The organism is Sphingomonas epibiotica (genome assembly GCF_039615155.1).
In the GTDB taxonomy this organism is placed as follows: domain Bacteria; phylum Pseudomonadota; class Alphaproteobacteria; order Sphingomonadales; family Sphingomonadaceae; genus Sphingomonas.
In genome coordinates this window covers 282,417-337,343 of the sequence record NZ_JBDGHY010000003.1, presented here as the reverse complement: position 1 = coordinate 337,343, position 54,927 = coordinate 282,417, and the positions used below count along the sequence as shown (strand labels likewise).

The following is a 54,927-nucleotide window of genomic DNA, read 5'->3' as shown; positions in this document are numbered from 1 at the left end:
GACCCAGATCAACAGGCTCTTCATCCACGGATTGCTGCCGCCGTTATTGTCGGGGCCGTTCTGCTTGTCGTTGTCGTTCATGCGGACGTGCTACCTCTCAGTAACCACAAGATAGGCTAGTGAAGGTTAATGACAATGGAACAACGTCGATCAGACTGATCGACGCGCCGGAGCGGGCGAAAACCGCCAGATTTGGCGCTTCGGTGTGACGTGGATGCCGGCCTGGGTTGCGGATTTTCCGGACTCGAGTGCGTCGAGCAGCGATTCGATGTTGGCGGCGTCGGACCAGCGGCCTTCGGTGACGGCGTGATGGGCGCGCACCTCACCGATCGCGCGGCGGGCGAGGCGACGGCGAAGTTCGCGTGAACAGTCGGTGACGTCGATGCGGGTTGCCGCGTCGTCCGACGTGCGGTGGGTGCGCCAGAGTTGGTGGACGATATCGTCGAGCGCCGCATCGACCTCGCGGCAATGGGTGGCAGCGGCGGCGAGGGCGAGTGGGTCGAGCTGGCCGGTGGCGAGCAGGGCGCGGGCGTGGGTGCGGTCGTGGCGGGGGTCGGTGTTCGACGGGTCGTCGATGAAGGGAAGGTCGGCGGCGAGGATGCGCAGCTCGGCGCGGCGCCAGGTAAGGAGTGGGCGGACGATGGGGAGGCGTCCCGCAGTGCCACCGGTGCGTCCCTGCGGAGGCGGGGAGCCAGGGTCTCCCGTCTCGACAGTCGCGTCCTGCCGCTCTGGACCCCCGCCTGCGCGGGGGTACGGTTCCCGTTGGGGAATTGCCGCCGCCCAGCGATCGGCATCGAATTCCCAGCGCGGGCGGATGCCGGCGAGACCGGCGGGGCCGGAGCCTCTGGCAGCGCGCATCAGGAAGGTTTCGGCCTGATCGTCGGCATGGTGCGCGGTGGCGAGAGCGATTGCGCGCGCGCCGAGCGCCCAGTCGGCGAGGAGCGCATAGCGGAGGTGGCGGGCCTGTGCCTGGATGCTGGCACCGGCGGGGGGGTGTCGGGGGGCTAGGATGGTGTGGGGGATTTGGTTGGCGTTGCAGTAGCTTGCGACCATTGCGGCTTCGTCGGTAGAGGCTGCGCGCAGGCGGTGGTCGACGGTGGCAGCGATGATCGCTTGCGGAAAGGCGGCGGCGGCAAGGGCGAGCATCGCCATCGAGTCAGGGCCGCCGGAGACCGCGAGCGCGAGCGGGGTGGCGGTGGTCGGCGCGGACGCGAGCGCGCGGAGGTCGGTGGTGAAGCGGGTGATGGCTTCGGGGGACATCAGCATCCGGTCCAGTCCGGTAATCCACGTCCTCCCGTTTGCTTCGAGTGAAGGTTCGAGCTTGTCGCGAACCGTAGTCGAGAAGGGGGTGCCTCAAACCAGCGGGTTCTCGACGGACGCTTCTCGACTTCGCTCGAAGCTGCTCGAACTGAACGGGGTGGGTGGGGGGAGGTGGGTCGACTTCCGGCAAGGAACGTGGCCGGAGAACGCAGCCCTTGCGTACGCCCCCGCCGTTCGTCCTGAGTAGCTGTTGAGCCTGTCGAAACAGCGTATCGAAGGACCGCCGCGCGTGCTTCGATACGGGCCTTCGACAAGCTCAGTCCCTACTCAGCATGAACGGTTGGGGAAAGGGTACGTTCTTGTGTCGCGACCGCTTCACGCGCACTTGTTGGCGGTCCGCCCTTTCGCGACATCGGCCTTCATCGTCGCCGAAATCTTGTCGCCATAGACATCGGTCAGCTCGCCATAGACGTCGCAGGCTTCCTTCGTCTTCTTCAGCTTCGTCAGCGCGTCGGCGAGGTAGAACAGGCTGTCCGGCGCACGTTCTCCGTCCGGTAAGTTCTTGTAATTATCGTAGAATTCGCGGCTGGCGAGGCTGGGTTTGCCGTCGTCGAGATAGGACCGGCCGATCAGGTTCTGGGCGAAGCTGGCGCGGCGGTGCTTAGGATATTGCTGGACGACCGGACGGAGCGCGGCGATCGCCTCGGGATAGAGCTTCGCGTTCCACAGGCGATAGCCATAGGTATAGCCGTCCTCGGCCGCGTCGCCGGTCGAGGGTTTTTCGATCGCATTGACGCGTGCGGCGCGAGCCGGGTCGGCGGCGGGCGTCGCGGCGGGAGCGCCGAGCGTGCCGTTACCATTGCCGGGGCCGCGCGTAGCCGGCGGCGGCGCGTCGGTGCTGGTGTCGCCCGAGGCGGCGACCGCACCGGGCGTGGCGGGGGGCAGCGCGCCCGCCTCGATCGTCTTGAAGCGCGCGTCGGTCGCGGCCTTGTAGGCGGCAAAGGCTTCTTCGAGCTGGCGCTGCTTGTACTGGAGCTGTTCGAGCTGGCCGGTCAGCGACTGCTGCTGCGATTCGAGCGCGTCGACGCGCGCGGTCAGCGTGGCGAGCGGACCGCTCGACGGGGTGCCGGGGATCTCGGTCGGCTGGGTCGGCGCGGTAATCTGCGGTTCGACCTGATTGGGGGCGCCGCCGGGAAAGACCTTGCGCTGCACGGCGCGCATCTCGCGCTCCAGCTTGTTGACGCGACCGTCGAGCGCGCCCTGATCCTGGGCGGCGGCGGGCAAGGCGAGGAGCAGGCCGAGCGCGGCGAGCGGCAGGCCAAGGAAAGTACGCATGGAAGGCCCCTTCGAGGCGGACAAAATAAGGCTGTGGCGCATGCCGCCTGTCGCCACGCTTAACCCGCCGGGCTGGGGGTCGGGGTGGGCGTGGCGCGGTTGCGGATCGCGTCGGCGCTGATGCCCACGGTGATCGCGCGTTCGGCGGTGCCGAGCGGCGGCACGTTCGATCCGTTGAGCGTGACGGTCAACAGGTCAGGGCGACCGGTGCGGATCTGCGGGTTCTTCGCGGTTTCCGGCACGTCGTAGCGCTCGTTCGCCGCCATCTCCTTGTTCACCAGCGTGCCGGTGTCGTCGAAGATGCGGACCCAGACCGGGCCGGTGGCGGTCAGCGTAACCTGTCCGCCGCTGGCAGGGGCGGCGACCGGCACGGTGGCGCCGCCGGGGGCGGCGGTCGGGGTGGCGGCGGGCAGCATGCCGAGATCGCCGGCGACGGTCGCGGCCGGTGCCGCCGGTTCGTCCTGCCGGAACAGCGAGGTGCCGAAGAAGACACCGACGACCAGCAGCACCACGATCGCGATCGCGGCGGCGGCGGCGACCAGCCCGCCCGAGGGACCGCGCCGCGCGTCGATCGGCTCGAGGTCCTGCAGCGGTTCGGGGCGCTGATAGTTGGCGGCGAGTTCGGCGCGCAGCGCGCGCGCGACCTCGGTCTCGTCGATGTTCACCGCACGGGCATAGGCGCGGCCGAACCCCATCGCATAGGTCGAGGAGGGCAGCGCCTGGAACTTGCTGTCCTCGACCGCTTCGAGATGGCGCAGCGGGATGCGGGTGCGCTGCGCGATGTCGGACAGGGTCAGGCCCTGCGCCTCGCGTGCGGAGCGCAGCATCATGCCCGCCGTCCGTGGCGTGCCCGTGGTGCCGTCGCCGTCCATCATCACTGTCCTTCTTACCCGCTGCTGCCCGCCCCCGGTCGCGGAGGGGTTTCGGCCAGCGGGCAGCGCCTGTCAACGCCGGAGCGGGGAGTGGGCGGGAATTGGGGTCGTTCCACCGGGGCGGTGGCGTTCGGGGCGTGGCCCCTCCACCGCGCGCTGGCGCACGCGGTCCCCCTCCCCATCGGGGATGGGAAGGAGCTAGCTTAGTTCTACGCCGTTGGTTTTGGCCCATTCCTCCAGCGCGGGGCGGAGGGTTCTGGCGGGGCTTGCCAGCAACCGGTCGATCTCGGCCATCGCCGCCTTCCGGTCGAGCGAGCGGATCATCGCCTTTACCGGGCCGACCGCCGCCGGGGTAATCGACAGGCGGTCGATCCCGAGCGCGATCAGCGCCATCGCTTCCAAGGGACGCCCGCCCATTTCGCCGCAGACCGCGACGGGCTTGCCCGCTTCGTGTGCAGCTTTCGTAACGCGGCGCAGGAAGCGGAGGATCGCGGGACTGAGCCAGTCGTAGCGCATGGCGAGGCGCGGGTCGGCGCGGTCGGCGGCGAACAGGAATTGCGTCAGGTCGTTGGTGCCGATCGACAGGAAGTCGAGTTGCGGCCACAGGAAATCGAGCACGTCGGCGAGCGCCGGCACCTCCAGCATCGCACCATAGCGGATGTCGGTCGGCAACGGCTTGCCGCGCCCGCGCAGCCATTCGCGCTGCGCCTCGAAAATGCCGCGCGCTTCCTCGAACTCCCAGGGTTCGCTAACCATCGGGAACATGACGTTGAGCGTCCGGCCCGAGGCGGCCTCGATCAGAGCGCGGGCCTGCGCCTTCATCAGCCCCTCGCGGCCCAGCGCGAGGCGCAGCGCGCGCCAGCCCATCGCCGGGTTCTCCTCGTCATGCCCCTCGGCATGGTCGAGATAGGGCAAAGCCTTGTCGCCGCCGATATCGACGGTGCGGAACACGACCGGACGGTCGCCCGCCACGTCGAGCACGTCGCGGTAGAGGCGCTGCTGGCGCTCGCGCTGGGGCAGGGTCGCCGACACGAGGAACTGGAATTCGGTGCGGAACAAGCCGATGCCGTCGGCGCCGGTCAGGTCGAGCGCCGCCACGTCGTCGCGCAAGCCGGCATTGACCATCATCGTGACGCGGTGGCCGTCGCGGGTCACCGGCGGCTCGCCCTTCATCGCGGCGAAGGCGGCGCGGCGCTTCTGCGTCAGCGCCAGCTTGGCCTCGAACGCTTCCTCCATCGCCGGGGTCGGGCGGAGAATGAGCAGGTCCTCGACCGAGTTGAGCAGCAGCCGGTCGCCTTCGGCGATCTGGCGCTTGATATCGCGGACGCGGCCGAGCACCGGGACGCCCATCGCCCGCGCGACGATAACGACATGCGCGGTCAGCGAGCCTTCCTCCAGCACGACCCCTTTCAGGCGGCGGCGGTCATATTCGAGCAGTTCGGCCGGCCCCAGATTGCGGGCGATCAGGATCGTGTCCTGCCGCAGCCCCATCTGCGCGGCAGTGCCGAGTTGTCCCGACACGATGCGCAGCAGGCGGTTGGACAGGTCCTCCAGATCGTGCATCCGGTCGGCGAGCAACGGATCCTTGATCTCGCGCATCCGCATCCGGGTGCGTTGCTGCACGCGTTCGATCGCGGCCTCGGCGGTCAGGCCGCTGTCGATCGCCTCGTTGATCCGCCGTGCCCAGCCTTCGTCATAGGCGAACATCTTGTAGGTCGCCAAAACCTCGTCATGTTCGCCACCGACGCCGAATTCGGCCTGGTTCGACATGCGTTCGATCTGGTCGCGCATCTTGTCGAACGCGGCATAGACGCGGTGGCGCTCCGCCTCGACATCCTCCGCGACTGTATGTTCGATGACGATGCGCGGCTGGTGGAAGACGGCGACGCCCGCCGCCATCCCCTCGACCAGCTTGAAGCCCGGCACGCGCACCGCGCCGGTCGCCTGCGGCCGGATCGACGTGCCGCCGGTCGCGTCGATCAGATCGGCATTGGCGATGAGTTCGGACAGCACCATCGCGACGGTCTGCAGCGCCTCGATCTCGACATCGGCATAGCGGCGCGGATCGGCATGCTGGACGGTCAGCACGCCGACCGCGCGTTCGCGGCGGATGATCGGCACCCCGGCGAAGCTGTGATATTTGTCCTCGCCCGTTTCCGGGCGATAGGCGAAGTCGGGATGGCTCGCCGCCTCGGCAAGGTTCAGCGTCTCGACATTGGCGACGATCGTGCCGACCAGCCCTTCGCCGGGCGCGAATTTGGTGACGTGGACCGCCTCCTGCGCCAGCCCGACCGTCGCGAAGAGTTCGAGCAGCCCCTCGCGCAGCAGATAGATCGAGCAGACCTCGCTATCCAGCGCTTCGGCGATGATGCGGACGACCGAGTTGAGCTTGGACTGTGCCGGACTTCGCGACGCCATCACGTCGTGGAGGTTCGTCAGGATTTCGCGGGCGGAAGCGGTGGCCGAGGGCATGGACGAAAGGGCTAACACGGGAAGGCGGGGGCGTCACGACGCTTTAGGTCGAGGGTGGGGGAAATGGGGTTCGGCGCAGGATGTCGTTGCTCCCCTCCCTTGTCGGCGAGGGGAGGGGCGTCACAGGTTCCGCACCAGCCGTTCCGCCACCGCGATCCACGGCGCGTGCAGCCCGACCGGGCTGGCGCCGAGGCGGGTCGGCAGCAGCGAGACGGCATCGCCGTCGAACGCCAGCAGCCGGCCGAACAGGAAGCGGCCGGCGGGGCCGGGGGCGAGCACGTCGCGGTGGAGCGCCGCCAGATAGTCGGCGGGTGCGAGGCGGCGGCACCAGACCATGTCGCCGGCACGGTAGTCGCCGGTCGCGCTCTGCACGATCACCGCGACCAGATCGGGTTCGGCGCGCGGCGGGGTGACGCTCATCGCCCGGCGCGGGGCGGCGGCGCCGGTCGCATCGAGCAGCGCCGCCACCGGCAGGTCGGGGCGTTCGGGCAGGCGGACGAGATCGGCGGCATCGACCGCCAGCGCTTCGGCAATGCGGTTCAGCCAGCCGACCGACACGGTGCGGGTGCCGGTTTCGAGACGGCCGATCGTCTGTGCGGTCGTGGGCGGCACGCAGCGTATCGCCACCTCCTCCAGCGTCAGTCCGCGCGCGCGGCGCACCTCGCGGATGGCGGTAATCATGCACGGCCCTTTCGCAAACCCATCTGGTTCAAACGCTTTCCTACAAGCATGGCGCTGTGACAAGCCCGTCGGGGTCAACGGGAGATGCAGGATGCGCGAACTGGTGGAACGGCGGCTGGCGGCGGGGCGGATCGACGATGCGCAGGGCGGGCGGCGGGTGACGGTCAATCTGCGCGAATCGCCGCTCGATTGGCTGCGGTCGCGGTCGCTGGTCGACGGTCGGCAATATGATGCGGGAGAGCGGCTGCGCGGCGATTACGAGCGCGCGGCGCTGGGGCCGCAGGTGACGATGCGTTGGGACGGGGCGCCGCGAGGGGGCGGGGGTGCGCCGGCCGATCCGTCGGGCGGGCAGATCGCCGCCAAGGCGCGGTTCGACGCGGCGATCGCGGCGGTCGGGCCGGGGCTGTCGGATATCTTGTGGCGGACGGTGTGCGCGAACGAAGGACTGCCGGCGGCGGAGAAGGCGCTGGGCTGGCCGGCCCGGGCCGGGCGGCTGGTGCTTACGCTGGCGCTCGATCGGCTGGCGGCGCATTATCGGCTGGGGTGAATTTGCGGTACGCCCAGCCGATCGCGATCAACGCTGCGCCCAGCCCCATGAAGGACAGGATGCGCAGCACGCCTTCGAGGGCGGCGGCGTCGATCAGGAAGACTTTGAGGGTGGTGAGGGTCAGCAGTGCGAGGCCGAAGCGGCGCAGGTCGGCGCTGCCGACCGACAGGCCACGCCACAGCCAGGCGATGGCGAGGCCGAGCATCGCCGCCGAATAGCCCCAGTTCTCGGGCGTCGAGACGGGGCCGGTGAGGATGCTGCCATGGGCGAGCTGGCGGATGGTGGCGAGCGTGGCGGTGAGGGTGAGCAGCGCTGCGATCAGGCTGCGACGGGGGAAGCCGGTCAACCGCCAGATGAGCGCGGCGGCGAAGGCAAGATGGAGGGTGGCGGCATTGAGGATCGGCAGCGCGCCGACGGCTTGCGCGATCCAGACCGGATTGAGACCGAGCAGGTCGTACCAGACGAGCCGCGCGAGACCGAGGGTGACGAAGGCGGTGGCGAGGCGGCGGTTCCGTTGCCACAGCAGCGCGCCGATCAGCAGCGCGAGATCGGTGAGCAGCGCGCGTTCGACGAAGCCGTTCGCCTGAAAGGCGGGCAGGGCGGCGATGGCAAAGGGCTGTTTGAGCAGGACATAGCCGCCGAGCATGGTCAGCGCGATCTGCACGGGTAGGATCACCCGGCGGAGCGGGCCGAACAGGGCGGGCGCCTGCCATGAAGCTGCCAGTATCGCGATGCCGGGGAGCAGTATCAGCGTGGCGGCATCGGTGGCGGGCGGCAGATAGGCATAGGGGAAGACGTCGAAGCCCAAAGACTTGCCGAGCGCGACACCGATCTGTGCGATCGGTTCGACGGCGGCGAGGAGCAGCAGCAACCATGGCAGGGCGGCGAGTCGTCCGATCGCCTGCGCGTCGAGACGGAGTGCGGCGAGCAGCACGCCGCCCGCCGCCAGCGGGGCAAGCGCCAGCCATGGCGCGGGCAGATAGGTGGCGAGGAGGATGCCGAGCGCCAGCGCGACGGTGGCGACGCCGCCGACCAGTCCGGCATCGCCCTCAGCGGTGCGGTTGCGGTGGCGCCATGCCAGCGCGGCGCCGGCGAGTGCTAGCAGCAGCCATAGGGCGGGGCGGGCGACCGATGGCGTGCAGAGCTGCAACGCGAGGAGCGGGCCGACGGTGCCGGTCAGCGCGACCCATGCCCAGCCGGGACTGCGGCGCGACAGGGCGGCACCGGCGGCGGCGAAGACCAGCATGGCGAGCGGTACCATCGCTTCGGTGGCGTTGCCGATGTCCTGCACCATGCCCGCGCCGGTCAGCAGCGTGACGAGCATCGTGGCGGCAAGCGCGGCGGGGAGCAGGGTCGCGTCGCGCCATGCGAGGAACAGCGCTGCCGCCGACAGCGTCAGGTAGAAGCCCCAGGCGAGCGGCGAGAAGTCGAGCATCGGCGCGATCGCCAGCATCTGGACCAGTGCGGCGAGCAGCGGGGCGGCACGCAGCCAGCGGCGCTCGATCGCGGCGCGCGGGGCGGCGAGGCTGCCGGCGATGGCCAGCGCCACGAGGAACGCGCCGATCCCGGCCAGACGGTCGGGCGGGACCAGCGCGATCAGCAACGCCGCCCAGCCGAAGGCGGCGACGAGGGTGCTGACCGCCAGCCATGCCCAGCCGCGCACGATCGCGAGGGCGAGCAGCGCGGCGACGAACAGGCCGAGATAGGCGAGCAGCGCGCCGATGCCGGCGGCGTCGTAGCCGGCGACCAAAGGCGCGGCGAACCCGCCGATCAGCGCCATGATCGCGGTCGGCGGGCCGTGGCGCAGCGCGAGGAACAGTCCGAGCGCGGTGATCGCCAGCATGATCGCGAAGCCACCCAATGGCGCGACCAGATGATAGAGCGCGGCGGCGAGATAGAGCGTCGCATAGGCCGAGGCGATGCCGGCGCCCGCCAGCACCTGCGCGATGCGTGGGTCTTCGCGGGTAGCGGGCAGGCGGCGGGCGGCTTCGCTGCCGAACAGCAGCGCCAGCGCGAACAGCGCGGCGAGGGCGGTGCGGATCGCGGGCGTCAGCCATCCCGCCTCGATCGACAGGCGGACGAGGAAGATACCGGCGACGACCAGCGCCAGCCCGCCGATCCATACCGGCAGGCGGCTGCCGATCAGCGTTTCGAAATCGATGCTGGGCAGGCTCGGGTGCGGCAGGCTGGGGCGGGGCAGGGCGCGACGGCGTGTCGGGGGCGGGGGCGAGGGCGGCGCGACCGGTTCGGCCGGTTGGATCACCGCGACCGGATCGGCCAGCCGCGCCTCCAGCGCCGCGACGCGCCGGTGCAACCGGGCTAGCGCGATCGACAGCGCGATCACCGCGAGGAGGAGGACTATCGTCACCGCCACCGGTTGTGGCACAGGCGGGGGGCCGGTGTCGCCCCTTGTCGGGGCCAATGGAGACGCACCCATGAAGATATACGGATCGACCATCTCCCCCTTCGTGCGCAAGGCGGTGGTCTTTGCCGAGGAAAAGGGTCTGGCGGTCGAGCTGGTCCCGACCGCGCCGGGTGATACCACGCCTGCGTTTCGCGCGATCAGCCCGTTCGGGCAGATCCCGGCGATGGTCGACGACGACTTCGCGCTGGCCGATTCGAGCGCGATCATCGCCTATCTGGAGGCAAAACATCCCGAACCGGTACTGATCCCGGCCGATCCGCGGTTGCGTGGCCGAACGATCTGGTTCGACGAGCTGGCCGATACGGTGATCTTCGCCACAGGCCGCACGATGCTGTTCAACCGGGTGGTCGGGCCGCTGTTTCGCGGAGTGCCGGGCGATGCGGCGGCGGCGGATGCGGCCGAGCGCGACCAGTGGCCGGCGATCCTCGCCTATCTGGAGCAGGCGGTGACCGGACGCGACTTTCTGGTCGGCGACGGCCTGACGCTGGCCGATATCGCGGTCGCCAGTGCGCTGGCGAGCTCGCTGCACGCGACTGCGCCGATCGAGGCGGCGGGCCATCCCGAACTGGCGCGCTACCTGGACAAGATGCTGGCGCGGCCGGCCTTTTCCCGGCGGCTGGAGGCGGAGCGCGGGTTTATCGCCAAGGTGCGTTCGAGGGTTGCGGCATGAGGTTTTCGTTCGTGCACTGCCATGGGTCGGGCAACGATTTTCCGTTGATCGATGCGCGGGGGATCGAGCTGTCGGATGCGGAATGGGCGCGGGTGGCGCGGGCGTTGGCGGACCGATCGGGCGATGTCGGCGGGGATGGGTTGTTGCTGCTAACCGGCAGGGATAGCTCGCGTATTTTCGGTATGCGGATGTTCAACCCGGACGGGTCGGAGGCGGAGACGTGCCTGAACGGCCTGCGCTGTACCGCGCGGCTGGGGTTCGAGGTCACGGGTACCGAGGCCGGGCGGGTGCGGTTGAAGGTCAGCGACGCCGAGGCGCGGCGCGTGGCGCCGATCGCGGACGGCGTGACCACGATTGAGACCAAGGTCGGGCCGGTTTCGCTGGCACCCAGGGATGTCGGCCTGAGCGTCGGCGATGCGGCGTTCGTCGAGGCGGCGATCCCCGGACTGCCGAGTGAACGCAAGTTCACCGCGGTGGCGATGCCCAATCCGCATCTGGTGGCGTTCGTCGATGCGGTCGACGATGGCGAGCTGGTGACGCTGGGCGACTGGTGCGAGGCCGGACCGGCGCTGATCCCGACGCGGGCCAATGTCAGCTTCGTCGAACTGCGCGAGAAGGGGCATGCCCCGGCGCTGTTCGTGCGGACCTATGAACGCGGCGTCGGGCTGACCAACAGCTGCGGCAGCGCGATGGCGGCGTCGACGCTGGCGGCGGCGCGGACGGGACGGATCGGCTGGGGGGTGGAGACGGGGGTCTTCAATCGCGGCGGCATGGTGCGGGCGACGGCTGCGATCGGCGACGTGGTGACGATCGCGGGGAATGCGACGTTCACGTGGGACGGGGAGATCGAGGTCGATCCGGCGACCGGCGCGGTCGGGCCGGTGCGGATCGTGGCGCAGCGCGACGAGGAGGTTGCGGCGTGGGAGGGGATGTTGGCGGGGTTGTGAGTTAGAGTGTGATGACGGCAGGTAGAACCGTTCGTGCTGAGTAGGGGCTGAGCGAAGTCGAAGACCCGTATCGAAGCACCTGCTACCAACGGTCCTTCGATACGCCATTTCGACAAGCTCAATGGCTACTCAGGACGAACGGGGCAGGCTCATGTCATCATGCTCTAAACCTCCTCTGTCCCCTAATCCGTTTGCTTCGAGCGGAGGTTCGAGCTTGTCGAGAACCGTAGTCGAGAAGGGGTTGCCCCAAATAGCGGCGTTCTCGACGGACGCTTCTCGACAAGCTCGAAGCTGCTCGAACCGAACGGGGGCGGGGGGAGGGGGTGAATCTTTTCCCGTTCGTGCTGAGTAGGGGCTGAGCTTGTCGAAGACCCGTATCGAAGCACGCTTGGCGGTCCTTCGATACGCCGCTTCGACAAGCTCAGCGGCTACTCAGGACGAACGGGTTTGCCTCCATTTCGCCTTACGCCGTGCGCTCCGCCATCGCCGCCTCGACGCTTGCCAACCCCTCGGCGCTGGCGATGGCGAGGTCGAGCGGGCGGCCGCCGAGTGCCTCGTCATGGCCGTTGAGAAAGGCCATCGCCTTGTCGCGTTCGCCGAAACGGCGGAAGGCGCTGGTGGCGACCTGGCCCTGACGGCTCGCCTGATCGGGGGTCAGGCGGACGGTGGTGTATTTGCGCTGGAAGCGCATCGCACCGGGCTTGCGCGGGTTGGTGGCAGGCGCTTCCGCCGGCACCTCGGCGAGCGTTTCTGCGGGCGCGGTCATGCCGCCACCATCCGGCCCGACGCGCCGAGCATCGTGCGCAGCGTGTCGATCTTGTTCTCATAGCAGCGCGCGGTGCCGTCGTGCGACTGGCGGGCCTGCGGCGTGGGGGCAGTGGCCGCGCGCATCAGCGCGACCTGATGACGGTGCAGCAAATCGTTGAGGTCCATGGATGACGCTCCCAACAGCGTAAGCGGAAGCGCGTGCGTCTCCCGGTCGCTGGCGCCTACGGACCATCTGCCAGCGATGACCGGGATATGGGGACGAGGGGGGTGGCGCGCCATGGCTGCTGCGAAACGAACCAAATGGGAACATTGTGCTTGACATCGTCACGCTGATATGGCACAAAACAGGAACAGTGAGGAATTGCGGATCGGGGCCGGGCGGCGACGCCTTCGGCCCCGTTTCGCGTCCGGGGCACTCGATCGGGGGGAAGACGATGGAGCGGGAGGAAGTGCTGACCAGCGGCGGCCGGCGACCGGTGCAGCAGCAGCGGATCGCCGGGGGATGGACACCGTCGCGCCGTGCGCAGTTTCTGGACCATGTGGCGGCGACCTGTAACGTACGGGCAGCGACCGAAGCGGTCGGGCTGACGCAGGCCAGCGTCTATGCATTGCGCCGACGCGATGGCGCCTTTGCCGAACAGTGGCGAATGGCGTTGCTGGCCGGGTATGACCGGCTGGAGGAGATGCTGGTATCGAAAGCGATCGCCGCATTGGAGGATGTCCCGGTCGGCGATCCCGACAAGGTCGTCGCCGGTCCGATCAGCGTCGAACAGGCGATCCGGCTGCTCGATCGGCATCAGGCACTGGTCAAGGAGGGCACCGGCCGGCGGGAGGCGCAGTTGCGGGCGACGCAGGCCGAGACGGATGCGATGCTCATCAAACGGATCAAGGCGATGCGTGGCAAGCTGGAGCGTCGGGCATGAGCGGGATGGATCCGCTGGTCCGGGCATTGGCCGAAATGGACGATGTGCAACTCGAACGGACGCTGGCACGGCTGACCCCGCACCGCCGCCGTGAATTGGCGACGCGGTGGAAGCTGTGGGCGCATGATGGCCAAACGATCGCCGATAATGACTGGACGGTATGGCTGATCCAGGCGGGGCGGGGGTTCGGCAAGACCCATGCCGGGGCCGAATGGGTCTGTGGACAGGCCGCCGACCAACGCGACCTGCGCATCGCGCTGGTTGGGGCGACCCGGCGTGACGTCGAGCAGGTGATGATCCGGGGACCGGCGGGGGTGCTGGCGATCGGCCGGCATTTCGGGCCGGTCACCTACCGTCCGTCGCGCGGCGTCGTCGAGTTCGGATCGGGGGCGCGTGCCTATATCTATGCCGCCGAGAGCGCGGAGAGCCTGCGCGGTCCCGAACACCATATCGCGTGGTGCGACGAGCTGGCCAAGTGGCGCAACGCCGACGCGACATGGGACAATCTGATGATGGGGATGCGGCTGGGCGAGCGGCCGCAGACGCTGGTGACGACGACGCCGCGGGTAGTCCCGCTGCTGCGGCGCATCCGGGCGATGGACGGGGTGCGGATCACCGGCGGGCGGACCTATGACAATATGCACCTGCCCCAAAGCTATGTCGCGCAGGTCGAGGGAAGTTATGCCGGCACGCGGCTGGGGCGGCAGGAGCTGGACGGCGAGCTGATCGAGGATGTCGCCGGCGCCCTGTGGTCGCGCGCGATGATCGAGCAGTGTCGGGTCGACGCGGTGCCGACATTGGTGCGGGTCGTCGTCGGGGTCGATCCGCCCGCCGGGGTGGGCGGCCATGCGTGCGGCATCGTCGCGGTCGGGCTGGGCGAGGACGGCCATGGCTATGTGCTGGCCGATGCGAGCGTGCAGGGCCTGTCGCCCGAGGGCTGGGCGGGGGCGGTCGCGGCGTGCGCGGCGCGGCATGGCGTCGACCGGGTGGTGGCGGAATCGAACCAGGGCGGGGCGATGGTCGAAAGCGTGCTGCGCGCGGCGGATGCCGGGCTGCCGGTGACGCTGGTCCATGCGTCGCGGGGAAAGGCGGCGCGGGCCGAACCGATCGTCGCGCTGTATGAAAAGGGCAAGGCGTTTCATGTCGGGGCGTTCCCTGCGCTGGAGGACGAATTGTGCGGGATCGTCGCCGGGGGCGGCTATGAAGGGCCGGGCCGCTCGCCCGATCGCGCCGATGCGCTGGTGTGGGCGATGCAGGAATTGATGCTGGGGCGGCGGGGTCAGGCGGCGGTGCGAGTGTTGTGAGGGAACATTGATCGCAACCGTCGCGTAATTACTTCAGGCTATGGCCGGCCATCGCCGTTGCGAGGACGGTCGATTTGAGCGATGAAGAAGGCGATGCGAATTACTCCTGCCCGGACCGGTAAATCCCTGCTGGATGGCGCGATGCGGATCGTCGTGCCGTCGCGCATGGAAAAGACATGGTCGTCGCTGGAACAGGGATCGATCGTGTCCGATTGGCAGGCGGTCGGCGACGACCTGCGCCGGTCGATGAAGCACAAGGGCGATCGCGCCATTGGGTGACGGTCCGCGGCCGGACGATCGAGACGGGCGGAACGCGCGGGCGGTCGTTCCCGACCGCAGCAGCAGCAGCGAGGAAGAGGCCGTGGAACGGGTCGAGGCAATTCTCGAACCGTTCGAGCCGGAGGTTCGGCGGGAGATCGTCGAACGGACGATGCTGGTCCATCAGGGGCCGTTGCCGCCGGCCAGTCTGCTGCGCGATTATGATGCGGTGGTGCCGGGACTGGCGCGCGAGATCGCCGATGGCGCGGCGGAGGAACGACGGTTTCGCCATGCGATGGTCCAGCGGACGGGCACGCAGGAGTTCATCCTGAACATCGCGGGGCTGGCGGCCATGCTGATCGCGCTGGTCCTGATGCTGGGGATCGTCGCCTATATGGTGGCGAGCGGCGAGGCCAAGGCGGGAGCGGCGCTGGGCGGCGCGATCATCGTCGGGGTGACGGTGGCGCTGTCCAATTACCGCAAGGCGCAAGGGACGCGTGAGACGGTGGACAAGCCGGAGGAATAGGGGCGTTCGCCGGGGTACGGCGAGCGGATCTTGCTAACGCCTCTGGCTTAGCGAACGTCGGGCTTTCGATCCCAACTCTAGCGTACCCCGGCGGAGGCCGGGGTCCAGTTGGCAAGGATTTTTCGTATGTTACGAACCTCCCCCAACTGGGCCCCGGCCTTCGCCGGGGTACGGGAGAAGCAGTTTCACAAAGGTCGCCTTTTGCAGGGCTGATATTGCGGGAGCGGGTTCGGCGTCGGATCGAGCGAGCCTTTGGCTCGCGCGCTGCGCTTACCCTTCTCCCAGCTTCGACCAGGCCTTTGCCTTGCAAAGACCAAGTCTGCGCATCCCTCTCCCCTTGGCAGGGGAGAGGGAAATAATTGCTTCGGTTTCAGGAGGATCACCATGAAATGGTTCGGACGCAGGTCCGGGCGCGATGGGTCGCGTCCGGTGTTGGCGCGTGGGGGCGCGGGGGCGGTGCTGTGGCGGGAGGGGAGCGGGCCGGCGGCGGGGGGCTGGGCGCAGGGCTATGAGGCGCAGGTGCGTGCGGCGTATCTGAACAATCCGGTGGCGCAGCGGGCGGTGCGGCTGGTGGCCGAAGGGGTCGCGTCGATGCCGGTCACGGGCGATGCGCGGGCGGTGGCGCTGGTTGCGGCGCGATCGGCGGGGCAGGAATTGCTGGAGAGCGTGGCGGCGCAGCTGCTGCTGCACGGCAATGCCTATATCCAGTTGATCGACGACGGGGCGGGCGGGATCGGCGAACTCTATGCGCTGCGCCCCGAACGGGTGACGGTCGAGGCCGATGCGACGGGCTGGCCGGTCGCATACCGCTATCGCGTCGGCGAGCGGGTGACGCGGATCGCGGCCGAGGACGGTGCGGGGCGGGTAGCGGTGGTGCATATCCGTGGCTTCCACCCGCTCGACGATCATTACGGGCTGGGGTGTCTGGGTGCGGCGGCGGGCGCGGTGGCGATCCACAACGAGGCGGCGCGGTGGAACAAGGCGCTGCTCGACAATGCCGCGCGGCCGTCGGGGGCGCTGGTCCATGATCCGGGCGATGGCGGGGTGTTGTCGGGCGAACAGTTCGACCGGCTGCGCGCGCAGATGGACGAAGCCTTTGCCGGCGCGGCCAATGCCGGGCGGCCGATGCTGTTGGACGGCGGGCTGAAATGGCAGGCGATGAGCCTGACGCCGGCGGACATGGATTTCGTGGGGCTGAAGGCACAGGCGGCGCGCGAGATCGCGCTGGCGTTCGGGGTGCCGCCGATGCTGCTCGGGCTGCCGGGGGATAATACGTTCGCGAATTATCGCGAGGCGAACCGGGCGTTGTGGCGGCAGACGATCGTGCCGCTGGGTGAGCGGGTGCTGGCGGCGCTGGGGCAGGCGATCGACGGGTGGATCGGGAGCGGGGCGCTGGGCGTCGATCTCGACCGGGTGGTGGCGCTTAGCGACGAGCGCGACCAGTTGTGGGCGCGGGTCGGGGCGGCGGATTTCCTGAGCGCCGAGGAGAAGCGGGCGTTGGTGGGACTTGGTTTCGAAACTGCCGCCACCGTTCGTCCTGAGTAGCCACTGAGCTTGTCGAAGGGGCGTATCGAAGGACCGCCACCGGTGCTTCGATACGGGCTTTCGACAAGCTCAATCCCTACTCAGCACGAAGGGACATTACCGGGGAGGCACGCTGCACGTCATGGTCATGCGGTCGAAGCTGCCGCCGGCCTGGGCGCAGCGTTTCCCCTTCAGGATCGGCATGGCGAAGGTGAAGGCGAGGACGGGTGTCGGGGGTAGCCGGCCGATGCTGAGCGGGGCGGCGCCGGGGGGCGGCTTCGGCGCGTTCGTGCGTAGCGGGTCCGAGGTCGAGACCAAGGCGGTGGCGGGGACCAGCGATGCCGCGGGCGGGGTGGCGGTGCCGCGCGAGATCGATGCGATGATCGGCGCGACGCTGAAATCGGCCAGCCCGATCCGCCGGATCGCGCAGGTGGTGAGCGTCGGCACGGCGGGCTATCGCAAGCTCGTGACCAGCGGTGGCACGCCGTCGGGCTGGGCGAGCGAGGGCGGCGCGCGGCCCGAGACGGCGACGCCGACCTTCAACGAGATCGCGCCGCCGATGGGCGAGCTGTACGCCAATCCGGCGGCGAGCCAGGCGATGCTCGACGATGCCGCGTTCGATGTCGAGCAATGGCTGGCGGGGGAAATCGCTAGCGAGTTCGCCCGCGCCGAAGGGCAGGCGTTCGTGAGCGGCAACGGTGTGGGGCGGCCGCGTGGGTTCCTGACCGGGCCGACCGCCGCGACCGGCGATGCGACGCGGCCGTTCGGGACGATGCAGTATCTGGCGAGCGGGGCGGCGGCGGACTTCGGCGCCGAACCGGAGAACCGGCTGATCGACCTGGTCCAGGCACTGCGCGGGGCATATCGGCAGGGGGCGAGCTTCGTGATGAACGCGCAGACCGCGGCGCGCATCCGCAAGTTCAAGAGTGCCGAGGGCGCGTTCCTGTGGATGCCGGGGCTGGCGGCGGGGCAGCCCGATACGCTGCTCGGATACCCGGTGGTCGAGGCGGAGGACATGCCCGATATCGCGGCGGGTGCCTTTCCGATCGCGTTCGGCAATTTCAAGGCGGGGTATCTGATCACCGAGCGGGCCGAGACGCAGATCCTGCGCGATCCCTATTCGAACAAGCCGTTCGTCCATTTCTACGCGACCAAGCGCGTCGGCGGGGCGGTGGTCAATTCGGAGGCGATCAAGCTGCTGAAGATCGCAGCGGCATGATTGGTCGGGGCGGGCGCAGCCCGCCCCGAGACGGCGCCGGCCCGCTCCCCCACCCGGCCACCCAGCGAGAGTACCGTGTGGGTGGCCGGGTGGGGGAGCGGCCGGCACCGCCATCCGCGTGAGCGGATCAAGAAACGGGAGAATTCTATGAGCGCAGCGCCTTTTCCGGCGGCGGCGATCGCAGGGGTGCGTGCGGCGGCGCGGGACTATCTGCGGATCACCGGCGATGCCGAGGATGCGGTGATCGATCGGCTGGCGGCGAGCGCGCTGGCGCTGGGCGAGGCCTATACCGGGACGGCAATCATCGAGCGGAGCCACGAGGCGATGATGGCGGCGGGCGGGGAGTGGCGGGCGCTACCGGTGGGGCCGGTCCGCACGATCGTCGCGGTCGCGCCGGTGGTGGCGATCGATATCGATGGCGACGGGACCGGATGGGTGCGGATGGCGGCGGCCAGTCCGGTGCACTTCACCGCCGGAATCGCGACGACATGGGACGCGGTGCCGGCGGCGGTGGCGCAGGGGGTCGTGCTGCTGGTCGCGCATCTGTTCGACCAGCGGACGGCGAGCGCCGCGCCACCGGCGGCGGTGGGGGCGCTGTGGCGACCGTGGCGGCGGATGCGGCTGATGGGGGCGCGGCGATGAGGGCGGCGCTGGAGAAGGGCGCTGCGGTGGCCGGGCGGCGGGCGGATGCGGTGCGGGCGCGGGTCGTGGCGGCGGCGGAGAATGTGCCGGGAGTGGCGGTCGCGGTTGAGGGCGACGCGGTCGTGCTGTCGGGCAGGGGCATGACGCGGCGGACGATCGTCGATCCGCGCTTACAGGATATCGCGGGGTGGGGGCGATGATCGCGGGGACGCTGTTGCAGGCGATGCTGGTCGCGCGGCTGCGGGAGGCGCTGAGCGGGGCGAGCGTGTTCGAGGCGCCGCCGGTCAGGAGCGCGCGGCCGTACGTCGTGGTCGACATGCCGGTGCTATCGGACTGGGGGACCAAGGATGCCGCCGGGCGTGAGGGGCGCGTGGTAGTGCAGCTGTTCGACGATGGCGAGGTGCCCGATCGGTTGCGGACGCTGGCGGCGGCGGCCGAAGCGGCGGTGCTGTCGGCGCCGGTCGCGCTTAGCGGATGGCGGATCGTCAGTCTGGTGTTCGTGCGCAGCCGGGTGGTGCGCGACGGCAAGGGTTGGGTCGGGTCGGTCGAGTTTCGGGTGCGGATGCTGGCGGGGTGAAGGGGCGCGCGATGCGGCATCAGTGCACCCCGGCGGAGGCCGGGGTCCAGTTGCGGCACGGTTCCGACGACACAGCAACGTCCCCCAACTGGGCCCCGGCCTTCGCCGGGGTACGCGTGGGGAAAGGGTAGCGCGTATCGCCCTGCATCGGCTTGGCGCGCTGGCGGCTGTCGGGGCTGTGGCGCGGACGGCGCGGGACCGCGGCGGCGATGGCAAGTCACGAGGCGGGCGAGGCGTTCGTGCTGCTCGACCCCGCCACGTTGCGGCGGATCGAGGAGCCGGTGCCGACGGTCGGGCGGACGCTGACGACGACGGCGGTGGGGATCGCCGCCGACGATGTCGCGACCGCGACGATCGTGCCGGCGGGGCCGGGGCTGGTGCCGCCGGCCCCGGTGCATCTGATTGCCGAGCTGCGGGGCGGGATGCTGGAGCTGCGCTGGATCCGCTGTGCGCGCGGCGTGGTAGCGTGGCGCGACGGGGCGGAGGTGCCGATCGGCGAGGAGCGCGAGGCGTATCGTGTGACGTTGGGCGACGGCCGGATCGTGGAGGTTGCCGAGCCGCTGCTGCGCACCGCCCCTCCGATCGCGCCGCTGTCCATAGCGGTCCGCCAAATCGGCACCAATGGAGCGTCGGCGCCCGCAACCCTGACCTATCGACCGGAGACGAAGTGATGACCGAACAGACCAGCCGCCTGTCGCTGCCGCTGCTGCACGCCTCGCAGGCGCAAAAGGAAATGACGCATAACGAGGCGCTGACCTTGATCGACCTGCTGTTGCATGGATGCGTCGCCGGCGTTGCGGAGGATGTGCCGCCGGCGACCGCGACGCCCGGTTCCTGCTGGATTGTCGGGCCTGCGCCGACCGGCGTCTGGGCGGGCAAGGCGCGGCACATCGCGGGCATGACCGAAGGCGGATGGCGATTCGCGGCCCCGCGCGAAGGCATGCGGCTATGGTGGTCCGGCAGCGAAACGACCCTGGAGTTCCGCGGGGGCGCGTGGCGCGTCGGCGAGTTGCGAGGGACCAGGTTGACCATCGACGGCGTGCAGGTGGTCGGCGCGCAACATATTGCGATTACTGCCCCCGAAGGCGGATCGGTCCGCGATGAAGAAGCGCGAAAGACGCTGGCGACGATGCTGACGGCATTGCGCGGGCATGGCCTGATCGCCAGCTGAATCCGTGACAATCGTGCAACACCGCGAATTTTGTGCGCTTGCGCGGAAACTATCGCTTCGATACTTGGTTTGCGCTGTCCGTAGGACAACTGTGAAAGGGGACTAGAATGCGGAAGCTTGCCGTCACTTTGGCGCTCGCGACCACTGCGCTCGCAACTCCCGCCCTCGCCCGCGACAACGCGTGGTATGTGGGTGTGGAAGGCGGCGCGATGATCGTCGAAGACATCGACTATGATCTGACCACGCCGGCTGGTGGCGTCACCACCGTCGACAGCAACTATGGCTATGACGTCGGTGGCACCGTCGGTTACGATTTCGGTGCGCTCCGCATCGAAACCGAAGTCGCGTACAAGAGCGCGACCGTCGACGAACTGCGCACGACCGGTTCGATCGCGACCGGCCCGACCACGGCGGTCGGTGCAGGCACCTATAGCGGCGGTGGCCGCACCTCGGCGCTGTCGTTCATGGCGAATGCCCTGCTCGACTTCGGTGACGACGACGCGATCAGCGGCTTCGTCGGCGGTGGTGCCGGTGTCGCTCGCGTCAAGGCGCACGACTATCGCGTGAACAACAACTTCGCGGCGCTCGACGATTCGGACACCGTGTTCGCATGGCAGGCTCTGGCGGGCATCCGCGCGCCGCTGAGCGAGAATGTCGACGTTTCGCTGAAGTATCGCTTCTTCAACGCCGATGACGTTCGCCTCGTGAACGTTCGTGGCGTCGGCTATGACGGTCGCTTCCGGTCGCACAGCCTGCTCGGCGGTCTGACCTTCAACTTCGGTGCGCCGACCCCGCCGCCGCCGCCGCCGCCGGCTCCGGTCGAAACGCCGCCGCCGCCGCCGGCACCGGTCGAAACGCCGCCGCCGCCGCAGGTCGTTTGCACGCCGGGACCGTACATCGTGTTCTTCGAATGGGATAAGTCGGACGTCACGCCGGAAGCGGCTGGCATTCTCGACAACGCCATCTCGAATTACCAGTCGTGCGGCAATGCCAACGTCATGCTGGCAGGCTTCACCGACCGTTCGGGTTCGGCCCAGTACAACGTCGGTCTGTCGCAGCGTCGCGCTGACGCGGTCCGTGCGTATATGGAAGGCCGTGGCGTCTCGGGCGGCGTGATCTCGACCGAAGCGTTCGGCGAAGCACGTCCGCGCGTCGAAACCGCCGATGGCGTCCGCGAACTGCAGAACCGTCGCGTGGAAATCACCTACGGTCCGGGTTCGGGCATGTAATTCAGCTTCTTTTCGAAGCAGAATTTCCGGAAGGGAGGTCGGGCAACCGGCCTCCCTTTTTCGTATGGGCGGACAGGGGCGGTAGGGTCATGGACCGTCGGCACGGGGGGCAGACATGAACGAGCGGGAGCGCGCCTGCGCGCCGATTGCGGTGCCGCGCGGATTGGTTGCCGACGTCGCGGGGTATCGATGGGCACGCGACCGGGTCGGCGAGTCCGGCGGGGTGATCCATCGTTTGCATGGCAAGTCGGGCGCGCCCAACCTGTTCCTAAAACACGGTGATGGTACGGTCGCCGGCGATATCGTCGACGAAATGGTGCGGTTGCGCTGGCTGACCGGCCGGATCGCGGTCCCGGTGCTGGTGCGGTGCGAGGTGAGCGCCAATACCGCGTGGCTGCTGACGACGGCGCTGCCGGGGCGAACGGCGTGGCAAATCCTTGATGCCGAGCCCGAGCGGGGCAACGAGGTTGTCGATGCGCTGGCTGATTTCTTGAAGTCGCTTCATGCTATTCCGGTCCGTCACTGTCCGTTCGACAGCGGGCATGAAGTTCGGCTTGCGGCAGCGCGGGTGCGGATCGACGCGGGACTGGTCGATGCCGACGATTTCGACGCTGCACGACTTGGGTGGAGCGCGGAACAGGTGTGGAATGCGATCCAGTGCTTGCTGCCGCGTATGCCCGATCCGGTGGTGACGCACGGCGACTTCTCGCTCGACAATCTGCTGATCGACGATGGTAGGGTCGTAGGTTGCATCGATCTGGGGCGCGTCGGGGTCGCCGATCGCTACCAGGATCTGGCGATCCTCGCCAACTGTCTCGACGAGTTCGACGGTCGGCTGACGCGGCGCATGTTCGAACGCTATGGCATCGCGCAGCCCGACCGGCGGAAGGTCGACTTCTACCTGATGCTAGACGAATTATTCTAGGGCCGGAGCATTCGATCGGCTGCCGGCGGATCGGATTTTACCCTATTGTATCCCGAGCGTAGCGGCCAGCCACTCGGGGCGAAGGGCATCGCCCAGATCGTCGACTTTGCGATGCTCGACTGCGAGGCCGAGGTCTTCGTACATCAGCCGGGTGCGCGGGCCGGGGATTGTCGTCGGCACGACGACCAGACGCCGGTTGACCGTCGAGCGATAGTTCATCCGCGCGGTATTTTCCTGGCCGACATAGCAGCCCTTGGTGAAGCTGACCCCGTTCAGTTCGCGGGCATTGCATTCGAGCCAGAGCGTTTGGCCGTCTCCCAGTTCGGCGCGCCCCTCAGTCACGCCGTGGCGGAGGCGGTGTTCGGTCCAGCCCTCCGCACGATCGCCGGGCGCTGCCAGCCAGCGTCGGCCGAGCGCAGCCAGCCGCGGATCGGGAACGCCGTGCTCGCCGGTCGGGGACCATTGGACGCCGAGGTCGCTGCGCTCGATCGTTACCGCGCGCCGCAAGCGATACAGGGTCAGTCGCCTGGCGAGCGCATCGGCGGCATCGGCCTCGCAATCGATGAGAATCGCGTCATCGTCCGCCCAGAGGATGAAATCGAACAGCGCCTTGCCCTGCGCACTCAGCAGCGCAGCCCATTGCGGGGTGGCGGGCGTGACCGCCGCCATGTCCTGCGTCACCAACCCCTGCAGAAAGGGGCGCGCTTCGTCGCCGCCGATGCGTAGGACGGCACGGTCGGCAAGCCAGGTTCCGGGGGTGGTAACGGTCATGTCCAACAGGTAGGACGGCCCACCCCCTGGCTACAAGAGGCGGCAATGGCGACCTTCGATACCAAGCTTACCGGTGGCACCGTCCACCTTCCCGGCGGCCCGGCGCGCGTCGATATCGGCATTACCGATGGCCGCATCGCCGGCATCGGCGTGTCCGGCGATGCCGGCGAGACGATCGACTGTACGGGCCTCGACATCCTGCCGGGCGTCATCGACACGCAGGTCCATTTCCGTGAGCCCGGGCTGGAGCATAAGGAGGACCTTGCCAGCGGATCGATCGCGGCGGTGATGGGCGGCGTGACCGCGGTGTTCGAGATGCCGAACACCAAGCCCGCGACCGATACCGAGGAAGCGATCGCCGACAAGCTCGCCCGTGCCAAGGGGCGGATGTATTGCGATCATGCCTTCTATGTCGGGGCGACGGCGCGCAACGCCCATCATCTCGACGAACTCGAGCGGTTGCCGGGCACGGCCGGCGTCAAAATCTTCATGGGATCGTCGACCGGCGACCTGCTGGTGTCGGAGGATGACGATCTCCTCCGCGTGCTGCGGTCGGGCCAGCGGCGCGTGGCGATCCATGCCGAGGACGAGACACGGATGATCGCGCGCGAAGGCGAGCGGGTGAGCGGCGATCCGTCGTCGCATCCGGTGTGGCGCGACGACGAAAGCGCTCTGATCGCGACGACGCGCATCCTGCGCCTCGCACGCGCGGCCGGGCGTCGGGTGCATGTGCTGCATGTGACGACGCCCGCCGAGCTGGAATTGCTGGGCGCGAACAAGGATATCGCGTCGTGCGAGGTGACGCCGCAGCATCTGACGCTTGCCGGCGAGGATGCTTACCCGCGGCTCGGCACCTATGCGCAGATGAACCCGCCGATCCGGTCGGGCGCGCATCGCGACGGGCTGTGGTATTGGCTGAACCAGGGCGTGCCCGACGTCATCGGATCGGACCATGCGCCGCATACGATCGAGGAAAAGGCGAAGCGCTATCCGGCGACGCCGAGCGGGATGCCGGGGGTGCAGACGTTGCTGCCGCTGCTGCTCAACCATGTTGCGGAAGGGCGGCTGACCTTGCCGCGGCTGATCGATCTGACCAGCGCCGGGGCGCAGCGCATCTTCGGGCTGGCGGGCAAGGGGCGGATCGCGTTCGGCTATGACGCCGACTTCACCGTGGTCGACCTGAAGCGGCGTTGGACGGTCGAGGAAAGCTGGCTGGCGTCGCGCGCCGGCTGGTCGCCCTTTACCGGCGATACGCTGACCGGGCGGCCGGTCGGGACGATCGTCCGCGGGCGGACGGCGATGTGGGAGGCCGAACTGGTCGGCGAGGCGCAGGGCGCGCCGGTTCGGTTCGAGTCTACTGCGTTTCGGCGGTGAGGCGGGTGGCGCCGCGGGCCAGGCCCGCGGCGTCGGTCGGCTTTCAGCCGCCGGCCGGGCTGGCGGGAGTCCGGCGGTTGCCGGCCCCGCTGCGCCTTAAAACGGCAACCATTTCTGCTTTTCGCTGAACCGCATGTACCCGACATTGGCACCCAGTCGCCAACCGACGCCGAGGCGGACCGGAATCAACACCACGTCGCCGCGCCGCAGATAGCTGGCCGAAAACCCACCGACGAAATAGGCGCGCCCCTCGGCCGCGGGAAAGCGTTTGTACAGCTCCTGCGAATCATAGAGGTTGTAGACCAGCACGAAGACCTTTGTCGCATCGCCGCCAACGTCGAAGCCGACCGACGGCCCGGTCCAGTAGACCGGGCGCTGCCCCTCGACCCGGTGGTTCAGGATGCCCGAGCCGTAGCGCAGGCCGACGACGAATGCGCCCGCGGCCTCGCGTCCGGCGATATAGGCGTTGGGCTTGCCCTGATCCTTCAGAATGTTTTCGATAATGCCGGCCAACCCTTCGGCACCGCGCCCGAACACGCCCTCGGCCGCACCGATCAGGTCGTCGCGTTCGAACGTGTCGTTGGCGGCGCTGGTCGCGGTGCTGTTGGGCGGGGTTTGATTGACCGGCGGCTGGGTCTGGGCAGGTGGTACGGGTTCCTGCTGATAGGCCGGCGGCACGTCGCTGCGCTGGGTCGGCTGTGGCGCCGGGGCAGGCGCCAGATCGCCGTCGATTGCGTCATTGGGGTCGACGGTGCGCACCTGCGCCTGGGCAGGGACCGCCAGCAACATGAGCGGCGCCATCCACCCGATCAACCGTTTCATTACGCTACTCCCCGCATGCATGCCCGTTCGCACACGATAGCGGCCAAGCGCCTGTCCCTGCAATGAACGCGCGTTCGATCGGCGCGCAATTACGTTCAACGTAGGGAGTTGATCGCCGCCACAACCCTCGCTATAGGCCCGCACTCCAAGGCGCGACGCGTCTGGGAGACGTGGGTGAGTGGCTGAAACCAGCGGTTTGCTAAACCGCCGTAGGGGGATTACTCCTACCGAGGGTTCGAATCCCTCCGTCTCCGCCAGTTTATGGCAAGTCCGGTTCCGGAAATGATCGAAAAGTAGCAGGCGATGGGGTGGCCTTCCTCGCCATCCTAGATGTGTCATCGATCGCTGGGACCAGACAAGGGCGGGATCGTATCGAAGGTCGTCCGGTCGAGTGATCCGGATTCGGCCGATCGCGTCCCTTTTTCGATTTCCAGAAACCGGTCGATCGTTCATCGCGATGGATCGATGGTCAGAGCATTCATGGCTGCAATGCTCCGATCAGGGCATCGCGCGCCAATGCCACGCGGGGGTGGCGCAACGAAGATTTGGCCCAGACGAGATAGAATGCGTTGGTCGGCACGCGGAGAGGTGCTGCGATTTCGACAAGGGTACAGGCCGTGCGTTCGGCGCTGGTGAGATAGCCGGGCAGAACCGTCCAACCCAGTCCTGCGCACAGGCCCGAGCGCAGGACGCGAAGATCCGGTGCGGTCAGGGCCGGGGGCCGGGCTACCTCGATCTGGTTCGCCTCCAGCCAGTTGCGCACCAGTGGCCGGTCAAGATCATAGGCCAGACAGGGTACCGTATTGAGCGCTTCACACAGCGGCATGCGCGCAATCCGTTCGGTTATGGCGGGTGCGGCCACGGCGCGCAGGTCTTCCGTGCCGATCTCTTGATAGGCAAGCCGCGCGTCTTCGGGCCGGGATGCGGTGATGCCAAGATGCACCTTGTCGTCGAGCAGCATGGCATAAAGCGCATCGCGCCCGCCGATATGCAGCCGAAGATCAAGCCCCGAGTCGAGCAGCGGCCCGAGCTTTGGCGTAATCATTTCGCCGAGCAGGTCGGATGGCGCGGCGATGTGAACCGTCCCCGAAATGCGAACCGACCGCGCGCGTGCCGATGCCAAGGCGGCTTCGGCCCGGTCGAGGCTGCCGCCGATCGAAGCGGCGAAGTCGTCGCCGATCGCCGTAGGACGGACGCCGCGCGAATGGCGGTCGAAAAGCGGATGGCCGAGTTGCACCTCGAGCGAGGCGATGTGCTGGGACGCCGCTGGCTGCGTGATGCCGAGCGCGCGCGCCGCGTCGCTCAGCGACCGACGGCGATAGACTTCGATGAACGTGCGCATCTGCTGAAGGGACATTGCAGTTCCATAAATCGATTTATGGGCGCTGGCCATTCTCGTTGGGTTTCTTGATGAGCGGTGCTGCTTATCTGTGTGATCATCGACGGGCAGACGGATGGACCGAGCCTGTCTTTTGACGGGGGGTGGTGCGAGCCATCGCTGCGACGGCATCGTCACTCGCCCGCTTCCGCGATCCGGCACGCAAAGGAGCCAAGCCGATGACACGCATTCTCATGATCGCCACTTCAGCCGACCGCATGACGCCCGGCGTCGAGCCGACCGGCGTCTGGCTCGAGGAACTGACCACGCCCTATTATGCCTTTCGCGACGGCGGCGCCGACGTGACCCTGGCCTCGATCAAGGGCGGCGCAATCCCGGTCGACCAGCGCAGTGTCAACGCCGACGGCGAGAATGACGCATCGGTCGAGCGCTATCTGAAGGATGAAGCGCTGAAGGCCGAAGTGGCCGATACGCCCGCTTTCACCAGCATCGATATTTCAGGTTACGACGCGGTGTTCCTGCCCGGCGGGCACGGCACGATGTTCGACTATCCCGGCAGCGATGAACTCGCGCGACTGGTTGAGCGGTTCGACCGCGAAGGCAAGATCGTGGCCGCCGTTTGCCACGGCCCCGCCGGACTCGTTTCCGCGAAAAAGCCCGATGGCACGCCGTTCGTGGCAGGGCGTAGGGTTGCCGCCTTCACCGACAGCGAAGAACGCGCCGTCGGCCTCGATCAGGCCGTGCCGTTCCTGCTTGAAACCCGCATGAAGGAGCTGGGCGCGCACCATGAAGGCGGACCCGATTTCCAGCCCTTCGCCCTGCGCGACGACAATCTAGTGACCGGACAGAACCCTGGTTCGGCCACGCGCACGGCGGAGCTGGTCATGGAAGCTCTCAAGGCAAAGGCCGCCTGATCATGCGCTATCTTCACACCATGCTGCGGGTTGCCGATCCGCAGGCGACCATTCGTTTCTTCGAACTGCTCGGGCTGAAGGAGACCCGGCGGATCGAAAACGAGCAAGGGCGATTCACCCTGATCTTCCTGGCGGCCGACGAGGATTATCGCGACGAGGGCAAGCCCGGTCAGGCCGAGGTCGAATTGACGTATAACTGGCCACCCGAAGATGGCGGCCCGGCCGAGACCTATACCGGCGGCCGCAACTTCGGCCACCTCGCCTACCGCGTCGAGGACATTTACGAGACCTGCTCCCGCCTGCACGCCGCCGGGGTGACGATCAATCGCCCGCCCCGCGACGGACACATGGCGTTCGTCCGCTCGCCAGACGGCATTTCGATCGAACTACTCCAGCAGGGCGAACACAAGGCGCCCGCCGAACCATGGGCATCGATGCCCAACGTAGGAGAATGGTAATGGCCAAGCTTTTCGAACCACTGGACGTGGGCGGGATGTCGCTCCGCAACCGTATCGTAATCGCGCCCATGTGCCAGTATTCGGCCGAAGATGGTGCGATGACCGACTGGCATCTGATCCATCTCGGCCAACTGGCCATGTCGGGCGCGGCCGCTCTGACGATCGAGGCGACGGCAGTCACGCCCGAGGGGCGCATCACCTATGGCGATGTCGGACTATGGGACGATGCCACCGAAGCGGCGATGCAACGCGTCGTCGATGGCGTGCGCCGTTGGTCCGACATGCCGCTGATGATCCAGCTGGCCCATGCCGGACGCAAGGCTAGTACGGCAAAGCCCTGGCACGGTGGGGCGCAGATCGCGCCCGATGCCGAGCATGGCTGGCAGACGCTCGCCCCTAGCGCGCTGCCGTTCGAACCCGACGAGCATTCACCGCTCGCGCTCGATTGCGATGGCCTTGCCCGTATCCGCGACGCCTTTGCCGATGCGGCACGGCGCGCCGCCCGGATCGGTCTGGACGCGATCCAGATTCACGCCGCGCACGGCTATCTCCTCCACGAATTCCTCTCGCCCCTCTCCAACACGCGCGACGATGCATATGGCGGTGACCTTGCCAACCGGATGCGCTTCCCGCTCGAAGTGTTCGATGCCGTGCGTGCCGCCTTTCCGGCCGACAAGCCGGTGACGGTTCGCGTCTCGGGCACGGACTGGGTCGAAGGCGGCTGGACGGCAGAGGAAACCGCGACCTTCGCGACAGAACTCGAAGCCCGCGGATGTGCCGCGATTCACGTGTCCAGCGGGGGGCTCGACCCTCGCCAGGCAATCCCGGTCGGCCCCTCCTACCAGGTGCCGCTTGCGAAGGTGGTTAAGCAGGCCGTGGCGATGCCAGTCATCGCGGTCGGTCTTATCACTGACCCGCATCAGGCCGAGGCCATTCTGCAGGGTGGCGACGCAGACGCGATCGCGATTGCGCGCGGCGTGCTGTGGGACCCGCGCTGGCCTTGGCATGCGGCTGCGGTTCTCGGTGCATCGGTGGACGCGCCTCCGCAATATCTACGGTCCGAACCGCACGAGGCCGGGCGCGTCCTCAAGGAAATGAATCTGGCCGGGTCCGCATCGCGCCGATGATCGCTCGCTGCCAACCGCCCCTTGCTCCGTTTGGCGAAAGGGGCGGTTGGCAGCGAAGCGGTGAGTCTCCGCCCAATTCAATCTTCCAGCATCTGCTACCGATCTTTCGGAAGGTCTGCGCCAATAGCGCGACGGACGATGCCGCAGTGCTGCAACCTCGTAAGTCTCCTGAGGGAACGTACGGGTGCTCGGCACCGTCCGGATAGCGGCATAGCGTTCCTGCGGAATAGTAGCGCAGGAGAGGCGCATGGACGCGATTGCACCGGGCAAGAGTTCCCAGACATGCTCGCCGACGATCGGATCGCAACCGCTCTTCGTCGAGGCGCTGTTCGTCCGTCTGAACGCGAAACAGGGCAAGGGCGACGCGGTCGAGACCTTTCTGCGCGCCGGACTGGATGCGGTGCGGGAGGAACCTGGCACCACCAGTTGGTACGCCGTGCGCTTCGGCGAGCACGACTTCGCGATCTTCGACACATTTCCCGATGATGCAGCCCGCGGCGCCCATCTCGGCGGCAAGGTCGGGCAAGCTCTCGTCGCGCGCTCCCCCGAATTGTTCGACGGTGCGCCGCGCATCGAGACCGCCCGGATCCTCGCGTACAAATTGCCGGGCGACAGCGGGCCGGTCGGTGATTGATGCCGCCCCCCTCAGCAAGCGTCGCCGGGACCGCCCGCCCCGCCGGATGCGGCTGTTGTGTGCGCCGCTCGCCCGTGCCGAACGCGATGGCCGCAAAGCGCGGCCGCGCCTTCGCATCCAGCGGACCGGTGCGATGGCGCTAGCGGCGACGACAGGTTCCGATCTCGACACACTATTGAACGGAGAAACGAGATGGCTTCCCATTCCCTCGACGGCCTGACGGTCGCGATCCTCGTGACCGACGGGTTCGAACAGGTCGAGATGACCGAGCCGCGCAACGCACTGGACGAGGCCGGCGCCTACACGCGGATCGTCTCTCCGCAAGAGGGGGAGGTAAGGGGGTGGAACTTTACGGACTGGGGTGACAGCTTCCACGTCGATGTCGCACTTCGTCGGGCCCGGCCCGAGGAATTCGACGCGTTGCTGCTGCCGGGCGGCGTCATCAATCCCGACCAGCTTCGTGCGCTGCCCGAAGCCGTCGCCTTTGCGAGCGCCTTCTTCGACGCCGGCAAACCGGTGGCATCGATTTGTCATGGACCATGGACGATTATCGAGACGGGTGCGGCGCGCGGACGGCGCCTGACCTCCTGGCCGTCGCTCCGGAGCGATCTCCAGAATGCCGGTGCGGACTGGGTCGACGAAGAGGTCGTAGTCGATCGGGGCCTGGTCACCAGCCGCAAGCCCGACGACATCCCGGCGTTCAATCGCGAAATGATCGCACTGTTCGCCGACACGGGCAGCCCGTCGCGATGAGCGGCACCGGCAGTGGTGAAGCGCGCGCGGCGAGCCCGGTCGAACGACGTCCGTTCGGTCCGACCGGGCGGCCGGTCGCAGCGATCGGTCAGGGAAGCTGGTGCATCGACGACGCGGACCGGCCCCCCCCCGCCGTCGCCGCGCTGCGGCATAGTCTCGACCTCGGTATGAACTATATCGACACTGCCGAGCAGTAGGGCGACGCGATGCCGTTTTCGTCGTGTCCGGGGTCGTGCCAGGCATGGCCTCGCATGCCGGCACCGCTACGCTGCAACGGACGCAGACCGAACGCGCGCGGATCGGCGCGGCCTTCCCGCTCGGCCGGCGGCCATCGCGGCTTCCCACGCTGTCGAAGCCGGTGACCGATAAGGGTCAGTCGCGCAGGATCCGCAGGGCGTCTTCCGCGATACCGGCAATGGGCGATGGGACGCTATCTATTCCAGCCGTCGTTTTCGCCCGGGCGATCGTTCGTGCAATGGCCTGCGAGAGGGCTACGCGATCGAACGGCTTGTGCAGGAAGGCGAAGCGCTCCGCCTCCTGCGCCTTCAGTTCGGCAAACCCGCTGACGAGCAGAACTGGAAGTCCGGGCACCATATCGGTTGCGGCAACGGCCAGTTGGACGCCGGTCATGTTCGGCATAAGCTGATCGGTGACGAGAATGTCGACCCGCGGCATCTGCCGCAACCGGTGCAACGCCTCGCCGCCGCCGGGTGCGGTGACGACATGATGCCCTAGTTCCTCCAGCATCGCCGCCGTGTTGTGGAGGACGAGTTCATCGTCATCGACCGCGAGGATCGACAAGGGCGGCAGTTCGGTGAGCGCATCGTGCGAAGCATCCGTTGCGACGGCCCGGTCGACCATGGCGACGGGCAGCCACAACTGGATTGCGGTGCCAATGCCGGGCGTGCTGTCGATGTTCAAATGGCCGCCCGATTGCGCCGCAAGTCCCTGAACCATGCTGAGGCCCAGACCAGTGCCTTTCCCGATGCCCTTGGTCGTGAAAAAGGGTTCGCTTGCCCGGGCGAGCGTAGGCCCGTCCATGCCGATGCCGGTGTCCCGTATCTCTAGCCGGACGAAGCCCTTGCCGTCCTCGCCCTGTCCCGGCGGGGCGTCGTCGAGGGCGGCAGCGATCGTCAGCATCCCCCCCTCCGGCATCGCGTCGCGCCCATTCACCGCCATGTTCAGGATGGCGAGTTCCAGCTGGTGCGCATCGACACTTTCGCACGGCAGACTGGCGGGGAACCGGGTCTGGATCTGAATGCGCGGGCCGAGCGTGCGCTCCAGCATTTCCGAAAGCCCGCCTACCAACTCCGCCACGTCCACGCTCTCCGGTCGCAGATCCTGACGCCGGGCGAACGCCAGCAGGCGTTGCGTTAGAGACGCGCCGCGTTCCGCGCCCTGACGCGCATTCGCCACCAGGCGCTGCGCGCGCGATCCTTCCTCGACCTGTCGGCTCAGCAGGTCGAGATTGCCGAGAATGATGGCAAGCAGGTTGTTGAAGTCCTGGGCGATCCCGCCGGTCAGATGACCGATCGCCTCGATCTTCTGCGCTTGTCGCAGCGCTTGCTCCGCCCGTTTGCGCTCGGTCACGTCCGTCAATCCGCCGAGCACGTGCTGGAATTTGCCCTCGGCATCGAATTCGAGGCGGGCCGAGGCCACGACGTCGCGGACGTCACCGGTCCTGGTCTGAATCCGGTACTCGCGGTCGATCAGGGCGCCATTGCGCATCAGCGCGACACGATCCCGTTTGCGGGCCTGCCGCGCCGATTCTTCCGTGAGGAAATCGACAAGGGGCCGCCCGATGACCTCTTCGCGGTCATAGCCCGTCAACTGCAGCCACGTATCGCTGACATGCTCGATGCGTCCCGCCGCATCGAGCGAATGTAGCGGAAGCGGCGTGCCGCGGTAGAGGGCGCGCAGCCGCCCCTCGCTTCGTTTCAACGCCCGTGCCTCGCGTGCTGCCATCTCGGCGAACCGCCGATCGAACATCGCCGCGACAAGTGCGAGGAACAGGATCAGCAGCGCCGCGGCCGATACGGTCAGGGCGAGCGTCGTCTGCGACAGCCCGCTATGGCCGGCCGACAGGTCGGTGTCGCTCGATACGGCAAACGACGCCGCGCGCATGCCGCTGAAATGCATTCCCGCGATCGCGACGCCCATCACCGCGGCAGCGCCCGATCGCTGCCGTATGTCGTTGTTCCTGCTCGCGAGGAACAAGGCGGTCGTCGCCGTGCCGACCGCAAACAATACCGACACCGCCACCCAGCGCGGGTCGTAGCGCAGCGTGGCGGGCATGCGCATCGCCGCCATGCCGATATAGTGCATGGCTACCACGCCCAGTCCCATGATCGGACCCGCCGCGGCGAGCGTTCCGATCGCCGCGCCCGATCGGTTCATGACGGCAAAACTGATGCCGGTTCCGACGATCGGCACGACCAGCGACAGTAATGTCAGCGCCAAATCGTAGCTGACGGCCATTCCGGGCATGCCATAGGCCAGCATGGCGACGAAGTGCATCGCCCAGATTCCGCCGCCCATGGCGATCGCCGCCGTCACCAGCCAGATATGTCGCGCCTGTCCGGTGGATGCGCGCACCCGGCCAGCCAGATCCAGCGCCGTATAGCTCGCGACGGTGGCGATCAGCACCGACATCGCCACCAATATCCAGTCGTGGGTTCCGACCATCACTTCCGCTCATCCAATCCCTTGCCGCCGATAGGCCGGACGGCGTGTACCGCTATCGCTGTTCAACGACGGCCTGTCACCGCGGTGTCATCCGTCCACGATCATGGCGCCACGGCGCCGACCTGTTCATGGCGACCCTGCCTACGCATCGACGATAGCGGCATGTGCCTCGCGTAGTTCGTCGAGCCAGGAGGAATGCAGGGCGCAGCGTCGGGCAATTTCTTCCCCAGCCGCGACGGGCAGCAGCTTATTGAACATCACGCCGCAGCGACCGGCCTGGCTCCAGCGGACATGCCCTCCGATCGGCAGCATGCCGTCGATATGGATCATCACCCCAGTGTCGACCGGAAGCGACAATCCCGTTGCAAGCTGGGCGCCACCGGACCCGATATTCTCGATCGTTACCCTTCGTTCAAGGCCCGGCGCACTGACGGCGGCTACCAGATGGATTTTCGCACGACCGGGACGGACGCGCTTGCCAGGATCGAACAACGCCGACGTATCGTCGAGGACTTCTTCGGCCAACGCACTGTTGAACACCATGCCGCATTCGCGACCGGCAATCCAGCGGACCGAGCCGGTGAACGGCGCGAGCGCCCCGGCACACACCAGAAGATGCGCACCCTTGAACAATTGCGGTGGCGAATCAAACACCAACGTCAGGCCCGTCGTGGAGATGTTGCGGATCTGGCCGCGATGGGTACGACCGCCCGTGATCACGCTGGCAGAGAGCGCCGCCTGCTTGCGGGGCGCGGCGCGCCGTTCGACCGGCGCAGGGATCGGGGGTTGCGGACGAAAACGCGCCGGTAAGATCGCATCGATCACCGACCGGGCCAGGCCTGCGGCGTCCATCACATCACGCTCCTGATTGATTATGCTGCCCGACACGACGGAAGGCGCGGTTCGGTGACCGGCCGGGCATGGGGCCGACGCGCCGTTCGTGGCTTTCGCGACAGCTTGCTCGCGACGTCGCCGGCCGGTATCGGCTTGCTGAACAGAAAGCCCTGCGCCACGGTACACCCAAGCGCGCGCAGCTGCGCGGCCTGTTGCGGGGTCTCGACCCCTTCGGCGATCGCTTCGAGGCCGAGTTCGGCGGCCAGTGCGAGCAGCGCCCGGACGATCGCCTGGTTGGCGCCGTTGTCGAGTTCGCGCACGAACAGCTGATCGATCTTGATCGTGTCGACCGGAAAACTTGGCAGGTGCGCAAGCGCAGCATAGCCGGTGCCGAAATCGTCGAAGGCGATGCGCACACCCGCGTCCGACAGCGTGCGGACACTGGCAAGAACCGCCGCCGAGCGCTGGTCGAGCAGCACGTTCTCGAGGATTTCGAGCTCCAGCATCGCCGGCGCAATGCCATGTTGCGCCAACGCGGCCAAAAGACGGCTGGCGTAATTGGGATCGCCGATCTCGGTCGCGGAGACGTTGATGGCGACGCGTCCGAACTGCAGCCCGGCGTCGAGCCAGCCGCGCATGTCCCGCAACACCTGCGTCAGCATGCTGTGACCGATCGCCTGTGCGATCTCGGCCTCGTCGAAGGCGGCGGCGATGGCGTGCGGCATGATCGCGGAACAGCCGGGTTCCAAGATGCGGAGCAGGGCCTCCAGCCCGAGAATGGTACCATGCTGCAGATCGACCTTCGGCTGGTAGAACGGGACGACCTGCCCGGCGGCCAGCGCGTGGCGGGCACGATCGATCTCAAGCCGCCGCTGTGCACGCGTGGCGAGCATTTCCTGTTCGAACAGCGCGAAGATGCCGCGACCCCGCGATTTCGCTTCGTACAGGGCCGCATCGGCGTAGCGGACGACGTCGTCCGCGCGGGGCGAATGGAACGGCCACCGCGCCCCGCCGATGGTGATCCGGCATTCGAGGGCCCGCCCTTCGTAGATGAAGGGCGGGCGCATCGCCGCCAGCAGCCGCTCCGCCAATTGCGACAGCGTTGCGTCGTCGGCCACCCGGTCGAGTACGATCGCGAACTCGTCGCCGCCGAGGCGGATGACGATGTCCTCTAGGCGCAGCGCCATGGTCAGGCGGCGTGCGATCTCCTTCAGCAACTCGTCGCCTGCCTGATGGCCGAACGAATCGTTGATCTGCTTGAAATGATCGACGTCGATCGCGAGCAGTCCGAACGGACCCGCATCCTTTCCCACCCGGCCGTTCAGCGTCCGGCGAAGCATCGCACGGTTGCCGACGCCGGTCAGATGATCGTGCGTCGCCGCCCAGCTGAGCTGGCCCACAACGGCGTTGAGTTCGCGGACGGCGCCGTCGCGCTCGGCCAGTGCGCGGCGCAGCTGCAATTGCAGGCTCGCCTGAGCGGCCAGCATCTCGAGCGCCTGGCGCTGTTCGGGTTTCAACCCTTCGTCACGGGCCTTCGTATCGATGACGCAGAGTGCGCCGACAGGTTCGTGGTCGATGACCAGCGGCATGCCGGCATAGAAACGGATATGGTCCGTTCCGGTGACGAGCGGATTGTCGCGAAACCGGTCGTCGGCCGTGGCATCTCCGATCGACAGGAACCGGTTGGCACGGACCGTATGAGCGCAGAAGGAGCGATTCGCCGGCATCGCTTCCCGACCGACCCCTACCGCGCCCTTGATCCATTGCATGTCTCCGGCGATCAAGGTGACAGCCGCTGTCGGCGTCCCGCAGATCGTGGCAGCAAGGCTGGCAAAATGATCGAACTCAGGCTCGCCACCAAGATCGTGCGAGAAGTGCACCGGAAGGTGTCCGGCCTGACAGTCGCTTCCCCCCGACCGATTGCCTGCCTGAGTCATACGTTCCTCCGCTAACCCTTTGCGTCCTCTGCCGGAATGTGGCGGGAACGGACAAGATGCGGAAACTACTGGGAATTGCGGCAGGGAAAAATTAACCGTCCGCCCCGGCGGCGGCAGCGCCCGTCGATGCCCTATCGGGGGTGGGGCAACGAAAACTCCCGGAACAGCCGCAGCAACCGCGCCGCGTCCCCCCCGGCTGCTCCCGTCGCCGGGCCTTCTACGGAAACGATCGTCTTCTCGACATAGGTCGCGAGACCACGATAGGCGATCCGCCATCCGCCGAACCTGCGGCATTCGGGACGATCGTCGAGGACGGTGTGGAGCGAGCGGTGACGGCTATCCCGTTCGATCGCCGTGCGCAGAGATTCCACCGCCGCTGGCGGCCCTTCGATATATTGCGCGAAGTGCTGCACGGCGAAGATCAGCGCGCCCGTGACTTCCAGTTCCGCGTTACGGCGCAGGGATAGCGTCGCGATCGGCTCGATAACGGCGTTTGCATCCGATGTGGGGAAGGTGGCCCGGCTGACGTACATCCAACTCGCAAGCATTTTCGTCGATCTCGCGCCCTTTAACGACGGCATCATATTCAAGGAAGAACCGGAGCGCGAGGCCGGTTCGGTCCCACAGCATATTGTCGTCACGCTCCAGGATTCGGTCGCGTCCCGACCGGCCGATCGCAGGATCCTATTCCAGCAGCCCTGCGGCTAGGGCCAATCTGATCGCTTCTGGCAGAGTCCTCACGCCCAGCCGCTCCAACATCTGCGCGCGGTGCATCTCGACGGTGCGAATGCTCAGATCGAGTGCGTGCGCGACCAGCTTGTTCGGCTTGCCCAGCGCCAGCAGGATCAGCACCTCGCGTTCCCGCTCGGTCAGCTTCTCGGTCCGTCGCGACGCCGCGATCCGCTGCTCAATGTCGGCCAGATGTCCGTCGAGATCGTCCCAGAGCCGGGCGACGATGCCGAGCAGCTCATGGTCTTCATACGGCTTTTCGACGAAGTCACGGACGCCGTGCCGGATCGCCTGCACGGCGGTGGCGAGATCGCCATGTCCCGTAATCATTACGATCGGGAACAGCGCACCGAGCGACGCGGGCAGACCGTCCAGCAGCGCGAACCCGTCCATCTCGGGCATCCGCACGTCGAGCAGGAGCACGCCGGGCAGAAGCGCCGGAGCCTCACGCAGGAAATCCGACGCCGATGTGAACGCGCGCGGCTCATATCCGGCGCTTTTGACCAGAAACGCGGTGGAACGTCGGATCGACGCGTCATCATCGACGATGTACACCGACCTCATCATTTTTCCCGACCGCCCCCCGTCGACCTATCGCAAATGCGCCTGCCTGTCCCGGACAATGCGTACGTTGACGGACATTTCTGTGGAACGACAGGAGGTTCGCTGCTCTACCCGGAAGTCGGTTCCGTGGAGAATGCCCCTTGATCGACCAGTTCGTGCGCGATCTCCTCTCCGTCGTCGACGATCCCGTGCTGGTGGTGGGGCCCGATGCGACGTTCGCCCATCTCAATGCGTCGGCGATGCGCGCATTCGGCGCGCTCGGGTTGCCGGGGCGCAGGCTGGACGATGCGGCCCTCGGCGAGGAGGGGGAGGCGATCCGTCATGTTTGCGAACGGTTGCGCAACGTTGAGCGTGGCCAGCGGTTCGAAACCAGCATTCCGCTTCTGGACAACTGGTACGAGGTACGCGCCGTTTCGATGGGCGAACATTTCGTGCTGCTCCTGCGCGACATCACGAGCCGGCGACGCGACGGCCAAACCGGTGAGGAGCCGGCCGCCGGCACGTTGCTCAAGACCATCATCGACAGCGCGGCGGACCTGATATTCGTGAAGGACATGGCAGGCCGCTTCATTCAGGTGAACCGTGCCCTGAACGACGTATCCCCCGATCTGCTCGGGCGGACGGTGCATGACGTCTATGCCCCCGATCTTGCCGATGGCTATGAAGTGGCGGACCGCATCGTCATCGAGCGTGGCAAGCCCTGCACGATCGAGGAGATCATCCCGGTTCGCGGCGAGCACAGAGTGTTCCAGACGATCAAGGTTCCCTGGATCGTCGCGGGCGAGATGCGCGGCGTGATCGGCATCTCCCGCGACATGACCGAACGGCACAGGGCCGAGGCGCGAATTCGCGAGAGCGAAGAACGGTATCGCCTTGCCGCGCGCGCGACCAACGAGGCGATCTGGGACTGGGATCTGCTTCACGACGAAGTTACCTGGAACGAGGCGATCGAGCAGCTTTCGGGCGAGAAGCCGGACCATAGCATCGAATGGTGGAAATCCCGGATCGCCCCGACGGAACGCGAGCGCGTGCTCGGCAGCATCGAGCGGTTCATCAACGAAGAGATCAGCACGTGGCAGTGCGAATACGGCTTTCGCCACGCCGATGGCAGTTACCATTCGGTATTCGATCGCGGCTTTCTGGTACGCGACGAACAGGGCGTTCCGGTGCGGGTCATCGGAGCTATGTCCGACCTGAGCGAGCGGATGAAGGCGCAGAAGCGGGTGATGCAGCTTCAAAGCGAACTGATCCATGTCTCGCGGGTGAGCGCGATGGGCACGATCGCTTCGGCGCTGGCCCATGAAATCAACCAGCCACTCGCCAGCGTCGGCAACTTCATCGCCGGCGCGCGGCGGTTGATGCTTCGCGAGCAGCCCGAGGCGCTGACGGAGGCGCGCGAGGCGCTCGAACTGGCGGCGGCGGAGGTGGCACGCAGCGGTGAGATCGTCCGCCGGATCCGTCGCATGGTCGCGCATGGCGAGACGCAGGTCCAGCCGGTGCCGCTTCGCGAACTGATCGACGACGCGCTGGCCCTGGCGCTGCCCAATCCCGCCCTGTCGGGGGTGACGGTCCGCCTGGGGCGGCGGGAAGGGATTGCGCGGGGCGACGCGGTGCAGTTGCAGCAGGTGCTCGTGAACCTCATCCGGAACGCGGTGGAGGCCATGGAGAACAGCGATGAGCGGATCCTGTCCCTGTCGACCATGCGCAGCGACGCCAGGGTCCGTATCGATGTGGCGGATACGGGGTGCGGCATTCCGCCCGACCGGGTCCAGACGGTGTTCAGGGCCTTCGGCAGCAGCAAGGTCGATGGCCTCGGCGTCGGCCTGACCATCTGCCGGACGATCATCGAGGCGCATGGCGGCCAGATCTGGGTCGAGCGTACCGGTGACAGAGGAACGCGCGTCGCACTGCGATTACGGGCATTTCCGGATGACGAGGTCGCATGACGACACCCTCCCATCGGCTTGTTGCTAGCGGTCGCCATGGCGCCTGCCGCCGGATCGCCCGGCGAATCACAAGCCAGACGTGGCCGGCACGGCTATTCTGATTTCGAAGCGTTTCGACGCCGGCGCATGTTCAATTAGCACGCCGTCGGCCGAGGCGACCAGCCGCCTGACCAGCGACAAGCCCATGCCCGCCTTCTTCGCGTTGTCCGCCGCGGGAAAGGGCATGCCGTCGTCTTCGACGAGGATGGCCGCGTGCCGATCCCCATGGCGACGGATCGATATCCGGATATGACCCGCCGCCCCGTCGAGGAAAGCATGTTTTATCGCGTTCGTTGCCAGTTCGTTCACGACCAGCGCGAGGGCGGCTACATGGTGTGGACTGAGCCCCTGCACGTCATATGCAGTGTGCAGCGAGATTAGGATCGAACGCGGTTCGGTCTGGCTGACCAGCGCCTCACATACCTGTTCGAGCGCACGCCGCAGGCTGGTCGGGCGACGTTCGTTCAGGTCGGCCCGCGCATGGGCCAGGATGGCGACCCGGGCCATGGCGTCCGCCAGCGCATCGCGCGCTTCCGCATTCGGAGCACGCCGACTCAGCAGCGACAACAGGCTGACGACGAGCTGCATATCGTTACTGGATCGATGATAGGTCTCGCGTAGCAACAGGTCGTCGCTGGCCGCGGAAAGATCGAAGCCCGTCGAATGAGACGCGTGCCTGTGGATCATCAGGATCAACCTCCGTGTCTGTCGGGCCTTCCGAAAAACCGATGCGGAAGCATGGCCGGATGTTCAGGAACGGCTGGCGTCCACGCGCGACATCGGTGTTGCCCTCGACCCGGTAGGTGCATCTTTCCCGATGGCCGGCCGTGGCGGCATCCGGAGAATTCCTAAGGATGCTTCCGCGTCTTTCCGCTGGCGCCGGAGGGAGCGATACCGGCGGCGAGTGCGATCTGACCCAGTTCGGTGAGGCTGCCGGCGCCCAATTTGCTCATGACCTGGGATCGATGCAGCTCGACGGTGCGCGGGCTGATGCCCAGTTGCTGCGCGATGATCTTGTTGGTGCCGCCATCGACCAGCCCGATCAGCACGTCGCGCTCCCGCGGCGTCAGTCGGGCGATATGGGCACTGGCTTCCTCGTTACGCGTCGCGGGCCGTACCGACGCATAGCATTCCGCAAGGATCAAACCCAGCTTGTCGCGTAGCGCGGCATCGTCGCCCAGCAGGAGGAAGTCGATCGCCCCGGCCTTCATCGCGGCGACGGCGGCGTCGGTTCCGGCAGTGGCATCGTCCAGTGCGATGGTCGGCAACGTGATGGACCGTGCCTTCAGCTCGCGCGGGATCGACAGGCCGGCATCCCGTTCCCAGCGAAGGTCGACAAGGACGCAACCCGCCGCCAGGACCGGTGCGATGTCGAGAAAGGCGGAGGCGCTGTCGAAGATACGGGCATGCGAGCCACCCATGCGGACCAGACCCGCCAGACGGCGCGCCTCGGCCTCGCGTGTGCTGACGATATAGACCTGCCGGCTATCCTCCTGGGTCAGGTCCTCGACGATGCCGCCGATGCGGGTCACCGCGCCCTGATCGTCGCGGATCGGAAAGCTCGTATCCCGCAACCACCGGATGCCGTCGTCGTGTGGGCGCATGATGCGATATTCGAACTGCGTGACCTCCCCGGCCTTCACGCTTTCCAACGCGCGCAGCACGCCGGCACGGTCATCGGGATGGACGCCCGTAATCCAGGTGTCGAGGTTGTCCGGTGCCTCCTCGCGCGGCATGCCCCATATCTGTGCGAAGGCGGCGCTGCGATAGACGATCGCACCCGATGCCGATTCGCCGATCCAGAGCAGGTTGCTGCTGTTGTCGGCAAAGCTGCGGAACTGCGCTTCGCTCGCCCGCACGGCCGCTTCGTTGTGGCGTCGCTCGGACACATCGATGGCGGCACCGATGAATTCGACGGCGCGACCGTCCCGGAATTCCGTCCGGCCGGACGTTGCGATATGGCGGGTGACGCCGTCGCGCCTCCCGATCACGCGATACTCGATCTTGTAGCGGCCATCGCCCGCCGGATCGACGCAGGCGGCGATCGCCTCGCGAACGCGGGGCAGGTCATCCGGATGGATACCCGCCTCATATACCGACGTATCGACCGGATCGTCCGGTGCCAACCCCCACATGCGGCGCAGTTGATCGTCCCAGTCGAGCGCGCCCGTCACCGGATTCCATGCATAGACACCGATGCCGACCAGTTCGGTCGCCGCCCGCAACCGCGCCTCGCTGCGCTTCAACGCCTCCTCGAACGACCGGCGCTCACTGGTATCCCGCGACACACCGACAACGAGTTCGACCGACCCGTCATCGGCACGTATCGGTCCCCAGCGATAGTCGAAATAGGCGGCGTGTCCGGTCGGGCTTTCGAAGAACACTTCGTCCTTCACGGTCACCGCGTCTCGGAAGATGCGATCGATGTCGGCGTTCAAATGCCGTGCCAGATCCGGCGGATAGTCTAGGTCCTGGAACGTCCGCCCGACCATTTCCTCTGCCGTCAGTCCGAACAGGTCGCGCATGGAGGGATTGACATAGACGAACCGGCGCCCGGCATCGAATGCGTAGACATAGTCCGGGATCGACGACAGCGTCGCCTCCAGAAACCGCGATTGATTGGCATATCGCGCGGCGGCCGCTTCGATCTGCTCGCCCGCCCGCTTGAGATCGTTGATATCCTGCACGACGACGATCGCTTCATGGCTGTCGGCGGCTTCGCGGCGAAACGGCACCGCGCTGACGCGCAACCAGCGCTCCACCCCGTCGCTGCCTTCGTGGAGAAAGTCGATGCCGGGCATCACGCGTTCGCCGCGCAGCGCGCGCGCACCGGGATAGTCGTGCGGGGCGATCAACCGGCCCCCGGTGTCATACGCCCGCCATCGCCGCATCTGTTCGGGCTGGCGCGAAGGCAGTCGGTTCAAGCGCGTATAGTCGCGCAGAACCTGATTGGAGTGGGTTAGATTGCCGTCGCGGTCAAAGACGCCGACGCCGAGGGGCAGGTTCTGGAGGACCGACGCCAGCAACAGCCGTTCGTCCCGCAACGCCCGCTCCGCGCGGTCACGGGCGGAGGCTTCCAAATCATCGACGGCATCTGATTGTATTTCCGACACTTAACAACCCTCCTGCGGGCAGGGTGCCGGCTTCTCCCCAATTTCCGATAGTCTGGTAAAGTTCCCTGGGGATTACCCCTATGGAACGCAGCCGAACCACCGGTTTATGCTGACCGCACGCATTCCGGGACGCCGGCATGACGGTCGCGCCAGCCTCTTCCAAGGCACGGTTTCGCCAAACGGCGAAAATGTCTAGGAAAAATGGTGCTGCCGGTGAGGATTGAACTCACGACCTCAGCCTTACCAAGGATGCGCTCTACCACTGAGCTACGGCAGCACTCCGAGCCGGGGGGAACCCCCGGCGGCGGGAGGGGCCTATGTGCAGGCATTGGTCGGAAAGTCAAGCGACTGTTGTCGGATTGGTCGCGAAAAGCGTAGAAAGCGCGGATGAACGACGAAGAACGCAAGGCGCGACTGGCGCAGGCGCTCCGCCAGAACCTGCGGCGGCGCAAAGGGCAGGCGCGCGAACTGGCCGATTCGCCGTCGCTGCCCGAAGCGGACACGCCGACACCACGGTAAACCGCCGCAGATGGCCGCGTTGACACCGTTGACACGGATCGGCACCCTCGTCGCAAGAACAGGGAGAGGTGCCATGCGTCGCTGGTGGGTGTTGCTGATCGCGTTGCTGATCGGCCAGGCGGCATGGGCGGCGCCCGGTGCGCCTGCCGGATCACCGGTCGCGGCGCATGGCCGGCTGGCGGTCAAAGGCAACCGCGTCATCGATGCGCGGGGCAGGCCCTATGCGGTGCACGGCATGTCGCTGTTCTGGAGCCAGTGGCAGCCGCGTTATTATGACGCGACGACGATCGACTGGCTGGTGCGGGATTGGCGGGTCAGCGCGGTGCGGGCCGCGATCGGGGCGCAGTCGGGCGGCTATGACAAGCAACCCGTACTCGAAACCAGGCGAGCGGAGACCGTCATCGACGCGGCGATCGCGCGGGGCATCTATGTCGTGGTCGACTGGCATGCGCATCAGCCGCGCGCCGACGATGCGATCGCCTTCTTCACCCATATCGCTCGCAAATATCGCGGTGTGCCGAACCTGATCTACGAGACGTATAACGAGCCGTTGCCCGAACATGGCTGGGCTACGGTGCTCAAACCCTATCACACCCGCGTGATCGGCGCGATCCGGGCGATCGATCCGAACGCGTTCGTGGTGGCCGGTACGCGGAGCTGGTCGCAGGATGTCGACGAGGCTGCGGCCGATCCGCTGCCGTTCGCCAACGTCGCCTATACGCTGCATTTCTATGCCGCGACCCACAAGGCGGAACTGCGCGCCAAGGCCGATCTGGCGCTACGGCGGGGCATTGCGCTGTTCGTCACCGAATATGGCACGACCGCCGCCAATGGTGATGCGCCGATCGACGCTGCCGAGACACGGACATGGTGGGACTGGTGCGCCAAGAACGGGGTCAGCTATCTCAACTGGTCGGTCGCCAACAAGGATGAGGCATCGGCGATTCTGAAGCCGACGACACGGGCGTTGGCGGGCTGGCGGGAAAGCGACCTGACAGAATCGGGGCGGCTGGTGCGGGAGCATCTGCGCAGACGTCGCTGAGCGCGGCTTTCGCCCCGGTGCCAGGCATGGCATGGACGGCGACATGACCGACCCCCGCCCGCTCGCCTATCGTCACACCCCCGGATCGGGTCCGACGATCCTGTTCCTGCCCGGCTATGCGTCCGACATGACCGGGACCAAGGCGCTGGCGATCGAAGCCTGGGCAAAGGCACGGGGGCAGGCGTTTCTCCGCTTCGACTATGCCGGCTGCGGCGAAAGCCCCGGCGTGTTCGAAGAACAGACGCTGGCCGGCTGGGTCGATGACGCACTGGCGATGATCGATCAGGCCATTGAAGGGCCGGTGGTGCTGGTGGGGTCGTCGATGGGCGGCTGGATTGCGCTGCTCGCCGCTCGGGCGCGGCCGGAGCGGATCGTCGGCATGGTCGGGATCGCGCCCGCGCCCGACTTCACCGACTGGGGCTTTTCGCAGGCCGAGAAGATGGCGATGCTGACGCAGGGACGGATCGAGCGCCCATCGCCCTATGCCGATACGCCGACGGTGTTCACCCGCGCCTTCTGGGCGTCGGGCGAGGCTAACCGGTTGATGCACGGCGAGGTGCCGATCGACGTGGCCGTCAGGCTGGTACAGGGACAGCGCGATGCCGATGTGCCGTGGGAACGCACCGTCCATCTGGCGTCGCGGCTTCGTTCAGCCGATGTGCAGACTGTCCTCGTCAAGGATGGCGACCATCGCCTGTCGCGCGACGGCGATATCGCGCTGATCCTGCGCGCCATCGAGGATGTGTTGCCCTGATGCTATCGTCGCTGCTGTTCCTTGCCCTGCAAGCCGCCGCCGGGCCGCAACTCCCCGCCGGGGCGACGCCCGAAGCCCGGTACGACCAGTGCGTCGATGCCGCCACGACGACGCCCGACGTGGCTGAGCGGATCGCAGGACAGTGGCGACTGGCCGGGGGCGGGTTCCTCGCGCGGCAATGCCTCGGCATGAGCTATGCGACGCGGCAAAAGTGGAGCGCGGCGGCCGAAGCGTTCGAACAGGCGGCGCGCGAGGCAGAAGTGGCGAAGGACGCCCGTGCAGCCAATTACTGGGCGCAGGCGGGCAATGCGCGGCTGGCCGATGGCGATACGGCCGCGGCGGGCACGGCGCTGGATGCGGCGCTGGCCAGCGGCACGCTGAGCGGGCTGGCACGGGGCGAGGCACAGCTGGACCGTGCGCGGGTGCGGGTCGCGGCGGGCGATCTGGCCGGGGCGCGGGGCGATATCGATCGTGCGCTCAAGGATGCGCCGGCCGATCCGCTGGCATGGCTGCTCTCGGCGACGCTCGCGCGACGGACCAGCGATCTGCCCCGCGCCCGGACCGATATCGCCGAAGCGGTGCGGCGGTCGGCTGATGATCCGTCGGTACAGCTGGAGGCGGGCAATATCGCCGGGCTGTCGGGGGATATCAAGGCGGCACGCGCGGCGTTCGAGTCAGTGCAGCGGCTCGCCCCCGACAGTCCGCAGGCCAAGGCGGCATCGGCGGCGCTCGACACCCTGCCGCCGGCCTGAGCCCGGTTGCGGCGATAAGGCGGCGACCCGATATGCCGGGCAGACCGAAAGGAAGCCGCCGATGACCCGCTATCTCCACACCATGATCCGGGTGAGTGACCCGGACGCCACCATCGCCTTTTTCGAGGTGCTCGGCCTGAAAGAGGTTCGGCGCATGGACAATGACCGGGGCCGCTTCACGCTGATCTTCCTCGCCGCGCCGGGGCAGGAGGGGGTGGCCGAGGTCGAGCTGACCCATAATTGGGACCCCGAACCCTATGGCGGCGGGCGCAATTTCGGCCATCTGGCGTTCCGCGTCGACGATATCTACGCGACCTGCCAGCGGCTGATGGATGCCGGGGTGACGATCAACCGGCCGCCGCGCGACGGACATATGGCGTTCGTGAAGACACCCGACGGCATCTCGATCGAGCTGTTGCAGGACGGATCGCTGCCCGCCGCCGAGCCATGGGTGTCGATGCCGAATGTGGGGACGTGGTGATGGAGGTCGTCCGCGTTCCGGTCCTGTCCGATAACTATGCGTGGCTGCTGCATGACGAGGCGAGCGGCGAGACGGTCGCGATCGATCCGGGCGAGGGGCAGCCGCTGCTCGACGCGGCGGTGACACGCGGCTGGACGATCACCGCGATCTGGAACACCCACTGGCATCCCGACCATGTCGGCGGCAATGCGGCGATCAAGGCGGCGACCGGCGCGGAGGTGACCGGACCGGAGGCGGAGCGGGCGAAGATCGCCGATCTCGACCACGGTGTCGGTGAAGGTGCGATGCTGTCGATCGGTGACGCGCAGGCGACCGTGTGGTCGGTCCCGGGTCATACTGCGGGACATATCGCGTTCCACTTTGCCGAGGACGCGCTGCTGTTCACCGGCGACACGCTGTTCGCGATGGGCTGCGGGCGGTTGTTCGAAGGAACGGCGGCCGAGATGTTCGCCAATATGCAGCGTTATGCGGTGCTGCCGCCCGAGACGCGGGTCTATTGCGGGCACGAATATACGCTGTCGAACGGGCGTTACGCGCTGGTCGCCGAGCCGGACAACGCGGCGATCGTCGAGCGGATGGCGGCGGTCGAGGCGATGCGCGCCAAGGGCGAGGCGACGGTGCCGACCACGATCGGCGCGGAACTGGCGACCAATCCGTTCCTGCGCAGTGCGTCGGTCGAGGAACTGGCACGGCACCGCGCGGCGAAGGATGCGTTCTAACCGTAGAGGAGAGGCGCGATGAAGCGAATGGCATGGACGGCGGCGCTGCTCGTGGGAGCGTGCGCGACACCGCAGCAACAGGCGGCGATGCAGGAGAAGGGCGACCGGTTGCTCGCCAAGACGCTGGAAGGGCGGGTCGCGGGCAAGCCCGAAAACTGCCTGCCGACCGGATTCACGGACGGGCCGCAGATCGTCGGCGACTCGTTGATCTATCGTCAGAGCGGCAAGCGGCTGTGGCGGACGCAGGTGCGCGATCGCTGCCCGTTCCTGCGCGACGACCAGATCGTGGTGTCGATCCTGTATGGAACCAATGTATGCCGCAACGACCGCTTCCGACTGGTCGATCGCGGCGTGCCGATCGCGTCGGGAGACTGCACGTTCGGCGACTTCGTGCCGTATGACAAGGTGGGGTGAGGTCGATTGCCCCACTTCTTCCGTTCGTACTGAGTAGCCGCTGAGCGAAATCGAAGCGGCGTATCGAAGGACCGCCAAGGGTGCTTCGATACGGGCTTTCGACAGGCTCGATCCCTACGCAGCACGAACGGACAGAATCACAGGACGTACCGGCTCAGATCCGTGTTCCGAGCGATGGTCGCCAACTGCTTGTCGACATAGGCGGCGTCGATCGTCACCGCCTCTCCGGCGCGGTCCTCGGCATCGAAGCTGACCTCTTCGAGCAGCTTTTCCATGACCGTCTGCAGGCGGCGTGCGCCGATGTTCTCGACCTCGGCATTCACCTCCGCCGCGATGCGGGCGATGGCGGCCAACCCTTCGTCGGTAAAGGTTACCTCGACCGATTCGGTGCCAAGCAGCGCGCGATACTGGGCGGGGAGCGATGCCTTGGTGTCCGACAGGATCGCGATGAAATCGGCTTCGGTCAGCCCCTTCAACTCGACCCGGATCGGCAGGCGGCCCTGTAGTTCGGGCAGCAGGTCGCTGGGCTTGGCGACATGGAACGCGCCGCTGGCGATGAAGAGGACATGGTCGGTCTTCATCGGGCCGTATTTGGTGGCGACGGTCGTCCCCTCGATCAGCGGCAGCAGGTCGCGCTGTACGCCTTCGCGGCTGACCGAGCCGCCGCGCACGTCACTGACCGCGATCTTGTCGATCTCGTCAAGGAAGACGATGCCGTTCGCCTCGGCATCGGCAAGGGCGGCGCGGCTGACCTCGTCCTGGTCGAGGCGCTTGTCGGCCTCTTCTTCGACCAGCTTGTCCCAGGCGGCGCGCACGGTCAGCTTGCGGCGCTTCTGCTGGCCGCCGCCGAACGCCTTGCCCATCATCTCGGACAGGTTGATCATCTGCGGCGCAGCACCGGGGATTTCGAACGGCATCTGCGGCGCGGCGTCGAGTTCGATCTCGACCTCCTTGTCGTCGAGATGGCCGTCGTTGAAGCGCTGGCGGAACGCTTCGCGGGTGGCTTCGCTGGCGCCCTTGCCGGTCAGCGCGTCGAGCAGGCGCGCCATCGCCGCTTCCTCGGCCTTGTCCTTCACCGCGACGCGGCGGCGTTCGCGCTCCAGCCGGATCGCTTCCTCGACCAGGTCGCGAGCGATCTGTTCGACGTCGCGGCCGACATAGCCGACCTCGGTGAACTTGGTCGCCTCGACCTTCACGAACGGTGCGTCGGCGAGCTTGGCCAGACGGCGGCTGATCTCGGTCTTGCCGCAGCCGGTGGGGCCGATCATCAGGATGTTCTTGGGGCTGACCTCGTCGCGCAGGTCCGGCGAGAGCTGCTGGCGGCGCCAGCGGTTGCGCAAGGCGACCGCGACGGCGCGCTTGGCATCCTGCTGGCCGATGATGTGCGCGTCGAGGGCGGCGACGATCGCCTTGGGAGTCAGATTGTCTTGCATGGAATGTCCGTCAGTTCGCGCTGTCGAGTGCTTCGAGGGTGACGCGATCGTTGGTGTAGACGCACAGGTCGGCGGCGATGGCGAGCGCCTTGCGCGCGACCTTCTCCGCGTCGCCTTCATAGTCGGAAAGGGCGCGGGCGGCGGCGAGGGCGAAATTGCCGCCAGAGCCGATCGCGGCGATGCCGGCTTCGGGTTCGAGCACGTCGCCATTGCCGGTGACGACCAGGGTCACGTCCTTGTCCGCGACGATCAGCATCGCCTCCAGATTGCGGAGGAACTTGTCAGTGCGCCAGTCTTTGGCCAGTTCGACCGCGGCGCGCAGCAGCTGGCCCTGATGGCGTTCCAGCTTCGCTTCCAGCCGTTCGAACAGGGTGAAAGCGTCGGCCGTGGCACCGGCGAAGCCCGCGATGACCTTGCCGTCGCCCAGCGGGCGGACTTTCCGCGCATTGGGTTTCATGACCGTCTGTCCGGCCGAAACCTGCCCATCCCCCGCGATCACCACGCGACCGCCGCGACGCACGGATACAATCGTGGTGCCGTGCCACACCGTCTCTTTGCTCATGGGCGCGGATATGGGGAGGGGCGGGGCGGGTGCAAGTTCCTCCCCATTCATGGGGGAGGGGGACCAGCCGCAGGCTGGTGGAGGGGGATCGCCGCATACGGAACCGCCGCGTTGCGCGGCCCGCCCCCTCCACCATCGCCTTCGGCGACGGTCCCCCTCCCCGTACCGGGGAGGATCTTTAGCGTTCTACACCCTTGGCTTTGCCCCATGCTCTTGCCGCCGTGTAGCCGAGATAGCCGGTGCCGAAGAGCGCGTACAATTCCTCGGGGATGCCGCGCAGATAGGCGGTCATCCCCCGCGCGATGCCGGCGGCCATGTCGGGCTGGACCGCCGAGATCAGCCCCATCGGGATCGCCCAGAGCAGCAGCGCATACATCACGTAGAGAAAGCCGGGCCTTGCGCGCGAGGTCCAGGGGTCGGTCGACTGCGCCTCCGCCACGATCGCCGAGAGTTGCGCCTTAACCCGGTCGAGATCGGCGGTGCTTTCGAGTTTCAGCAGTTCGAGCTTGGCGGCGTCGCGCGCCTTGGGATCGGGGATGAGCTTGTCGAGCAGCGCCGCGATCGGCGCGATCAGGGTGTTGAGCATCGTCGTTCCTGTCGTCGGAAGTTGACAAAGGTTACACGGATCAACCTGCGCGATGGGCCAGCCAGCCGTAGAGAAAGGCTTCGTTGGCGGGGCGCAGTTCGGCGAGGCGGAGATAGCGTTCGCCCTGCAAGGCATTGACCGCACGGACCAAGACCGCCTCCGCCGCCGGGCCGCGCGTGGCGAGCAGGGCATCGAGGGCCTGCAACGTTTTCGCGGCGATGTTGCCATCGACCACGATATCGGCCCAGTCGCGTTGTTCGCGGTTCAGGGCGTTGAGGACGCGTTGCAGAAAGGTCGCGGCGACCGCCGGTCCCATGTTGACGCCGGTGTCGAACAGTTCGGCGGCAAGCGCGGGCGCGCGCAGCGCGACGCGGTCGAAGGCCGGCACCTGCCAGTAGCGGCGGCGGTAGAGGGTCGCCGCAAAGCTGCGCGGCAGTTCGCGGATCGGACCGTCATAGCCTTCGGCGCGGGCCACCGCCTGGGTGATGCCGAAACGTGTCGGACCACCGCGATCGGCGGGGTGGTCGACATAGCCGCCTTCGCGGTCGATGACGTCTTCGATAAGGTCGGTTGCGTCCATGGAGTCCTCCTGTTGGGAGGCGGAACGTAACCAGAACGGTTCGTTGTAGGAAAGTGAGCGGATGGGTGAAAACAGGATGACAACAGGGGCTGCCGTTCGTCCTGAGTAGGGGCTGAGCCTGTCGAAGACCCGTATCGAAGCACCTTCCTCAGACGGTTCTTCGATACGCCATTTCGACAAGCTCAATGGCTACTCAGTACGAACGGGCTATGCTTTGGCTATCGTTACCTAGCTGAACAGTGCGTCGGCGCGGTGGCTGGTGGCAACTTCGGCGGGGGTCGGATGGCGCAGCACCGTGATCGCATCGGCATCGGGCGACCAGCGTATCAGTCCCATGTCGGCGAACTGGCCCAGCCAATAGTCCATGCACCACCGCCCCCAGCGCTCGCGAAAGCGGGTCGCGTTGCGCAGGATCGCGTCGAATTGATGCAACGGCGGGACGTGGACGGCATGATGCTGATGCCACGCGACCGCACCGCCGACCCATGCCATCGGCACCCCTGCCGCCGCCAACGCCCAGGCAAAGTCGGTCTCCTCGCCGCCATAGCCGACATAGCCGGTGTCCATGCCGCCCGCCGCATCCCACGCGCTGCGCGGGAGGGCGAAGGACAGGCCCCATAGCTCGCCATGGCTTGGCACCGGGCGGACTTCGTCGTCGGCCAAGGCCGGCTTGGCCGGGTGGCGGACGGCCCTGTCCGGATCGACCGGGCCGGGCGGCAGATAGCGGACCTCGCCCAGATAGCAGGCGGGGCGTTCGTCGAGCACCGTGGCATAGCGCACGACCAGCGTGGGCGAGGGGATGCAGTCGACGTCGAGGAAGATCAGCCGGTCGCCCCGCGCCGCCGCCGCCGCTTCGTTGCGCGCCAGCGCCAGCGGCATCGGGTCGCCAGGAACGAACACCTCGTGCACCGGCACGCCCGGATCGGGCAGGCCGGCGGGGGCGGCGTCCTGCATATAGGCAATCACAAGTTCGTCGGGTGCGCGCGTCTGTGCGGCCAGCCCCGACAACAGATTGGCGAGATGCGCGGTCCGCCCGCGCACCAGCGTACAGACCGAGATCACGCCGACAGGCGCTGCTGCACCGGCTGCGGCTGCGCCCGGAAATGCGCAACCCCCTCCATGATGCCGAACGCATAGCCGCGCCGCGCGACATAGCTGTGGGCGAGGTCAGGACGCTGGGCGAGGCCGTCCGAATAATTGCCGACGATGATCGCATGGGCGCAGGCGCGCAGCATCTCGACATCGTTGCCGCTGTCACCCGCGACGATCACCTGATCGCGGCGCATCCCCGCGCGTTGCCGGACATAGTCGACCGCCGTCCCCTTCGATGCGGCGAGCGGGAGAATATCGAGATAGCGGCCATGGCTGTGGATCACCGACGCGGCGAAACCGGCATCGGCGAGCAGGTCGCGGATCCGCTGGGCGATGTCGGGTTCGCCGGCGGTGAAATAGCTCAGCTTGTGGCTGCGTTGTTCGAGGGGGCTTTGCGGACGCAGATCGCCCTGCGTGGCGAGCAGCGCGGCGATCGCCTGCCGATCCCAGCCGGCATCGATCGTCGCGGTCCATGCGTCGTCGCGGACATAGATGCCGCCATGGACGCGATGGTAGATTTCCGAGCCGACCGAGGTGATCATGACCGCGGGCGGGGCGACCTGGTTCTGGGCAAGGATCGCGAGCGCGCTGTGCAGGCTGCGCCCGGTGGCGATGCCGAACATCATGTCGTGCTGGTCGCCATGCCACAGGTTGAACGCCTGCGCCGCTTCGCTTTCCCCCAGCAGCGTGTTGTCGATGTCGGAGATCAGCAGCAGACGCGGAGCTTCGGCGACAGGGGCGGGTGGGGCGATCACCGCCTGCGCCAGTTCGGCATAACGCGCGACATGGCCGTCCCAGTCATAGAGTTCGGCGGCGGTCGCCCCCGCCTGCGAATAACGGTCCCACAGCGCATCGTCGGACAGGATGGTCAGCATCGCCCGGCCGATCGCCAGCGGATCGCGCGGATCGACAAGGATGCCGTTGCCGCAGCCCTCGATAATGTCGTTCGGCCCGCCGCTGTCGGTCGCGACCAGCGGCAGTCCCGATGCCGCCGCCTCCAGCAGCGTCAGGCCGAAGGGTTCGTTGAGTGCCGGATTGACGAAGATGCCGCGCCGCGCCCGGGCATGGGCATAGAGGGCGGGGACCTCGTGCGGGGCATGGGTCTTGGGAATCGCGACCGATCCGTACAGGTCGTAACGGTCGATCAGCGCGAACAGTTCGGCCATGTTGCCGGCCAGTTCGGGTTCGAGGCTGCGCGGATCGTCGCGCGTGCCGGCGACGATCACCAGATTGGCGGCGGTCTGCAGCGCCGGGCAGCGGCCATAGGCATGGACCAGGGCGGCAAGGTTCTTCTTGCTGACGGGCCGTGCCAGCGCGAGGATCACCGGCTTGGACGGATCGGCAAGGAAGCGATCGATCCGCGCATCGACCATCACATCGCTGCAGGTACCCGCGAACATCGCCAGATCGCTGCCCGGCGGGATGATGCGGATGCGGCCGGGATCGTAGCTGGAATAGCCGGCATATTGCACCTCCGCCTCGTCGCGCGACGAGGCGATGATCGCATCGGCACCGGCGATGGCGCGGTCCTCGATATCGATACGGCGCTCCAGCCCCTGCGTCTCGGCGCAGTCGGTGCCGAAGGCGATGCGCTTGACCCGACCCAGCGAATGGGCGGTGAAGAGATAGGGGATGCCCAGCCGCGCCTTGACCGCCGCCGCCACCGCGCCGGCATCGGCATAATGGGCGTGGATCAGGTCGGGGCGCCGGTCGAGCCCCTCGATATGCATGACGAGCGCGTCGATCAGGCTGTCCTGTTCCTGCCACAGCGCTTCCTTGGCCAGATAGGCGTCGCTGGCGGAGCGCAGCCGAACCAGCCGGGTGGTGTCGTCGATCGTTTCCACCTCGCGCCAGTAACCGTCGCCAAGCGGGCCGCCGCGAAAGGCGCGGGTGACGATCTCGGTCCGGGTGATGGCGTCGTTCCGGCCGGTGGCGGCGACCAGATCGAGCAGATAGCGGATATGGCCGCCGGTGTCGGCGGTAACGCCATATTCAACCTCGCGCGCACGAAGACAGCCCTGTAGCGCGAGGTGCAATATGAACATTACGGAACTTTCCCGTTGAAAATTGCGGACTTGTGCCCGCCCCGACAGGAACCGTTCGGCTCCCGCTTGGTTCCGGTGGGCGATGGTATCCCCGCTTCGGATCGCGCAGATCGCCCCCGTCATCTACCCCACGCCCCCCGGAAAGACCGGCGGGACCGAGCGCGTGGTATCCGACCTGACCGACGCGTTGATGGCGATGGGCCACGACGTCACGCTGATCGCACCGAGCGACAGCGTGACCACTGCGCGCCATTTGTCGGCGCATCCCAGCCTGCGCGCGTTGCAGGCCTATCACGGACCGGTCGCGCCCGGCGTGCCCGCCGCGCTGGAGGCGGCGCAGCTCGGGTTGCTGGCCGAGCATCTGCACGAGTTCGACATCGTCCATTGCCATGGCGAATTCGCCCATGCCGCAGTGCTGGGCGACCGGATCGGACGGAGCGTGACGACGGTGCATTGGCGGCTGGACGAACTCGACCGCAAGCTCTTCTTCCACAGCTTTCCCGAACTCCCCGTCGCGGCCATCTCGGCGGCGCAGGCGCGCGACCTGCCCCGCGCCAATCGCGCGGGGGTGGTGCATCACGGCATCCCGGTCGACCGGTTCGAACCCGGCGCGGGCGGAGAGGGAGTAGCCTTTATCGGGCGGATGACCGACCAGAAGCGGCCCGACGTCGCGATCCGCGTCGCGCGCGCGGCGGGGCGGCCGATCCGGCTGGCGGGCGGCATCGATGTCGGCAATCCGCGCTATTTCGACGAACAGGTCGCGCCGCTGCTGGGTGCGGATGCCGAACATGTCGGCGAGGTCGACGATCGCGGCAAACAGGCGCTGCTGGGCGGGGCGGCGGCACTGATCTTCCCGATCGACTGGCCCGAACCCTTCGGGCTGGTGATGATCGAGGCGATGGCGTGCGGCACGCCGGTGATCGCATGGGATCGCGGCAGCGTGCGCGAAGTGGTCGAGCATGGCGTCACCGGCTTCGTGGTAAAGACCGAGGAAGCGGCGGTCGAGGCGCTGGCGCAGATCGACACAGTCGACCGGGCGAAGGTGCGGGAACGGTTCGAAGCGCGCTTCACGGCGACGCGCATGGCGGAGGATTATGTGACGCTGTACCGCGAACGGATCGCGCTGGCGCAAGGCGCGATGGCATGAGGATCGGCTTGGTCAGCTGGGCCTATCCGCCCGAAAAAAGCGGCCTGTCGCGTGCGGCACGCGAGATCGCGCAGGCGCTGGCCGAGGCGGGGCATGACGTGCGCGTCGTGACGATGGACCGCGCGGACCGCAGCATGGACGGCGCGGTCGAGGTGGTCGGGGCGCAGGCCGATGGCTGGCTTGCCAAATTGCGCCGCTGGCCGGCGATCGGGCATTTGTGCGGTCCGGCGATGGTCGCGCGGGTCGTGCAGCGACTGCATGCCGAACGGCCGTTCGACGTGATCGAGGCAACTAACTGGTATGCGCCGGGGCTGTGGGTGGCGCTGACCGGGCCGGCACCGCTGGTCACGCGCAATTCGACGCCGGTCGCAACGAGTGCGGCCAAGCCACGGTCGTTACGCGACAGGATCGATCGCTGGGCGGCGGTGTCGCTGGAGGCACTGTCGGCACGCCGGTCGGCGGGGCTGATTTCCAATACCGAAGCGCA

General features: G+C 67.4%; 58 protein-coding genes and 2 tRNA genes (2 of these 60 running past the window's edge). 34 read left to right on the top strand and 26 right to left on the bottom strand.

From position 1 onward, the window contains the following. From ftsH to AAIO73_RS07960, 6 genes are all read right to left on the bottom strand, one after another. Positions 1-81, bottom strand: partial view of an ATP-dependent zinc metalloprotease FtsH gene (gene ftsH / locus AAIO73_RS07985; protein ID WP_345877190.1) — the 5' end (the start) only. 1,884 nt of this gene lie to the left of the window's left edge; 81 of the gene's 1,965 nt are visible here — the first part of the coding sequence; it begins with the start codon at positions 79-81; the stop codon falls past the left edge of the window. Positions 82-150: 69 nt separating this feature from the next. After that, positions 151-1,260 (bottom strand): tRNA lysidine(34) synthetase TilS, encoded by a 1,110-nt coding sequence (tilS, locus tag AAIO73_RS07980; protein ID WP_345877189.1) that lies wholly within the window; start codon positions 1,258-1,260, stop codon positions 151-153. 375 nt (positions 1,261-1,635) lie between these two features. After that, positions 1,636-2,595, bottom strand: a complete 960-nt coding sequence (locus AAIO73_RS07975; protein ID WP_345877188.1) for a hypothetical protein — start codon at positions 2,593-2,595, stop codon at positions 1,636-1,638. Positions 2,596-2,654: 59 nt separating this feature from the next. Further along, positions 2,655-3,470 carry a helix-turn-helix domain-containing protein gene (locus AAIO73_RS07970; protein ID WP_345877187.1) on the bottom strand — a complete coding sequence of 272 codons (816 nt, stop codon included), beginning with the start codon at positions 3,468-3,470 and terminating at the stop codon, positions 2,655-2,657. Between the two features lie 195 nt (positions 3,471-3,665). Further along, complete coding sequence (gene ptsP / locus AAIO73_RS07965) at positions 3,666-5,939, bottom strand: phosphoenolpyruvate--protein phosphotransferase (protein ID WP_345877186.1); 2,274 nt, start codon at positions 5,937-5,939, stop codon at positions 3,666-3,668. A 120-nt stretch (positions 5,940-6,059) separates the two neighbouring features. After that, a complete protein-coding gene (locus AAIO73_RS07960; RefSeq protein WP_345877185.1) occupies positions 6,060-6,620 on the bottom strand; it encodes a helix-turn-helix domain-containing protein in 561 nt (186 codons plus the stop codon). A 91-nt stretch (positions 6,621-6,711) separates the two neighbouring features. On the opposite strand from AAIO73_RS07960, the gene AAIO73_RS07955 reads away from it, so the two are divergent. After that, positions 6,712-7,167: a DUF6456 domain-containing protein gene (locus AAIO73_RS07955; protein ID WP_345877184.1), complete on the top strand. Its 456-nt coding sequence runs from the start codon at positions 6,712-6,714 to the stop codon at positions 7,165-7,167. On the opposite strand, the gene AAIO73_RS07950 is transcribed toward AAIO73_RS07955, so the two are convergent. Beyond that, the gene (locus tag AAIO73_RS07950; protein ID WP_345877183.1) at positions 7,121-9,535 is read right to left on the bottom strand and encodes a DUF2339 domain-containing protein; all 2,415 of its coding nucleotides are present in this window, start codon (positions 9,533-9,535) and stop codon (positions 7,121-7,123) included. The genes AAIO73_RS07955 and AAIO73_RS07950 overlap by 47 nt on opposite strands. A gap of 67 nt (positions 9,536-9,602) precedes the next feature. On the opposite strand from AAIO73_RS07950, the gene AAIO73_RS07945 reads away from it, so the two are divergent. Continuing rightward, on the top strand, positions 9,603-10,262 hold the full coding sequence (locus AAIO73_RS07945) for a glutathione S-transferase family protein (protein WP_345877182.1): 660 nt from the start codon (positions 9,603-9,605) through the stop codon (positions 10,260-10,262). Further along, entirely contained in the window at positions 10,259-11,209 is a 951-nt protein-coding gene (dapF, locus tag AAIO73_RS07940) for a diaminopimelate epimerase (protein ID WP_345877181.1), read from the top strand. Before AAIO73_RS07945 ends, dapF begins: the two co-directional genes overlap by 4 nt. A 463-nt stretch (positions 11,210-11,672) precedes the next feature. Here dapF and AAIO73_RS07935 read toward each other — a convergent pair whose 3' ends face one another. Together AAIO73_RS07935 and AAIO73_RS07930 are read right to left on the bottom strand one after the other, a co-directional pair. After that, positions 11,673-11,975, bottom strand: coding sequence for a hypothetical protein (locus AAIO73_RS07935; protein ID WP_345877180.1), 303 nt, complete (start codon positions 11,973-11,975; stop codon positions 11,673-11,675). Next, positions 11,972-12,142 (bottom strand): hypothetical protein, encoded by a 171-nt coding sequence (locus tag AAIO73_RS07930; RefSeq protein WP_345877179.1) that lies wholly within the window; start codon positions 12,140-12,142, stop codon positions 11,972-11,974. Before AAIO73_RS07930 ends, AAIO73_RS07935 begins: the two co-directional genes overlap by 4 nt. Positions 12,143-12,411: 269 nt before the next feature. Between AAIO73_RS07930 and AAIO73_RS07925 the strand changes: the two genes are divergently transcribed. The 13 genes from AAIO73_RS07925 (at position 12,412) to AAIO73_RS07865 (ending at position 22,275) form a co-directional block, all read left to right on the top strand. Then, positions 12,412-12,900: a hypothetical protein gene (locus AAIO73_RS07925; protein ID WP_345877178.1), complete on the top strand. Its 489-nt coding sequence runs from the start codon at positions 12,412-12,414 to the stop codon at positions 12,898-12,900. Next, on the top strand, positions 12,897-14,204 hold the full coding sequence (locus AAIO73_RS07920; RefSeq protein ID WP_345877177.1) for a DNA-packaging protein: 1,308 nt from the start codon (positions 12,897-12,899) through the stop codon (positions 14,202-14,204). Before AAIO73_RS07925 ends, AAIO73_RS07920 begins: the two co-directional genes overlap by 4 nt. 93 nt (positions 14,205-14,297) lie before the next feature. After that, positions 14,298-14,483, top strand: a complete 186-nt coding sequence (locus tag AAIO73_RS07915; RefSeq protein ID WP_345877176.1) for a hypothetical protein — start codon at positions 14,298-14,300, stop codon at positions 14,481-14,483. A gap of 82 nt (positions 14,484-14,565) precedes the next feature. Continuing rightward, the gene (locus tag AAIO73_RS07910; protein WP_345877175.1) at positions 14,566-14,988 is read left to right on the top strand and encodes a hypothetical protein; all 423 of its coding nucleotides are present in this window, start codon (positions 14,566-14,568) and stop codon (positions 14,986-14,988) included. Between the two features lie 384 nt (positions 14,989-15,372). After that, a complete protein-coding gene (locus AAIO73_RS07905; protein ID WP_345877174.1) occupies positions 15,373-16,533 on the top strand; it encodes a phage portal protein in 1,161 nt (386 codons plus the stop codon). Between the two features lie 181 nt (positions 16,534-16,714). After that, on the top strand, positions 16,715-17,731 hold the full coding sequence (locus AAIO73_RS07900) for a phage major capsid protein (protein WP_526023787.1): 1,017 nt from the start codon (positions 16,715-16,717) through the stop codon (positions 17,729-17,731). Between the two features lie 147 nt (positions 17,732-17,878). After that, positions 17,879-18,373 carry a head-tail connector protein gene (locus AAIO73_RS07895; protein ID WP_345877173.1) on the top strand — a complete coding sequence of 165 codons (495 nt, stop codon included), beginning with the start codon at positions 17,879-17,881 and terminating at the stop codon, positions 18,371-18,373. After that, on the top strand, positions 18,370-18,573 hold the full coding sequence (locus AAIO73_RS07890; RefSeq protein ID WP_345877172.1) for a hypothetical protein: 204 nt from the start codon (positions 18,370-18,372) through the stop codon (positions 18,571-18,573). The genes AAIO73_RS07895 and AAIO73_RS07890 overlap by 4 nt, the downstream gene beginning before the upstream one ends. Then, complete coding sequence (gene gp17, locus AAIO73_RS07885) at positions 18,570-18,950, top strand: DUF3168 domain-containing protein (protein WP_345877368.1); 381 nt, start codon at positions 18,570-18,572, stop codon at positions 18,948-18,950. The genes AAIO73_RS07890 and gp17 overlap by 4 nt, the downstream gene beginning before the upstream one ends. A gap of 152 nt (positions 18,951-19,102) precedes the next feature. Beyond that, positions 19,103-19,621, top strand: a complete 519-nt coding sequence (locus AAIO73_RS07880) for a GTA baseplate fiber-binding domain-containing protein (RefSeq protein WP_345877171.1) — start codon at positions 19,103-19,105, stop codon at positions 19,619-19,621. After that, positions 19,621-20,121 (top strand): DUF2793 domain-containing protein, encoded by a 501-nt coding sequence (locus AAIO73_RS07875; protein WP_345877170.1) that lies wholly within the window; start codon positions 19,621-19,623, stop codon positions 20,119-20,121. The genes AAIO73_RS07880 and AAIO73_RS07875 overlap by 1 nt, the downstream gene beginning before the upstream one ends. Positions 20,122-20,228: 107 nt before the next feature. Next, positions 20,229-21,350: an OmpA family protein gene (locus AAIO73_RS07870; RefSeq protein ID WP_345877169.1), complete on the top strand. Its 1,122-nt coding sequence runs from the start codon at positions 20,229-20,231 to the stop codon at positions 21,348-21,350. Between the two features lie 115 nt (positions 21,351-21,465). Beyond that, positions 21,466-22,275: an APH(3')-I family aminoglycoside O-phosphotransferase gene (locus AAIO73_RS07865; protein WP_345877168.1), complete on the top strand. Its 810-nt coding sequence runs from the start codon at positions 21,466-21,468 to the stop codon at positions 22,273-22,275. A gap of 42 nt (positions 22,276-22,317) precedes the next feature. Here AAIO73_RS07865 and ygfZ read toward each other — a convergent pair whose 3' ends face one another. Beyond that, positions 22,318-23,046, bottom strand: a complete 729-nt coding sequence (ygfZ, locus tag AAIO73_RS07860; protein ID WP_345877167.1) for a CAF17-like 4Fe-4S cluster assembly/insertion protein YgfZ — start codon at positions 23,044-23,046, stop codon at positions 22,318-22,320. Positions 23,047-23,091: 45 nt separating this feature from the next. On the opposite strand from ygfZ, the gene AAIO73_RS07855 reads away from it, so the two are divergent. Continuing rightward, on the top strand, positions 23,092-24,420 hold the full coding sequence (locus AAIO73_RS07855) for a dihydroorotase (RefSeq protein ID WP_345877166.1): 1,329 nt from the start codon (positions 23,092-23,094) through the stop codon (positions 24,418-24,420). Positions 24,421-24,516: 96 nt separating this feature from the next. Here the strand turns inward: AAIO73_RS07855 and AAIO73_RS07850 are convergent, their stop codons facing one another. Further along, positions 24,517-25,242: a DUF1134 domain-containing protein gene (locus AAIO73_RS07850; RefSeq protein WP_345877165.1), complete on the bottom strand. Its 726-nt coding sequence runs from the start codon at positions 25,240-25,242 to the stop codon at positions 24,517-24,519. Between the two features lie 164 nt (positions 25,243-25,406). Here AAIO73_RS07850 and AAIO73_RS07845 point away from each other — a divergent pair. Then, a tRNA-Ser gene (locus tag AAIO73_RS07845) sits at positions 25,407-25,499 on the top strand. A 221-nt stretch (positions 25,500-25,720) separates the two neighbouring features. Here AAIO73_RS07845 and AAIO73_RS07840 read toward each other — a convergent pair. Next, the gene (locus tag AAIO73_RS07840; protein WP_345877367.1) at positions 25,721-26,752 is read right to left on the bottom strand and encodes a LysR family transcriptional regulator; all 1,032 of its coding nucleotides are present in this window, start codon (positions 26,750-26,752) and stop codon (positions 25,721-25,723) included. Positions 26,753-26,838: 86 nt separating this feature from the next. Between AAIO73_RS07840 and AAIO73_RS07835 the strand changes: the two genes are divergently transcribed. The 6 genes from AAIO73_RS07835 (at position 26,839) to AAIO73_RS07810 (ending at position 30,664) form a co-directional block, all read left to right on the top strand. Continuing rightward, positions 26,839-27,495 carry a type 1 glutamine amidotransferase domain-containing protein gene (locus AAIO73_RS07835; protein WP_345877164.1) on the top strand — a complete coding sequence of 219 codons (657 nt, stop codon included), beginning with the start codon at positions 26,839-26,841 and terminating at the stop codon, positions 27,493-27,495. A 2-nt stretch (positions 27,496-27,497) separates the two neighbouring features. Next, complete coding sequence (locus AAIO73_RS07830) at positions 27,498-27,953, top strand: VOC family protein (protein ID WP_345877163.1); 456 nt, start codon at positions 27,498-27,500, stop codon at positions 27,951-27,953. Next, a complete protein-coding gene (locus AAIO73_RS07825; protein ID WP_345877162.1) occupies positions 27,947-29,080 on the top strand; it encodes an NADH:flavin oxidoreductase/NADH oxidase in 1,134 nt (377 codons plus the stop codon). Before AAIO73_RS07830 ends, AAIO73_RS07825 begins: the two co-directional genes overlap by 7 nt. Before the next feature lie 247 nt (positions 29,081-29,327). Continuing rightward, complete coding sequence (locus AAIO73_RS07820) at positions 29,328-29,714, top strand: putative quinol monooxygenase (protein ID WP_345877161.1); 387 nt, start codon at positions 29,328-29,330, stop codon at positions 29,712-29,714. 192 nt (positions 29,715-29,906) lie between these two features. Further along, positions 29,907-30,467 carry a type 1 glutamine amidotransferase domain-containing protein gene (locus AAIO73_RS07815; RefSeq protein ID WP_345877160.1) on the top strand — a complete coding sequence of 187 codons (561 nt, stop codon included), beginning with the start codon at positions 29,907-29,909 and terminating at the stop codon, positions 30,465-30,467. After that, on the top strand, positions 30,464-30,664 hold the full coding sequence (locus tag AAIO73_RS07810; RefSeq protein WP_345877159.1) for a hypothetical protein: 201 nt from the start codon (positions 30,464-30,466) through the stop codon (positions 30,662-30,664). Before AAIO73_RS07815 ends, AAIO73_RS07810 begins: the two co-directional genes overlap by 4 nt. Before the next feature lie 175 nt (positions 30,665-30,839). On the opposite strand, the gene AAIO73_RS07805 is transcribed toward AAIO73_RS07810, so the two are convergent. From AAIO73_RS07805 to AAIO73_RS07785, 5 genes are all read right to left on the bottom strand, one after another. After that, positions 30,840-33,152, bottom strand: coding sequence for an MHYT domain-containing protein (locus AAIO73_RS07805; RefSeq protein ID WP_345877365.1), 2,313 nt, complete (start codon positions 33,150-33,152; stop codon positions 30,840-30,842). A 141-nt stretch (positions 33,153-33,293) separates the two neighbouring features. Further along, positions 33,294-34,004, bottom strand: coding sequence for a PilZ domain-containing protein (locus AAIO73_RS07800; RefSeq protein ID WP_345877364.1), 711 nt, complete (start codon positions 34,002-34,004; stop codon positions 33,294-33,296). 20 nt (positions 34,005-34,024) lie between these two features. Beyond that, positions 34,025-35,923 carry a putative bifunctional diguanylate cyclase/phosphodiesterase gene (locus tag AAIO73_RS07795; protein ID WP_345877158.1) on the bottom strand — a complete coding sequence of 633 codons (1,899 nt, stop codon included), beginning with the start codon at positions 35,921-35,923 and terminating at the stop codon, positions 34,025-34,027. A 131-nt stretch (positions 35,924-36,054) separates the two neighbouring features. Further along, the gene (locus tag AAIO73_RS07790; protein WP_345877362.1) at positions 36,055-36,507 is read right to left on the bottom strand and encodes a BLUF domain-containing protein; all 453 of its coding nucleotides are present in this window, start codon (positions 36,505-36,507) and stop codon (positions 36,055-36,057) included. Between the two features lie 100 nt (positions 36,508-36,607). Further along, positions 36,608-37,219, bottom strand: coding sequence for a response regulator transcription factor (locus AAIO73_RS07785; protein ID WP_345877157.1), 612 nt, complete (start codon positions 37,217-37,219; stop codon positions 36,608-36,610). A 137-nt stretch (positions 37,220-37,356) separates the two neighbouring features. On the opposite strand from AAIO73_RS07785, the gene AAIO73_RS07780 reads away from it, so the two are divergent. Beyond that, positions 37,357-39,162, top strand: a complete 1,806-nt coding sequence (locus tag AAIO73_RS07780) for a PAS domain S-box protein (RefSeq protein ID WP_345877156.1) — start codon at positions 37,357-37,359, stop codon at positions 39,160-39,162. 66 nt (positions 39,163-39,228) lie between these two features. Here AAIO73_RS07780 and AAIO73_RS07775 read toward each other — a convergent pair whose 3' ends face one another. The 3 genes from AAIO73_RS07775 to AAIO73_RS07765 form a co-directional block, all read right to left on the bottom strand. Continuing rightward, positions 39,229-39,888, bottom strand: a complete 660-nt coding sequence (locus AAIO73_RS07775; protein ID WP_345877360.1) for an ATP-binding protein — start codon at positions 39,886-39,888, stop codon at positions 39,229-39,231. Between the two features lie 161 nt (positions 39,889-40,049). Beyond that, complete coding sequence (locus AAIO73_RS07770; RefSeq protein WP_345877155.1) at positions 40,050-42,314, bottom strand: PAS domain S-box protein; 2,265 nt, start codon at positions 42,312-42,314, stop codon at positions 40,050-40,052. Between the two features lie 202 nt (positions 42,315-42,516). After that, positions 42,517-42,591, bottom strand: a tRNA-Thr gene (locus AAIO73_RS07765). A 110-nt stretch (positions 42,592-42,701) separates the two neighbouring features. On the opposite strand from AAIO73_RS07765, the gene AAIO73_RS07760 reads away from it, so the two are divergent. The 7 genes from AAIO73_RS07760 (at position 42,702) to AAIO73_RS07730 (ending at position 46,995) form a co-directional block, all read left to right on the top strand. Continuing rightward, positions 42,702-42,833, top strand: a complete 132-nt coding sequence (locus AAIO73_RS07760) for a hypothetical protein (protein WP_345877154.1) — start codon at positions 42,702-42,704, stop codon at positions 42,831-42,833. A gap of 73 nt (positions 42,834-42,906) precedes the next feature. Further along, positions 42,907-43,875, top strand: a complete 969-nt coding sequence (locus AAIO73_RS07755; protein ID WP_345877153.1) for a glycoside hydrolase family 5 protein — start codon at positions 42,907-42,909, stop codon at positions 43,873-43,875. Positions 43,876-43,918: 43 nt separating this feature from the next. Continuing rightward, positions 43,919-44,629, top strand: coding sequence for an alpha/beta hydrolase (locus AAIO73_RS07750; RefSeq protein ID WP_345877152.1), 711 nt, complete (start codon positions 43,919-43,921; stop codon positions 44,627-44,629). Next, entirely contained in the window at positions 44,629-45,381 is a 753-nt protein-coding gene (locus tag AAIO73_RS07745) for a tetratricopeptide repeat protein (protein ID WP_345877151.1), read from the top strand. The genes AAIO73_RS07750 and AAIO73_RS07745 overlap by 1 nt, the downstream gene beginning before the upstream one ends. 61 nt (positions 45,382-45,442) lie before the next feature. Then, entirely contained in the window at positions 45,443-45,862 is a 420-nt protein-coding gene (locus AAIO73_RS07740; RefSeq protein ID WP_345877150.1) for a VOC family protein, read from the top strand. Beyond that, positions 45,859-46,581, top strand: a complete 723-nt coding sequence (gloB, locus tag AAIO73_RS07735) for a hydroxyacylglutathione hydrolase (protein WP_345877359.1) — start codon at positions 45,859-45,861, stop codon at positions 46,579-46,581. The genes AAIO73_RS07740 and gloB overlap by 4 nt, the downstream gene beginning before the upstream one ends. Before the next feature lie 18 nt (positions 46,582-46,599). Further along, on the top strand, positions 46,600-46,995 hold the full coding sequence (locus tag AAIO73_RS07730; RefSeq protein WP_345877149.1) for a hypothetical protein: 396 nt from the start codon (positions 46,600-46,602) through the stop codon (positions 46,993-46,995). Positions 46,996-47,132: 137 nt separating this feature from the next. On the opposite strand, the gene hslU is transcribed toward AAIO73_RS07730, so the two are convergent. The 6 genes from hslU to AAIO73_RS07700 form a co-directional block, all read right to left on the bottom strand. After that, positions 47,133-48,428 (bottom strand): ATP-dependent protease ATPase subunit HslU, encoded by a 1,296-nt coding sequence (gene hslU / locus AAIO73_RS07725; protein ID WP_345877148.1) that lies wholly within the window; start codon positions 48,426-48,428, stop codon positions 47,133-47,135. Positions 48,429-48,438: 10 nt separating this feature from the next. Beyond that, a complete protein-coding gene (gene hslV / locus AAIO73_RS07720) occupies positions 48,439-48,990 on the bottom strand; it encodes an ATP-dependent protease subunit HslV (protein ID WP_345877147.1) in 552 nt (183 codons plus the stop codon). 178 nt (positions 48,991-49,168) lie between these two features. Next, complete coding sequence (locus AAIO73_RS07715) at positions 49,169-49,576, bottom strand: holin family protein (protein ID WP_345877146.1); 408 nt, start codon at positions 49,574-49,576, stop codon at positions 49,169-49,171. Positions 49,577-49,616: 40 nt separating this feature from the next. Continuing rightward, a complete protein-coding gene (locus AAIO73_RS07710) occupies positions 49,617-50,156 on the bottom strand; it encodes a glycoside hydrolase family 108 protein (RefSeq protein WP_345877145.1) in 540 nt (179 codons plus the stop codon). 228 nt (positions 50,157-50,384) lie between these two features. Beyond that, positions 50,385-51,218 (bottom strand): glycosyltransferase family 2 protein, encoded by an 834-nt coding sequence (locus tag AAIO73_RS07705; RefSeq protein ID WP_345877144.1) that lies wholly within the window; start codon positions 51,216-51,218, stop codon positions 50,385-50,387. Further along, the gene (locus tag AAIO73_RS07700) at positions 51,215-53,293 is read right to left on the bottom strand and encodes an HAD-IIB family hydrolase (protein ID WP_345877143.1); all 2,079 of its coding nucleotides are present in this window, start codon (positions 53,291-53,293) and stop codon (positions 51,215-51,217) included. The genes AAIO73_RS07705 and AAIO73_RS07700 overlap by 4 nt, the downstream gene beginning before the upstream one ends. A gap of 82 nt (positions 53,294-53,375) precedes the next feature. Between AAIO73_RS07700 and AAIO73_RS07695 the strand changes: the two genes are divergently transcribed. Both AAIO73_RS07695 and AAIO73_RS07690 read left to right on the top strand, forming a co-directional pair. Next, the gene (locus tag AAIO73_RS07695; protein ID WP_345877142.1) at positions 53,376-54,440 is read left to right on the top strand and encodes a glycosyltransferase family 4 protein; all 1,065 of its coding nucleotides are present in this window, start codon (positions 53,376-53,378) and stop codon (positions 54,438-54,440) included. Continuing rightward, positions 54,437-54,927 carry the start of a glycosyltransferase family 4 protein gene (locus AAIO73_RS07690; RefSeq protein WP_345877141.1) on the top strand. Its footprint extends 730 nt past the window's final position, so the window shows 491 of its 1,221 coding nt (coding positions 1-491); it begins with the start codon at positions 54,437-54,439; its stop codon lies off the right edge, out of view. Before AAIO73_RS07695 ends, AAIO73_RS07690 begins: the two co-directional genes overlap by 4 nt.

Bases quoted from the DNA above. Each gene is read 5' to 3' on its own strand.
- tilS (WP_345877189.1), bottom strand. From the start codon at position 1,260: ATGTCCCCCGAAGCCATCACCCGCTTCACCACCGACCTCCGCGCGCTC.
- AAIO73_RS07975 (WP_345877188.1), bottom strand. From the start codon at position 2,595: ATGCGTACTTTCCTTGGCCTGCCGCTCGCCGCGCTCGGCCTGCTCCTC.
- AAIO73_RS07970 (WP_345877187.1), bottom strand. From the start codon at position 3,470: ATGATGGACGGCGACGGCACCACGGGCACGCCACGGACGGCGGGCATG.
- ptsP (WP_345877186.1), bottom strand. From the start codon at position 5,939: ATGCCCTCGGCCACCGCTTCCGCCCGCGAAATCCTGACGAACCTCCAC.
- AAIO73_RS07960 (WP_345877185.1), bottom strand. From the start codon at position 6,620: ATGATTACCGCCATCCGCGAGGTGCGCCGCGCGCGCGGACTGACGCTG.
- AAIO73_RS07955 (WP_345877184.1), top strand. From the start codon at position 6,712: ATGCGCGAACTGGTGGAACGGCGGCTGGCGGCGGGGCGGATCGACGAT.
- AAIO73_RS07945 (WP_345877182.1), top strand. From the start codon at position 9,603: ATGAAGATATACGGATCGACCATCTCCCCCTTCGTGCGCAAGGCGGTG.
- dapF (WP_345877181.1), top strand. From the start codon at position 10,259: ATGAGGTTTTCGTTCGTGCACTGCCATGGGTCGGGCAACGATTTTCCG.
- AAIO73_RS07935 (WP_345877180.1), bottom strand. From the start codon at position 11,975: ATGACCGCGCCCGCAGAAACGCTCGCCGAGGTGCCGGCGGAAGCGCCT.
- AAIO73_RS07930 (WP_345877179.1), bottom strand. From the start codon at position 12,142: ATGGACCTCAACGATTTGCTGCACCGTCATCAGGTCGCGCTGATGCGC.
- AAIO73_RS07925 (WP_345877178.1), top strand. From the start codon at position 12,412: ATGGAGCGGGAGGAAGTGCTGACCAGCGGCGGCCGGCGACCGGTGCAG.
- AAIO73_RS07920 (WP_345877177.1), top strand. From the start codon at position 12,897: ATGAGCGGGATGGATCCGCTGGTCCGGGCATTGGCCGAAATGGACGAT.
- AAIO73_RS07915 (WP_345877176.1), top strand. From the start codon at position 14,298: ATGCGAATTACTCCTGCCCGGACCGGTAAATCCCTGCTGGATGGCGCG.
- AAIO73_RS07905 (WP_345877174.1), top strand. From the start codon at position 15,373: ATGAAATGGTTCGGACGCAGGTCCGGGCGCGATGGGTCGCGTCCGGTG.
- AAIO73_RS07900 (WP_526023787.1), top strand. From the start codon at position 16,715: ATGGCGAAGGTGAAGGCGAGGACGGGTGTCGGGGGTAGCCGGCCGATG.
- AAIO73_RS07895 (WP_345877173.1), top strand. From the start codon at position 17,879: ATGAGCGCAGCGCCTTTTCCGGCGGCGGCGATCGCAGGGGTGCGTGCG.
- AAIO73_RS07890 (WP_345877172.1), top strand. From the start codon at position 18,370: ATGAGGGCGGCGCTGGAGAAGGGCGCTGCGGTGGCCGGGCGGCGGGCG.
- gp17 (WP_345877368.1), top strand. From the start codon at position 18,570: ATGATCGCGGGGACGCTGTTGCAGGCGATGCTGGTCGCGCGGCTGCGG.
- AAIO73_RS07875 (WP_345877170.1), top strand. From the start codon at position 19,621: ATGACCGAACAGACCAGCCGCCTGTCGCTGCCGCTGCTGCACGCCTCG.
- AAIO73_RS07870 (WP_345877169.1), top strand. From the start codon at position 20,229: ATGCGGAAGCTTGCCGTCACTTTGGCGCTCGCGACCACTGCGCTCGCA.
- AAIO73_RS07865 (WP_345877168.1), top strand. From the start codon at position 21,466: ATGAACGAGCGGGAGCGCGCCTGCGCGCCGATTGCGGTGCCGCGCGGA.
- ygfZ (WP_345877167.1), bottom strand. From the start codon at position 23,046: ATGACCGTTACCACCCCCGGAACCTGGCTTGCCGACCGTGCCGTCCTA.
- AAIO73_RS07855 (WP_345877166.1), top strand. From the start codon at position 23,092: ATGGCGACCTTCGATACCAAGCTTACCGGTGGCACCGTCCACCTTCCC.
- AAIO73_RS07850 (WP_345877165.1), bottom strand. From the start codon at position 25,242: ATGAAACGGTTGATCGGGTGGATGGCGCCGCTCATGTTGCTGGCGGTC.
- AAIO73_RS07840 (WP_345877367.1), bottom strand. From the start codon at position 26,752: ATGCCGTCGCAGCGATGGCTCGCACCACCCCCCGTCAAAAGACAGGCT.
- AAIO73_RS07835 (WP_345877164.1), top strand. From the start codon at position 26,839: ATGACGCCCGGCGTCGAGCCGACCGGCGTCTGGCTCGAGGAACTGACC.
- AAIO73_RS07830 (WP_345877163.1), top strand. From the start codon at position 27,498: ATGCGCTATCTTCACACCATGCTGCGGGTTGCCGATCCGCAGGCGACC.
- AAIO73_RS07825 (WP_345877162.1), top strand. From the start codon at position 27,947: ATGGTAATGGCCAAGCTTTTCGAACCACTGGACGTGGGCGGGATGTCG.
- AAIO73_RS07820 (WP_345877161.1), top strand. From the start codon at position 29,328: ATGGACGCGATTGCACCGGGCAAGAGTTCCCAGACATGCTCGCCGACG.
- AAIO73_RS07815 (WP_345877160.1), top strand. From the start codon at position 29,907: ATGGCTTCCCATTCCCTCGACGGCCTGACGGTCGCGATCCTCGTGACC.
- AAIO73_RS07810 (WP_345877159.1), top strand. From the start codon at position 30,464: ATGAGCGGCACCGGCAGTGGTGAAGCGCGCGCGGCGAGCCCGGTCGAA.
- AAIO73_RS07805 (WP_345877365.1), bottom strand. From the start codon at position 33,152: ATGGTCGGAACCCACGACTGGATATTGGTGGCGATGTCGGTGCTGATC.
- AAIO73_RS07800 (WP_345877364.1), bottom strand. From the start codon at position 34,004: ATGGACGCCGCAGGCCTGGCCCGGTCGGTGATCGATGCGATCTTACCG.
- AAIO73_RS07795 (WP_345877158.1), bottom strand. From the start codon at position 35,923: ATGACTCAGGCAGGCAATCGGTCGGGGGGAAGCGACTGTCAGGCCGGA.
- AAIO73_RS07790 (WP_345877362.1), bottom strand. From the start codon at position 36,507: ATGATGCCGTCGTTAAAGGGCGCGAGATCGACGAAAATGCTTGCGAGT.
- AAIO73_RS07785 (WP_345877157.1), bottom strand. From the start codon at position 37,219: ATGATGAGGTCGGTGTACATCGTCGATGATGACGCGTCGATCCGACGT.
- AAIO73_RS07775 (WP_345877360.1), bottom strand. From the start codon at position 39,888: ATGATCCACAGGCACGCGTCTCATTCGACGGGCTTCGATCTTTCCGCG.
- AAIO73_RS07760 (WP_345877154.1), top strand. From the start codon at position 42,702: ATGAACGACGAAGAACGCAAGGCGCGACTGGCGCAGGCGCTCCGCCAG.
- AAIO73_RS07755 (WP_345877153.1), top strand. From the start codon at position 42,907: ATGCGTCGCTGGTGGGTGTTGCTGATCGCGTTGCTGATCGGCCAGGCG.
- AAIO73_RS07750 (WP_345877152.1), top strand. From the start codon at position 43,919: ATGACCGACCCCCGCCCGCTCGCCTATCGTCACACCCCCGGATCGGGT.
- AAIO73_RS07745 (WP_345877151.1), top strand. From the start codon at position 44,629: ATGCTATCGTCGCTGCTGTTCCTTGCCCTGCAAGCCGCCGCCGGGCCG.
- AAIO73_RS07740 (WP_345877150.1), top strand. From the start codon at position 45,443: ATGACCCGCTATCTCCACACCATGATCCGGGTGAGTGACCCGGACGCC.
- AAIO73_RS07730 (WP_345877149.1), top strand. From the start codon at position 46,600: ATGAAGCGAATGGCATGGACGGCGGCGCTGCTCGTGGGAGCGTGCGCG.
- hslU (WP_345877148.1), bottom strand. From the start codon at position 48,428: ATGCAAGACAATCTGACTCCCAAGGCGATCGTCGCCGCCCTCGACGCG.
- hslV (WP_345877147.1), bottom strand. From the start codon at position 48,990: ATGAGCAAAGAGACGGTGTGGCACGGCACCACGATTGTATCCGTGCGT.
- AAIO73_RS07715 (WP_345877146.1), bottom strand. From the start codon at position 49,576: ATGCTCAACACCCTGATCGCGCCGATCGCGGCGCTGCTCGACAAGCTC.
- AAIO73_RS07710 (WP_345877145.1), bottom strand. From the start codon at position 50,156: ATGGACGCAACCGACCTTATCGAAGACGTCATCGACCGCGAAGGCGGC.
- AAIO73_RS07700 (WP_345877143.1), bottom strand. From the start codon at position 53,293: ATGTTCATATTGCACCTCGCGCTACAGGGCTGTCTTCGTGCGCGCGAG.
- AAIO73_RS07695 (WP_345877142.1), top strand. From the start codon at position 53,376: ATGGTATCCCCGCTTCGGATCGCGCAGATCGCCCCCGTCATCTACCCC.